70 protein-coding genes, 3 tRNA genes and 2 pseudogenes (1 of these 75 running past the window's edge) are annotated in these 53,783 nt (G+C 64.8%); 33 read left to right on the top strand and 42 right to left on the bottom strand.

Translation table 11 applies throughout. From position 1 onward, the window contains the following. The 11 genes and pseudogenes from ACIQ87_RS10935 to ACIQ87_RS10885 form a co-directional block, all read right to left on the bottom strand. A protein-coding gene (locus ACIQ87_RS10935; protein WP_402404738.1) for a metallophosphoesterase crosses the window boundary here: on the bottom strand, window positions 1-86 show its beginning. 694 nt of this gene lie to the left of the window's left edge; only the first 86 of its 780 coding nucleotides appear in the window; its start codon is at window positions 84-86; the stop codon falls past the left edge of the window. 17 nt (window positions 87-103) lie between these two features. Continuing rightward, on the bottom strand, window positions 104-328 hold the full coding sequence (locus tag ACIQ87_RS10930) for a DUF3310 domain-containing protein (RefSeq protein ID WP_402404735.1): 225 nt from the start codon (window positions 326-328) through the stop codon (window positions 104-106). Then, window positions 325-474, bottom strand: a complete 150-nt coding sequence (locus tag ACIQ87_RS10925; RefSeq protein ID WP_402404732.1) for a hypothetical protein — start codon at window positions 472-474, stop codon at window positions 325-327. The genes ACIQ87_RS10930 and ACIQ87_RS10925 overlap by 4 nt, the downstream gene beginning before the upstream one ends. Window positions 475-506: 32 nt before the next feature. Next, window positions 507-1,175 (bottom strand): toprim domain-containing protein, encoded by a 669-nt coding sequence (locus tag ACIQ87_RS10920; RefSeq protein WP_402404731.1) that lies wholly within the window; start codon window positions 1,173-1,175, stop codon window positions 507-509. Between the two features lie 46 nt (window positions 1,176-1,221). Continuing rightward, window positions 1,222-1,410: pseudogene (locus ACIQ87_RS10915) on the bottom strand (CHC2 zinc finger domain-containing protein); the annotation flags it as partial. Then, window positions 1,407-1,700 (bottom strand): endonuclease VII domain-containing protein, encoded by a 294-nt coding sequence (locus tag ACIQ87_RS10910; RefSeq protein WP_402404729.1) that lies wholly within the window; start codon window positions 1,698-1,700, stop codon window positions 1,407-1,409. The gene ACIQ87_RS10910 and the pseudogene ACIQ87_RS10915, both read right to left, overlap by 4 nt. 136 nt (window positions 1,701-1,836) lie before the next feature. After that, on the bottom strand, window positions 1,837-2,175 hold the full coding sequence (locus ACIQ87_RS10905; protein ID WP_402404726.1) for a hypothetical protein: 339 nt from the start codon (window positions 2,173-2,175) through the stop codon (window positions 1,837-1,839). Between the two features lie 13 nt (window positions 2,176-2,188). Further along, complete coding sequence (locus ACIQ87_RS10900) at window positions 2,189-3,004, bottom strand: AAA family ATPase (protein WP_402404724.1); 816 nt, start codon at window positions 3,002-3,004, stop codon at window positions 2,189-2,191. 106 nt (window positions 3,005-3,110) lie between these two features. Then, on the bottom strand, window positions 3,111-3,887 hold the full coding sequence (locus tag ACIQ87_RS10895; protein ID WP_402404722.1) for a PD-(D/E)XK nuclease family protein: 777 nt from the start codon (window positions 3,885-3,887) through the stop codon (window positions 3,111-3,113). Next, on the bottom strand, window positions 3,887-4,219 hold the full coding sequence (locus ACIQ87_RS10890) for a hypothetical protein (RefSeq protein ID WP_402404719.1): 333 nt from the start codon (window positions 4,217-4,219) through the stop codon (window positions 3,887-3,889). Before ACIQ87_RS10890 ends, ACIQ87_RS10895 begins: the two co-directional genes overlap by 1 nt. Window positions 4,220-4,439: 220 nt before the next feature. Beyond that, entirely contained in the window at window positions 4,440-4,778 is a 339-nt protein-coding gene (locus ACIQ87_RS10885) for a hypothetical protein (RefSeq protein ID WP_402404716.1), read from the bottom strand. A gap of 336 nt (window positions 4,779-5,114) precedes the next feature. Here ACIQ87_RS10885 and ACIQ87_RS10880 point away from each other — a divergent pair, with 336 nt between their 5' ends. From ACIQ87_RS10880 to ACIQ87_RS10820, 13 genes are all read left to right on the top strand, one after another. Then, the gene (locus ACIQ87_RS10880) at window positions 5,115-5,636 is read left to right on the top strand and encodes an HNH endonuclease (RefSeq protein ID WP_402404713.1); all 522 of its coding nucleotides are present in this window, start codon (window positions 5,115-5,117) and stop codon (window positions 5,634-5,636) included. A 10-nt stretch (window positions 5,637-5,646) separates the two neighbouring features. Beyond that, window positions 5,647-5,720: transfer RNA gene (locus ACIQ87_RS10875), tRNA-Ile, on the top strand. 31 nt (window positions 5,721-5,751) lie between these two features. After that, window positions 5,752-5,828, top strand: a tRNA-Trp gene (locus tag ACIQ87_RS10870). A gap of 56 nt (window positions 5,829-5,884) precedes the next feature. Continuing rightward, window positions 5,885-5,957, top strand: a tRNA-Ala gene (locus tag ACIQ87_RS10865). Between the two features lie 52 nt (window positions 5,958-6,009). Then, entirely contained in the window at window positions 6,010-6,450 is a 441-nt protein-coding gene (locus ACIQ87_RS10860; protein ID WP_402404710.1) for a hypothetical protein, read from the top strand. Window positions 6,451-6,465: 15 nt separating this feature from the next. After that, window positions 6,466-7,092 (top strand): hypothetical protein, encoded by a 627-nt coding sequence (locus ACIQ87_RS10855; RefSeq protein ID WP_402404708.1) that lies wholly within the window; start codon window positions 6,466-6,468, stop codon window positions 7,090-7,092. Continuing rightward, window positions 7,010-8,077 carry a hypothetical protein gene (locus ACIQ87_RS10850; RefSeq protein WP_402404706.1) on the top strand — a complete coding sequence of 356 codons (1,068 nt, stop codon included), beginning with the start codon at window positions 7,010-7,012 and terminating at the stop codon, window positions 8,075-8,077. Before ACIQ87_RS10855 ends, ACIQ87_RS10850 begins: the two co-directional genes overlap by 83 nt. A 25-nt stretch (window positions 8,078-8,102) precedes the next feature. After that, window positions 8,103-9,554 carry a phage portal protein gene (locus ACIQ87_RS10845; protein ID WP_402404703.1) on the top strand — a complete coding sequence of 484 codons (1,452 nt, stop codon included), beginning with the start codon at window positions 8,103-8,105 and terminating at the stop codon, window positions 9,552-9,554. 63 nt (window positions 9,555-9,617) lie between these two features. Next, window positions 9,618-10,178 carry a hypothetical protein gene (locus ACIQ87_RS10840; RefSeq protein WP_402404701.1) on the top strand — a complete coding sequence of 187 codons (561 nt, stop codon included), beginning with the start codon at window positions 9,618-9,620 and terminating at the stop codon, window positions 10,176-10,178. Window positions 10,179-10,194: 16 nt separating this feature from the next. Continuing rightward, window positions 10,195-11,274 (top strand): hypothetical protein, encoded by a 1,080-nt coding sequence (locus ACIQ87_RS10835; protein ID WP_402404698.1) that lies wholly within the window; start codon window positions 10,195-10,197, stop codon window positions 11,272-11,274. Window positions 11,275-11,668: 394 nt separating this feature from the next. Continuing rightward, window positions 11,669-11,950 (top strand): hypothetical protein, encoded by a 282-nt coding sequence (locus tag ACIQ87_RS10830; protein ID WP_402404697.1) that lies wholly within the window; start codon window positions 11,669-11,671, stop codon window positions 11,948-11,950. After that, entirely contained in the window at window positions 11,947-12,288 is a 342-nt protein-coding gene (locus tag ACIQ87_RS10825; RefSeq protein ID WP_402404694.1) for a hypothetical protein, read from the top strand. The genes ACIQ87_RS10830 and ACIQ87_RS10825 overlap by 4 nt, the downstream gene beginning before the upstream one ends. Then, on the top strand, window positions 12,285-12,668 hold the full coding sequence (locus ACIQ87_RS10820) for a hypothetical protein (protein ID WP_402404692.1): 384 nt from the start codon (window positions 12,285-12,287) through the stop codon (window positions 12,666-12,668). The genes ACIQ87_RS10825 and ACIQ87_RS10820 overlap by 4 nt, the downstream gene beginning before the upstream one ends. On the opposite strand, the gene ACIQ87_RS10815 is transcribed toward ACIQ87_RS10820, so the two are convergent. Next, window positions 12,653-12,985 carry a GNAT family N-acetyltransferase gene (locus tag ACIQ87_RS10815; protein WP_402404689.1) on the bottom strand — a complete coding sequence of 111 codons (333 nt, stop codon included), beginning with the start codon at window positions 12,983-12,985 and terminating at the stop codon, window positions 12,653-12,655. The genes ACIQ87_RS10820 and ACIQ87_RS10815 overlap by 16 nt on opposite strands. Before the next feature lie 110 nt (window positions 12,986-13,095). Between ACIQ87_RS10815 and ACIQ87_RS10810 the strand changes: the two genes are divergently transcribed. From ACIQ87_RS10810 to ACIQ87_RS10750, 13 genes are all read left to right on the top strand, one after another. After that, window positions 13,096-14,016 carry a hypothetical protein gene (locus ACIQ87_RS10810; RefSeq protein ID WP_402404686.1) on the top strand — a complete coding sequence of 307 codons (921 nt, stop codon included), beginning with the start codon at window positions 13,096-13,098 and terminating at the stop codon, window positions 14,014-14,016. Between the two features lie 74 nt (window positions 14,017-14,090). Beyond that, a complete protein-coding gene (locus ACIQ87_RS10805) occupies window positions 14,091-14,369 on the top strand; it encodes a hypothetical protein (protein ID WP_402404684.1) in 279 nt (92 codons plus the stop codon). A gap of 119 nt (window positions 14,370-14,488) precedes the next feature. Next, on the top strand, window positions 14,489-14,779 hold the full coding sequence (locus ACIQ87_RS10800) for a hypothetical protein (RefSeq protein ID WP_402404681.1): 291 nt from the start codon (window positions 14,489-14,491) through the stop codon (window positions 14,777-14,779). 15 nt (window positions 14,780-14,794) lie between these two features. Further along, window positions 14,795-19,465 carry a transglycosylase SLT domain-containing protein gene (locus ACIQ87_RS10795; RefSeq protein WP_402404678.1) on the top strand — a complete coding sequence of 1,557 codons (4,671 nt, stop codon included), beginning with the start codon at window positions 14,795-14,797 and terminating at the stop codon, window positions 19,463-19,465. A gap of 15 nt (window positions 19,466-19,480) precedes the next feature. Further along, entirely contained in the window at window positions 19,481-20,476 is a 996-nt protein-coding gene (locus ACIQ87_RS10790; protein WP_402404675.1) for a phage tail domain-containing protein, read from the top strand. Beyond that, window positions 20,476-21,711, top strand: coding sequence for a siphovirus ReqiPepy6 Gp37-like family protein (locus tag ACIQ87_RS10785; protein ID WP_402404673.1), 1,236 nt, complete (start codon window positions 20,476-20,478; stop codon window positions 21,709-21,711). Before ACIQ87_RS10790 ends, ACIQ87_RS10785 begins: the two co-directional genes overlap by 1 nt. Next, complete coding sequence (locus ACIQ87_RS10780) at window positions 21,711-22,766, top strand: hypothetical protein (protein ID WP_402404670.1); 1,056 nt, start codon at window positions 21,711-21,713, stop codon at window positions 22,764-22,766. Before ACIQ87_RS10785 ends, ACIQ87_RS10780 begins: the two co-directional genes overlap by 1 nt. Window positions 22,767-22,895: 129 nt before the next feature. After that, window positions 22,896-23,543, top strand: a complete 648-nt coding sequence (locus tag ACIQ87_RS10775; RefSeq protein WP_402404667.1) for a hypothetical protein — start codon at window positions 22,896-22,898, stop codon at window positions 23,541-23,543. A gap of 109 nt (window positions 23,544-23,652) precedes the next feature. Further along, entirely contained in the window at window positions 23,653-24,366 is a 714-nt protein-coding gene (locus ACIQ87_RS10770; protein ID WP_402404664.1) for a hypothetical protein, read from the top strand. Next, a complete protein-coding gene (locus tag ACIQ87_RS10765; RefSeq protein WP_402404662.1) occupies window positions 24,367-24,942 on the top strand; it encodes a hypothetical protein in 576 nt (191 codons plus the stop codon). Between the two features lie 8 nt (window positions 24,943-24,950). Beyond that, complete coding sequence (locus ACIQ87_RS10760; protein WP_402404660.1) at window positions 24,951-25,211, top strand: hypothetical protein; 261 nt, start codon at window positions 24,951-24,953, stop codon at window positions 25,209-25,211. A 67-nt stretch (window positions 25,212-25,278) separates the two neighbouring features. Next, entirely contained in the window at window positions 25,279-26,589 is a 1,311-nt protein-coding gene (locus tag ACIQ87_RS10755; RefSeq protein ID WP_402404657.1) for a peptidoglycan-binding protein, read from the top strand. A 67-nt stretch (window positions 26,590-26,656) separates the two neighbouring features. Then, on the top strand, window positions 26,657-26,878 hold the full coding sequence (locus tag ACIQ87_RS10750; RefSeq protein ID WP_402404654.1) for a hypothetical protein: 222 nt from the start codon (window positions 26,657-26,659) through the stop codon (window positions 26,876-26,878). 61 nt (window positions 26,879-26,939) lie between these two features. Here ACIQ87_RS10750 and ACIQ87_RS10745 read toward each other — a convergent pair whose 3' ends face one another. The 9 genes from ACIQ87_RS10745 to ACIQ87_RS10705 form a co-directional block, all read right to left on the bottom strand. Next, window positions 26,940-27,344, bottom strand: a complete 405-nt coding sequence (locus ACIQ87_RS10745) for an NUDIX domain-containing protein (protein WP_402404651.1) — start codon at window positions 27,342-27,344, stop codon at window positions 26,940-26,942. A 169-nt stretch (window positions 27,345-27,513) separates the two neighbouring features. After that, window positions 27,514-27,849 (bottom strand): hypothetical protein, encoded by a 336-nt coding sequence (locus ACIQ87_RS10740; protein WP_402404648.1) that lies wholly within the window; start codon window positions 27,847-27,849, stop codon window positions 27,514-27,516. A gap of 61 nt (window positions 27,850-27,910) precedes the next feature. Next, window positions 27,911-28,795: a hypothetical protein gene (locus tag ACIQ87_RS10735; protein ID WP_402404645.1), complete on the bottom strand. Its 885-nt coding sequence runs from the start codon at window positions 28,793-28,795 to the stop codon at window positions 27,911-27,913. A gap of 16 nt (window positions 28,796-28,811) precedes the next feature. After that, on the bottom strand, window positions 28,812-29,012 hold the full coding sequence (locus ACIQ87_RS10730; RefSeq protein ID WP_402404642.1) for a hypothetical protein: 201 nt from the start codon (window positions 29,010-29,012) through the stop codon (window positions 28,812-28,814). 308 nt (window positions 29,013-29,320) lie between these two features. Beyond that, window positions 29,321-29,797, bottom strand: coding sequence for a DUF6082 family protein (locus tag ACIQ87_RS10725; protein WP_402404639.1), 477 nt, complete (start codon window positions 29,795-29,797; stop codon window positions 29,321-29,323). A 226-nt stretch (window positions 29,798-30,023) separates the two neighbouring features. After that, window positions 30,024-30,503, bottom strand: coding sequence for an NUDIX domain-containing protein (locus tag ACIQ87_RS10720; protein WP_402404636.1), 480 nt, complete (start codon window positions 30,501-30,503; stop codon window positions 30,024-30,026). 253 nt (window positions 30,504-30,756) lie between these two features. Beyond that, the gene (locus ACIQ87_RS10715; protein WP_402404634.1) at window positions 30,757-30,969 is read right to left on the bottom strand and encodes a hypothetical protein; all 213 of its coding nucleotides are present in this window, start codon (window positions 30,967-30,969) and stop codon (window positions 30,757-30,759) included. Beyond that, a complete protein-coding gene (locus tag ACIQ87_RS10710; RefSeq protein ID WP_402404631.1) occupies window positions 30,969-31,205 on the bottom strand; it encodes a hypothetical protein in 237 nt (78 codons plus the stop codon). Before ACIQ87_RS10710 ends, ACIQ87_RS10715 begins: the two co-directional genes overlap by 1 nt. A 38-nt stretch (window positions 31,206-31,243) precedes the next feature. After that, window positions 31,244-31,450, bottom strand: a complete 207-nt coding sequence (locus ACIQ87_RS10705; protein WP_402404629.1) for a hypothetical protein — start codon at window positions 31,448-31,450, stop codon at window positions 31,244-31,246. A gap of 168 nt (window positions 31,451-31,618) precedes the next feature. Between ACIQ87_RS10705 and ACIQ87_RS10700 the strand changes: the two genes are divergently transcribed. Both ACIQ87_RS10700 and ACIQ87_RS10695 read left to right on the top strand, forming a co-directional pair. After that, window positions 31,619-32,440 (top strand): helix-turn-helix domain-containing protein, encoded by an 822-nt coding sequence (locus tag ACIQ87_RS10700; protein WP_402405130.1) that lies wholly within the window; start codon window positions 31,619-31,621, stop codon window positions 32,438-32,440. After that, on the top strand, window positions 32,437-32,634 hold the full coding sequence (locus ACIQ87_RS10695; RefSeq protein ID WP_402404626.1) for a DUF397 domain-containing protein: 198 nt from the start codon (window positions 32,437-32,439) through the stop codon (window positions 32,632-32,634). Before ACIQ87_RS10700 ends, ACIQ87_RS10695 begins: the two co-directional genes overlap by 4 nt. A gap of 98 nt (window positions 32,635-32,732) precedes the next feature. Here the strand turns inward: ACIQ87_RS10695 and ACIQ87_RS10690 are convergent, their stop codons facing one another. From ACIQ87_RS10690 to ACIQ87_RS10625, 14 genes are all read right to left on the bottom strand, one after another. Next, window positions 32,733-33,083, bottom strand: coding sequence for a hypothetical protein (locus tag ACIQ87_RS10690; protein WP_402404623.1), 351 nt, complete (start codon window positions 33,081-33,083; stop codon window positions 32,733-32,735). 171 nt (window positions 33,084-33,254) lie between these two features. Beyond that, window positions 33,255-34,673 (bottom strand): hypothetical protein, encoded by a 1,419-nt coding sequence (locus tag ACIQ87_RS10685; protein ID WP_402404621.1) that lies wholly within the window; start codon window positions 34,671-34,673, stop codon window positions 33,255-33,257. A 269-nt stretch (window positions 34,674-34,942) separates the two neighbouring features. After that, window positions 34,943-36,466, bottom strand: coding sequence for a DUF3987 domain-containing protein (locus ACIQ87_RS10680; RefSeq protein WP_402404619.1), 1,524 nt, complete (start codon window positions 36,464-36,466; stop codon window positions 34,943-34,945). 21 nt (window positions 36,467-36,487) lie between these two features. Beyond that, on the bottom strand, window positions 36,488-36,679 hold the full coding sequence (locus tag ACIQ87_RS10675; RefSeq protein WP_402404616.1) for a hypothetical protein: 192 nt from the start codon (window positions 36,677-36,679) through the stop codon (window positions 36,488-36,490). Between the two features lie 78 nt (window positions 36,680-36,757). Further along, a complete protein-coding gene (locus ACIQ87_RS10670; RefSeq protein ID WP_402404613.1) occupies window positions 36,758-37,009 on the bottom strand; it encodes a hypothetical protein in 252 nt (83 codons plus the stop codon). A gap of 382 nt (window positions 37,010-37,391) precedes the next feature. Beyond that, window positions 37,392-37,640 carry a hypothetical protein gene (locus ACIQ87_RS10665; RefSeq protein ID WP_402404612.1) on the bottom strand — a complete coding sequence of 83 codons (249 nt, stop codon included), beginning with the start codon at window positions 37,638-37,640 and terminating at the stop codon, window positions 37,392-37,394. Continuing rightward, window positions 37,637-38,206 carry a histone-like nucleoid-structuring protein Lsr2 gene (locus tag ACIQ87_RS10660; RefSeq protein ID WP_402404609.1) on the bottom strand — a complete coding sequence of 190 codons (570 nt, stop codon included), beginning with the start codon at window positions 38,204-38,206 and terminating at the stop codon, window positions 37,637-37,639. Before ACIQ87_RS10660 ends, ACIQ87_RS10665 begins: the two co-directional genes overlap by 4 nt. A 307-nt stretch (window positions 38,207-38,513) precedes the next feature. Next, entirely contained in the window at window positions 38,514-39,311 is a 798-nt protein-coding gene (locus tag ACIQ87_RS10655) for a hypothetical protein (protein WP_402404607.1), read from the bottom strand. An 87-nt stretch (window positions 39,312-39,398) separates the two neighbouring features. Then, window positions 39,399-39,659 (bottom strand): hypothetical protein, encoded by a 261-nt coding sequence (locus ACIQ87_RS10650; protein WP_402404605.1) that lies wholly within the window; start codon window positions 39,657-39,659, stop codon window positions 39,399-39,401. Window positions 39,660-39,678: 19 nt separating this feature from the next. Next, a complete protein-coding gene (locus ACIQ87_RS10645; RefSeq protein WP_402404603.1) occupies window positions 39,679-39,987 on the bottom strand; it encodes a hypothetical protein in 309 nt (102 codons plus the stop codon). 319 nt (window positions 39,988-40,306) lie between these two features. Beyond that, entirely contained in the window at window positions 40,307-40,465 is a 159-nt protein-coding gene (locus ACIQ87_RS10640; protein ID WP_402404600.1) for a hypothetical protein, read from the bottom strand. A 78-nt stretch (window positions 40,466-40,543) separates the two neighbouring features. Further along, on the bottom strand, window positions 40,544-40,852 hold the full coding sequence (locus tag ACIQ87_RS10635) for a hypothetical protein (RefSeq protein WP_402404598.1): 309 nt from the start codon (window positions 40,850-40,852) through the stop codon (window positions 40,544-40,546). Between the two features lie 20 nt (window positions 40,853-40,872). Then, complete coding sequence (locus ACIQ87_RS10630; RefSeq protein ID WP_402404595.1) at window positions 40,873-41,667, bottom strand: hypothetical protein; 795 nt, start codon at window positions 41,665-41,667, stop codon at window positions 40,873-40,875. Between the two features lie 329 nt (window positions 41,668-41,996). Further along, entirely contained in the window at window positions 41,997-42,332 is a 336-nt protein-coding gene (locus ACIQ87_RS10625; protein ID WP_402404592.1) for a hypothetical protein, read from the bottom strand. Window positions 42,333-44,032: 1,700 nt separating this feature from the next. Between ACIQ87_RS10625 and ACIQ87_RS10620 the strand changes: the two genes are divergently transcribed. From ACIQ87_RS10620 to ACIQ87_RS10610, 3 genes are all read left to right on the top strand, one after another. After that, window positions 44,033-44,299 (top strand): hypothetical protein, encoded by a 267-nt coding sequence (locus ACIQ87_RS10620; RefSeq protein WP_402404589.1) that lies wholly within the window; start codon window positions 44,033-44,035, stop codon window positions 44,297-44,299. Between the two features lie 62 nt (window positions 44,300-44,361). Next, entirely contained in the window at window positions 44,362-45,252 is an 891-nt protein-coding gene (locus tag ACIQ87_RS10615; protein WP_402404587.1) for a hypothetical protein, read from the top strand. A gap of 898 nt (window positions 45,253-46,150) precedes the next feature. Continuing rightward, window positions 46,151-46,390, top strand: coding sequence for a hypothetical protein (locus ACIQ87_RS10610; RefSeq protein WP_402404584.1), 240 nt, complete (start codon window positions 46,151-46,153; stop codon window positions 46,388-46,390). 114 nt (window positions 46,391-46,504) lie between these two features. Here ACIQ87_RS10610 and ACIQ87_RS10605 read toward each other — a convergent pair whose 3' ends face one another. After that, window positions 46,505-46,876 carry a hypothetical protein gene (locus ACIQ87_RS10605; RefSeq protein ID WP_402404582.1) on the bottom strand — a complete coding sequence of 124 codons (372 nt, stop codon included), beginning with the start codon at window positions 46,874-46,876 and terminating at the stop codon, window positions 46,505-46,507. Window positions 46,877-47,035: 159 nt separating this feature from the next. Between ACIQ87_RS10605 and ACIQ87_RS10600 the strand changes: the two genes are divergently transcribed. After that, complete coding sequence (locus ACIQ87_RS10600; protein WP_402404579.1) at window positions 47,036-47,275, top strand: GntR family transcriptional regulator; 240 nt, start codon at window positions 47,036-47,038, stop codon at window positions 47,273-47,275. A gap of 355 nt (window positions 47,276-47,630) precedes the next feature. On the opposite strand, the gene ACIQ87_RS10595 is transcribed toward ACIQ87_RS10600, so the two are convergent. The 4 genes from ACIQ87_RS10595 to ACIQ87_RS10580 form a co-directional block, all read right to left on the bottom strand. Beyond that, complete coding sequence (locus ACIQ87_RS10595; protein WP_402404577.1) at window positions 47,631-47,900, bottom strand: hypothetical protein; 270 nt, start codon at window positions 47,898-47,900, stop codon at window positions 47,631-47,633. Window positions 47,901-48,259: 359 nt separating this feature from the next. Next, window positions 48,260-49,621: a chloride channel protein gene (locus tag ACIQ87_RS10590; protein ID WP_402404574.1), complete on the bottom strand. Its 1,362-nt coding sequence runs from the start codon at window positions 49,619-49,621 to the stop codon at window positions 48,260-48,262. A gap of 169 nt (window positions 49,622-49,790) precedes the next feature. Then, window positions 49,791-50,474 (bottom strand): TetR family transcriptional regulator, encoded by a 684-nt coding sequence (locus ACIQ87_RS10585; protein ID WP_402405127.1) that lies wholly within the window; start codon window positions 50,472-50,474, stop codon window positions 49,791-49,793. A 145-nt stretch (window positions 50,475-50,619) separates the two neighbouring features. Next, window positions 50,620-51,771 (bottom strand): acyl-CoA dehydrogenase family protein, encoded by a 1,152-nt coding sequence (locus ACIQ87_RS10580; RefSeq protein WP_402404572.1) that lies wholly within the window; start codon window positions 51,769-51,771, stop codon window positions 50,620-50,622. Between the two features lie 182 nt (window positions 51,772-51,953). On the opposite strand from ACIQ87_RS10580, the gene ACIQ87_RS10575 reads away from it, so the two are divergent. Further along, on the top strand, window positions 51,954-52,391 hold the full coding sequence (locus ACIQ87_RS10575) for a hypothetical protein (RefSeq protein ID WP_402404569.1): 438 nt from the start codon (window positions 51,954-51,956) through the stop codon (window positions 52,389-52,391). A 156-nt stretch (window positions 52,392-52,547) separates the two neighbouring features. Here the strand turns inward: ACIQ87_RS10575 and ACIQ87_RS10570 are convergent, their stop codons facing one another. Together ACIQ87_RS10570 and ACIQ87_RS10565 are read right to left on the bottom strand one after the other, a co-directional pair. Then, window positions 52,548-53,510 (bottom strand): electron transfer flavoprotein subunit alpha/FixB family protein, encoded by a 963-nt coding sequence (locus ACIQ87_RS10570; protein WP_402404567.1) that lies wholly within the window; start codon window positions 53,508-53,510, stop codon window positions 52,548-52,550. A 45-nt stretch (window positions 53,511-53,555) separates the two neighbouring features. After that, window positions 53,556-53,783, bottom strand: a pseudogene (locus ACIQ87_RS10565) (electron transfer flavoprotein subunit beta); the annotation flags it as partial.

Raw genomic sequence — 53,783 nt, 5'->3', positions numbered from 1 at the left:
TCGCCGATCTGCACGACCTCATCGGGCTGGTATTCCGCGATAAACTGGATCAGATTCCTCAGAGCCCGCTTGTCCTCAAACGGCATCTGGAGGTCAGAGATTACTACGATTCGCCGCAAGCAGCCTCCTCCTTTTCGAGCTGTCGAATTTCATGATTGAGGTACCACCGCGCCTTCTTGAGATCCTCAAGGGCAGCACCCTTCCGGCCGGCCCGCAGCAGATACTTGAGTGCGTTTCCGCGGACGAAGTCGAAATGCCTGGTGATCTCGATGACCTCGACCGGCAGCCACGTGTAGTGGTCCGGATGGTCTACCGGGTCACCTGTCACGCGGCCTCCAGTTCGTCATCTGCATAGAAGGCCGGCCCCGACCCCGGATTATCGTCCAGGATCACGGACGTTGCCGGCAGGAATTCTGCGTAGTTCGGTACGTGAATGGTGCCGAGCCATCCGTGGGTGGGGTCGTCCGCGATCACACGCACCCGAGCTCCGGCTTTCCACTTACTGATCAAAGTCCGAGCTTCTTTCGGTAGGAATCCACGCCTTCGGCGTGGATGAATGAATTGATGTCGTGATCGTCGCCGAGCACGATGACGACCCCGTTCGGCGTTTGGGCGGCTCGCTTCTCTGCCGCCTTGATTCCGGCCTCGTCCCCGTCGGCTACATGGAATACCTTCTTGTAGCCGACCAGTGGCAGATTGAAATGCGGCTCCCAAGCGCCCGTTCCTTGAGCTGCGACACAGGGCACCCCAGCGAGTTCCGATGCCTGCGTGTCGAATTCACCTTCTGACACTACGATGTACGGAGAGGGGATAATCAGTGCACCCGTGTTGTAGAGCCGAGGGCTGTCCCCAGGAAGGGACTGGTATTTCCCGTGCCCCTCGTGCTTTTCTTTGCGATTCGGGGCATAGTAGTTCCCTTCCTCGTCCTTCACGCAGGTATCTCGGATGCATCTGAACCGCACGGTCGCTACCCCGTGTTCACCGCCCGCCGGCCGTCGGTACGGGATGGCCAGCATCCCCCGGTACCGCTCATGGCCAATTTGAGCCGAACCGACGAATCCCACCCCGAAGTTGGGTGCCACTTCCACCAGTCCGCGGGCGGCCATATAGGCCTCGGCGGGGCTTCCCCGGTACTGCTGGTGGTAGCTCTTCGCTGCTTCCACCGAACCGTTCACATGCGAATTCGCACGCTTCCCTGAACCCAATACCCATCTCCCTCCGGATTACATCGATTCCGTCCTCTGAGAGGTCACAGACGAAACACCCCCATCGAGCCTTTTCGGTGTTCGCGGAGGCGCTCGGGTGTGACTCCGCATGCAGGGGACACAGGATCTTCTGCCAGCCGGTCCGACCCTCTTCGAGCTGGATGCCGTAGAAGTGCGCCAGGACGGTCGCGATCGCCGGCTTCATTCCTCCCCCTTGCTCTTGTCGAAGGTGAACCGGGGCCCCAACACCTGCCAGGCCGGAAAGTTCTCCAGGTAGTCAGCTGCTCTCCGGAGGACTTCGGGGCGATCCCGCGCCCCTCGGGCGAGCAGTTGCCCGTTGCAGCGGTTGCAGAGCAGGCCCCGGATGGCTTCGGTGCGGTGGCAGTGGTCCACGGCCAGGTTCGTCCGTCGGGTCTCCCGGCAGATCGCACACCGGCCGTCCTGGGCGGCCAGGAGCAGGTTGTACTCCTCGGAGGTCAGGCCGTAGGTGGCCACCAGGCGCGAATTCCGGGCCGCCGATCTCCGCCGGCCCCGCTTGCAGGTCGAGCAGATGCGGCCTCGGAGTCCCACGAAGAAGCGGTCAGCCCGACTCTTTCCACAGGCTGTGCACAGTCGGTAGCCCTTGCGTGGTTCAGCCACGCTTCCGCAGCACCGCCTCAAGGTAGAGCTGCTGCTGGAGGTCGGTCAGATCCCGGGCGAGGCCTTGGAGATAGGTGAGCGGGACGACCGCCCAATCACGCTCTCCCTCGTCTCCGCGGATCGAGATCGCCGCGACCTGGAAGCTATTGCCGAGCCGGAGCAGATCCTTCGCCAGGCGCCGAAGCCGGAGCCGGCGGCGGTCTTCCACGGTGAGGACGACGGCGACCAGGCCCCCGCCTGCCTCTCGGATCGCCTCGGCCGTGATGGTCGGCTCCTGGTCGAGGAGCACGTCCACGATCTCTCGGTCGATGGTGTAGCCGCACGCGTTCATGAATGAATCCCCCTCAGAATGATGCGTCGGCCGGCACAAGGCGCATGCTGACGCGGTCAAGTTCATAACTGCTGTAGGTCTGGCCGGAGGAATCCTCGAATCCCTCACGGTTTTTCACCGGGCTGATGTGCAGGAGCCTCCCGTCCATTCCATCGATCTCCTTGTGGATGGTCAGGATCACCGAAGGGACTCGGCCGATCTTGCCCTTTACCCCACTCAGCGGGATCGGCCTTGTGCCGTCCGAGTGCTCCCCAGTTACATGGTGTAGAGCCAGGCAATGAGCCCCGGTTTCCCGAGCCATCTCGGAGAGGTACTCACACAATCCCTCCAGAGAGAACGTGAACGACTCGGCGTCCCCCACATCGCCTACATCCACATTGGTGATGTTGTCGATGACGATCAGATGTGGGTAGCATCCGAAAACCTCGAAGTACGCCGCGAGGGTGACCTCAAGGTCTGCCAGGGTTGGCCGAGCCTCATAGACGAACCGCACCCACCAGCGCTTCCCGAGGACTTCCGCGTACTCCTCGAAGTCGTCCTCAAGAAGCCGCCTTTTGACCTCTCTCACGTCGGACCCGGTGATGATGGCCGTAGCCCTGCTGAGCTGCGTTGCCGCGCCGGAGTCAGCTGAAAAGTAAAGGGCCGGCACGTTGCCGTCGAGCGCCAGGTTCAACGCGAACAAGCTCTTACCGGTGCCAGGGCCCGCAGCTGCCAGGCTGAACTCGCCGCGCCTGAACTCGACTTCGAGTTGACTGAGTCCCTTGAACGGGTGCGGGATCGGTTCACCCGCTGCCCCCCTGATGTCCACGGACTGCGTCAGAGAGTACATCTCAACCTCCCTCGCGACAAGTTTTGCCTCAAAAAAAAGTGCCCGCTAGCCACGGGCTCACCCCGTGAATGGAAAACTAGCAGCCAGACTCCCTCGCGACAAGTTTTTATCGAAAAAAAGAGCACTTGTGCTTCACGTCACAAAAACGGCACAGGAAGCCGGGCCTCGCCGGGAAGTCGCCGGCCCTGACTCCAGAGTCCATGGTTGCGAAGCGCTCACCGATCACATTGACGTCCGTCTTGCTCAGGTCCAATGGTCTAGACAGCCCACCCTTTTGGGCAAGGTACCAGTCACCCGCAACCACCTGCACGTTGTACTCCAACTGGAGCGCGACGCCGTAGGCCTCCAGCTGAAACTTGCTCTTGGTCGACCCCGTCTTGATGTCCCGCACCCTTGCCGTGCTGGCGTCTTCCCGAAGAACCTGGTCGATGAAGCCACGAACAGTCACGCCCCCGATCTCGACCTCAAAGCCGAGTTCCAGGCCGGGTTCACCGGTGGCCGTCGACCAGATTGCCGGCCGATGTTCATGGGCCCACTCCCAGTACCGCCGCGTCTGTTCTTGGCCAAGGACGTATCGCCGTTCGATGTCGGCAGCACCTGAGCCGGAGGCCGCCAACCAGCGGTCCGTATCGGGCTCCTGTTCTAGAGCCGCGTTGATGGCAGCTGCGTACTCATCCGAGAACAGCTGCACAGCTTCCTCGACCCCCATCTGTCGCCCGGATCGCTCGATGGCCTCGGCCGCGGAATGCATTGCGGTGCCGTGCATCGACCAGGCCGCCGGCAGCGGGAGAACCTTCTCGACCCGTCGCAGGTAGTACTGATGGCCGCACTTCTCGTACTGCTCCACCTGACTCACACTGCGAGGCATCTTGCCAATATCCATCAAACCACCTTACTCGGGTCAATACGGACATATGTGAAGGCTGAGCTTCCCGCAAATCGCGGGTGGGGACGGGCAACGTTCAGGCGTTCAACTACAAGCTCGTCCAGCCGGCGCCCATACCGCTGGAGAAGCAAGGCCTCCAGGTCGACCAGCTCCATGACATCGTCGTCGCCGCAGTTGCTTGCATACGCAATGTCCCAGTACTCAGCCCCCGACTCCATGGTGTGGTGGAGCATCAGGAGGTTGTCAGTTCGGATCGTGTGAACCGCGATCGAAGCTCCGGTCGCGCCCATCGCACTCGCGTTACTGCGCGACAGGGTCATGCTGGACATTGGCCCCCTCCTTCGTTCGACCACGCAGAGTAGTGCAGTAGCTGCGCAGCAGCCATCAATTTATCTCACGGCGCACTGACAATCCCTCGCGACAAGTGTGGCCGTAATCACTACAACCATCCATCGATCCCGCAAACTTACGGTGCGTCAGTTAATGAGGCGTCAGGAAACACAAAGCGGGCCCCATGTCAACGGGGCCCGCAGTGTCTGACGCCAACCGTCAAGCAGTCGGCTTTTCGTCCTCTGGGGGTAGCGCGAGCATCTCAACTGCGCGCACGCTCGGAGTCGGCCGATCATCAGGCCATCGAACGACAAGATCGCCATCCGATGGCAATCGTTGGTCGAATCTAAATCCGGCCTCAGACTCCGGCAGGTAGACGAGCACTTCATTGCCCAGTCGGATTCGACGTTCAAAGTTAATCGCAGCCCTGACCTGGCGATCGCTCAGCTCGTCACCCTGCTGGTGTCTCATCCAGACTCTGAGCATCTGAATGGGAGAACGATTGTGATGCCCATTGCCGTGAACGCCCGGCCAGAGTTCGGCCAGAACTTCGTTCACATCCTCAAGGTGCCGGGTACGTCGCAGGCCCATCTTGCGAAACCTATCGCTAACGGCTTGCTTGGTTGCCCCGTATCGTGCCCCAATTTCAGAATCTGTGAAACCTAGCACATGGAGCTTTGAAAGTTCGGCGTCGCTAGGGAGCTTTGCCATCGGGTCCCTTTCTCGCCGCCCGCCAAGGATCTATGCGCCTACTGACGCTGACACCGTACAGCAGGCCCTCCCTCGCGGCAAGTTTTAGCTGGATCGAAAGTCTGTTCGGCCAATCAATGTGACCCGCGTCTCACTTCAACAGATCGCGTCCTGGAGCCGTCTACGGGGACACATACGTCTTTAGTGAGAGAACAAACAAGAGAAAAAGTCTCAAACTTCTCATTAAAATTTACCTTGGTCTACACCAAGAGGCCAGAAACCAACCAAGCGCCCTGTTTTGACCCCCTTGTAGTAGAGATTTCAATCTTTCCGAGGTTGAGGTCCAGGGAACGGCCCCGGCTGCCAGAACAGCATCCGGCCGGGGCCACAGACCATCGGGAGGTGACCCTGCCCAGAGCCGCATCTATCTGTCTGGTGAGCGGGTGTACCTCCCGGACGGCTCGGGACGGACGGTGCACCGACCACCAGCTCCGCCGGTCCTGGGACCGGACCTCGGCCCGCAACGCTGGCCGGCCGAGCGACTGGTCGTCCCGCCGCGTCCGGGTGCTCACCCGCGACCGGTGGCGCTGCCAGCGTTGCGGGGTTCGTGAGGAACTGGAGGTCGATCACCTCCTCCCGGTCGCCCAGGGCGGTGGCTGGGAGCTCGAAAACCTGTGGACCCTCTGCCGACTGTGCCACAGGATGAAGACCTACCGGGGCCGCTGAAGCGGTCCAACTGGACGTAGCTCAGGTGGTGAGAGCGCTCCCCTGATAAGGGAGAGGCCGCAGGTTCAACTCCTGCCGTCCGGACGAGGTCCCCGTGCCGCGTAACACGGGTTTTGCAGGTGTAGCTCAGTTGGTAGAGAGCAGCGGTCTCCAAAGCCGTGAGCGGGGGTTCGATTCCCTCCACCTGTGCCATGCGGGTCGCTCCCGCAGGTCCCCGAAGTTCTCCCTGATCAGGTGACGGAGGGGCGGTGCTGGTCGTCCAGCGGCCTAGGACTCCTCCCGTGCAGGGAGGAAGCACCGGTTCGAATCCGGTCCAGCACACACATCAACTGCCCGCCCTCGTGGCGGGCTTCGTCGTTCCCGGAGGTGGCCAGTGACCCGAGGGCCGCAGCCGAAGCCGAACGCGATCCGGAGGAACAAGCACCCGCACGCCCAGGAGCTGACAGCCGGCGCTCAGCCTGGCCGGGAACTCCCCCGCGGCCTCGGCATCAAGACGGCCGGGGCCAAACGGTTCTGGAAGACCTGGGCTGAGGCACCCCAGACGGCCACATGGATTGAGACCGACTGGGCTGAGCTGGAGATCACCACCAAGCTTGTTGACGCTCTGTACCAGGGCGACCTCCGGCACGCGGGCGAGATCCGACAGCGAACGGCCAAGTGGGGTGCGACGACCGAGGACCGGAGCAGGCTCCGGATGAGGATCGAGGACCAGGACCAGGACCAGGACCAGGATGCCGACCAGGCGCCGGCCGAGGCGTACGACCTGGACGAGGAGTTGTTCCGGCTCCTGAGCGAGGAACAGCAGGACAGCTGAACAGGGGGTGGTTGGGTGCCGCAGACCGGCAACATCCCCTCAGGTGTCCCGCACCCCTCCCGCTCCCTCGGCTACCAGATCATCCGGTGGGCCCAGCGATACATCCTCCAGCCGGACGGCGAGAACGCCGGCCGGCCCTTCCGCTTCTCCCCCGAGCAGCTCCGCTTCGTCCTCTGGATGTACGCGATTGACGACAAGGGGAGGTGGCTTTACCGGTCCGCAGCGCTTCGACGTGCCAAGGGCTGGGGCAAGACCCCCCTCCTCGCCGCGCTCTGCATCGTTGAATTTATCGGGCCCTGCCGGTTCAGTCATTTCGATTCCAACGGAATGCCGGTCGGCAAGCGCGTTCCGCTGCCGCTGGTCCAGATCGCCGCCACTTCCCTCGATCAGACTGCGAATACGCGGGACATGATCCGCGGCATGCTCGCGGAATCCCCTGCCGAGGCCGAATACGGCATCGAGATCGGCAAGGGGCTCATCCAGTTCAAGGACGGGCGCCCCGGACGTATTGAGCCCGTAACGTCCTCTTCTCGCGGTCTTGAGGGGGCGAGGCCCACCTTTGCTCGGCCCCCGGCAGAAACGTTCCTGTCGGGGGCCGGGCCATGTCTTCGTAGTTTGCGACGAGGTACACCACTGGATTGAATCCAATCAGGGTGTCTACGTCTGGGAGACCCTGGACCGCAACGTCCAGAAGACCGCGGGTGCGGGCAGTCGCCTCATCGAGACGACCAACGCCTACAACCCCAATGAGAACAGCATTGCCCAGCGGACGCATGAAGCCGTCCTGGCGGGTGCCGGCCGTCTCCTCTACGACTGCGTCGAGGCCCTTGGAGAAATCGACTTCAAGGACCGGGAACGGGTCGTCGCGGCGGTCCGTGATGCTTATGGTGATTCGTTCTGGGTCGATGTCGACGGCATCGCCGATGCGATTCAGGACCCCCGTACTCCCCCGGCGGTTGCCTACCGGTTCTATCTGAACAGGATTCAGGAGAATGCGGACGGCTGGATCTCCAAGGACTCCTGGTCGGCGTGCTTCACCGAGGATGACCCGATTCGCCCCGGTGACCAGATCGCCATCGGCTTCGATGGTTCCCTCCGAGGGGACGCAACCGGGATTGTCGGCTGCCGCCTTCGGGACGGCCGGCTCTTCACGATCCACCTTCAGGAGAATCCACGAGATCCGAACCAACCGGATTGGGAGGTTGACGTCCTGGCGGTCGAGGCCGCCATTGGTCGAGCCTTCCGGGATTACCGGGTCGAGTGGATGTACGCCGACCCGCCGTATTGGCAGGAGGCCATCGGTCGTTGGTCGATTGAACACGGCGACGACCGGGTTTTCGAGTACTGGACGAACCGGCCTACCCGCATGGTCCAAGCAACCGAGCGATTCAGTTCCGCGGTTGCCGTCCAGGATCTCTCCCACGGGGGAGACGAGGATCTGACGCGGCACATTCTGAATGCCGTGACCCGAGAGGTTCCGCAGGGCACTCTCATCACCAAGGACAGCCCCCGATCCAAGAAGAAGGTGGACCTCGCGGTCTGCGCGATTTTGGCCTTCGAGGCCCGCGCAGATGCCATTGCCGATGGTCGATTGCAGATTAAGCGCAAACGCGTAGTCGGGTTCTGAAGACCCCGCAGAGAGAGGGGTCTTATTGCCAGGACTTTCGATACCGGGAATCGGTTTCGCACCGACCACCCCGCGTGAGTGGCTTAGCTATCTCCAGAGCAAGCTGGTCCGGGACCGGCCGACGTTCCGGTTCTACTCCGACTATTACGACGGAAACCACCAGCGGCTGGCTTTTGCCCAGGCCCGGCACATCAACGAGTTCGGCCACGTCTTCGAGAAGTGGCGGGACAATTTCTGCGGCCTGATCATCGACTCCGTCAATGAGCGAATGTCCATCGACGGGTTCCGCATGACTGACGAACCGGACGCCGACAAGGACGCCCGGGACATCTGGCAGCGAAATTTCATGGACGCCGAGGCCAACGCCGGCCACCTGGACGCCATGGTCCAGGGCTCCGCCTACGCCGTGGTCTGGGCGGGCGAGGACGGCCGACCGACGATCACCATGGAGTCGGCGGAACACCTGGTCGTGCAGTACAAACCGGGTTCCCGCCGGCAGCTTGATGCGGCCGCGAAATTCTTCTCGGACGACTGGGGCCGAGAATGGGCAACCCTCTGGCTCCCTGACCGGATCTACACCTGGCAAGCGGGCACCTTCGGCTGGGCCGAGGGCGCCGTCTCGTCGGAGAAAAATCCGCTCGGGGAAGTCCCGGTGGTGCCGCTCAACAACCGGTCCCGGCTGACCAGCAACCCCTTCTCCGACCTGGCCTCGGTAATCCCGCTCCAGGATGCCACGAACAAGGTTGTTTCGGATGCGCTGCTTGCCTCCGAGTTCGCGGCCTGGCCTCAGAAGTACGTGACCGGCCTTGAGGTCATGGAAGATGCCGCGGGTAACCCTGTGGAACCGTTCAAGGTCGCCGTCGACAAGCTTCTCCAGGCCGAGGACCCCCAGGCAAAATTCGGCCAGTTCGATGCCGCCGACCTCGGCAACTACGTCAAGCTAACGGACATGCTGGTCCAGCACATGGCCAGTACCAGCCGAATCCCGTTCCACTACTTCCTGAACGGCGGCGTTGTCCCGTCCGGCGAAAGCATCACAGCTGCCGAGGCCGGCCTCATTGCCAAGACACGTGAGCGCATGCTCCATTTCGGGGAATCCTGGGAGCGCGTCATGCGTCTCTGCTTCAAGGTTCTCGCGGACAAGCGGGCAGAAGCCTGGGGCGCCGAGGTCATTTGGCGTGACCCGGAAAACCGTACGGAAGCTCAGCACATGGACGCCCTGCTGAAACTGAAGATGATCGGCGTCCCCATGGACCAGCTCCTTTCTGATGCAGGCTACACGCCGCAGCAGATCGCACGGTTCAAGCAGATGCGCGAGGACGAGGCCAAGGCCGAAATGGAATTGGCCAGGAAGTACCCGCGTCCTCTCCAGCCGCAGCACGATGCGGCTGCTCTTGACGCCAAGAAGGCGGCGACGAAGCCCCCGCAGGGCAATTCCGGCAACACCGCACGGAAGCTCAACCCCGTGAAGGCCTGACCCGCCCCGAACATACCGGCCCCGAAATGGGGCCTTTTCTCTCTCTGACGAATGGAGTAGCCCATGACTGCCAATCCCCCGGACTCGACCCCGGAGGGTCAGCCTCCGGCCACCGGCCAGACCCTGCCGACCATTGAGCAGCTTCAGGCCGAGGTCGACAAGTGGAGGGCCCTTTCCCGCACCAATGAGAAGCGCTGGAACGACACATCCAGTGAGCTGGACGCGCTCCGCCAGGAGCGGATGACCGAGGCCGAGAAGGCCTCGGAGAAGGTCCGGGCCGACACCCGTACGGCCGTCCTCGCCGAGATGGGGCCGCAGTTGGTTGAGGCCGCGATCACCTCGGAGGCCGCCAAGGCCGGCATCGAGATCGGTGACCTCCGCTTCACCGACCTGAACCAGTTCCTCGACCAGGACGGCAAGGTCAACAAGGACCTGGTCGGTGAGTTCGTCAAGAGCCGAACCGACGGCAAGCCGGTCTACGCCCAGAACCTCGGTCTCGGCCGCCAGGGCGGCCCGGCCGCCGGCCAGCTGTCCCGCGGTGACCTGTCCCGCATGACCCCCAAGGAAATCCAGGAAGCCCGCAAGGCCGGCCTGCTCGACGCGCTGATGCGCGGCGCCCTCTGAAACGTTAGGTACCCGTTTGAGCTTCTATTCCCAGCCCGGCAACAACCCGGGTGCCGGCAAGTACCAGACCACCACCGGTCATTTCATTCCCGAGGTCTGGACAGCACAGCTTCTGTCCGACCTCGAAGAGAACCTGGTCCTCAGCGCCTCTCCCTTCACCAATCGGGACTACGAGGGCGAGTTCCGGCGCGAGGGCGACGTCGTCCGCATCCCGCACTTCGTGGACAACACGGTTTCCGACAAGGGGATTGTGAAGGCCTACGGCGAGATCGGCACCGCGGACCACGCGGCGCTGGAGTACATGAAGATGGTCGTCGCCAAGGGCTCCAGCTTCCACCTGGAGATCGACTCCATTCACCAGCTCCAGACCAAGGCCGGTATCGACCTGATGTCCAACCTGGTCGCCCAGCGCGCCCGCGCCTCGGCCCTCGCCATCGATGAGCTGGTGGCCCTCACCCTGCTCGCGGGACTGGCCGGCAGGGATCTGAACGGCTCGGAGGACCGCAACGCCACCGTCTCCGGCCTGCCGAACCTTGAGCTCGGTCCGATCTCCACCGTCCAGGCGGCCGACACCGGCCGGGACGCCAAGGAGCACCTGAGCGTCTACGACTACGTCGTCTCGATGCTGGAAGTCCTGGACACCCGTAGCGCGCCGCAGGATCGTTGGCTGTTCATCTCCCCGCGGATGCGTTCCCTGCTGCTGCGCGACCCGAAGTTCATTGACGCCAGCCAGCACGGTGGTTCCGGCTCCGTCGTGGCCTCCGGCCAGATCGGCACGATCCTCGGCCTGCCCGTGATCGTCGCCAACGCGCTCGGTAGCCACGCCCGTCCGAACTCCCCGGTGATCCGCAAGGGTAACGAGAAGTTCAAGGCGGTCGACCTCTTCATGGGTTCGACCTCGGCTGTTTCCGTCGTCGTTCCGTTCGCGGAGATGGAGGCCTACCGGCCCGAGAAGAAGTTCACGGGCGCGGTGAAGAGCCGCATCCTGTACGACGCGAAGGTGTGTCGTCCCGAGCAGCTGCTCGTTGCTCAGGGTGTCGAGGCCGAGATCAAGGCCCATAACGCCACGGTCACCACCCCGCCGGCCACGAAGTAATGCGCTTCGCCACTCTGGAGGATGTGGCCGCCCGCCTCGGGCGGCCCGTCCAGGCGGACGAACAGCCCCGTGTCGAAGCCCTGCTGGACGACGTATCAGCGCTCATCTCCGAGTACTGCAATGGGAGTTGGGACAGGTTTGCCCCTCCGGCCTCATTCCGGGCGATCACCTGCCATGAGGTGATCCGCTGGCTTGCGGTAACTCCCGGGGTGGTCGCCGAGAGAACGGGTGAGCTGGAGGTGCAGTTCTCGGCTGCCGCCACCGTCTTCGGCCTCTCCGAGGCGGCCAAGGCCTCCCTGCGTCGCTACCGGCGCTCCCTCGCCTCTGTTCCCCTGGCCCGGGAGGTGTCGCCATCCGACACACCGAGCCCATAGAGATCTGGCGTGCCACCCTGGTGCCGGATGCATACACCAGCCGGCGCGACTGGGACCGGGCCGAACGCGTCTGGTCGGGGCTTGCCTCGGTCCAGCCCGGCAAGTCGTACACCGTTCGTTCCCCTGAGCGGGAGACCACGGTCGACCGGGTGCTCGTCTATCTCCCACCTTCCGCTGATGTCGACTCCGCGGATCGCATCACGGTGCGCGGGATCAAGTACCAGGTCGAGGACGAGCCGGCCCGCTGGTCGGGCGGCCGGCTTCCCCACGTGACGGTGAAGGCGGTGAGGGTCAGGCGATGAGCAAGGTGACACTTCGGATGATCGCCGGCTGGGAACGCGAGGTGCTGTCTACCCCGCAGGTCCGGGACCTGGTGGAGTACCACGTTGCTCGCATCGCCGAGTTGGCCATCAAGTCGGCTCCGAAGGCCTCCCACAAGGCCAACTGGAACTCGATCAAGAGGAACATCGAGGCCCTGATCACCCTGTATGACACCTGGTACGGCCAGGTGATCATCGAGGCCGAGCACGAGGTTCGTCATGCGATGCTCCAGGAACGCGGCTGGAAGGACCGCAAGGGCCGCCGGCACCCCGCCCGCCTCTTCCTGAAGGCCGCCCTGGAGAAGGCGAGGATTGAATGATTGATCCCGTCACCGTCGTCTGGGAGTACCTGAGTTCACTGCCCGACTTGCCGCACGGCTCCGTCACCGGCGACCTGGTCGGCCGCGAGGCCGGCGAGACCACCGTCTACCTCGCTGAATCAGGCGGTCACCGCCTGGTCCGGGACCGGATGGACCGGGCCGACATAGAGTACGACGTGTACGCCGAGGACCGCGCAGAGGCTAAACGCCTCGCGCTCCTCGTCCGCCAGGCCCTCCTTGAGAGGCTGCCCGGCCAGGAGGCCGGCGGCGCCTTGGTGCTCGACGTCGCCGAGGTCTCCCGGCCCCGCTATTACCCAGACAGCGTGAGCCGAGAGCACATGTACGGCGGCGAGATCGCGGTCTTCTACGTCGTGGCCTGAGGCATCCTGCACAGGACATCGGGCTCGACCTCGCCAGTCTCCGTGTTGGTGACGGGTTCCCACCCGTACCGGGAGTACCAGGCCGTCAACTCCTCGGAGTTCAACCCTTCCGGCCCCGGTTCGACGGAAAGCATCAACACCACCTCGTCTTCGTCGGCCGCAGTGGTGATCTCCTTCAGCAGCTCGCGCCCCCATCCCCTCCCTTGAAAGTCGGGATCAACCCGGATTTCCGTGAGGATCGCTACGGCGCCCGAGTCCGGGTCACACAGCAGTGACGCGTAGGCCTTTCCCTGGTGATTCACATAAGCACTCTTCATGGACGCCAGCCTACTTCCCATGCCCCAACGTTCCGGGGTTTCCACCCTTTCCCATACAAGCCCCGTGGCCGTGTGCTACGGGGCTCTTTCATGCCCGGAGGCCAGAGCCTATGGCTAATGACGCCCAGAAGATCCGTTTTGCTCCGAACGGCAATATCTACGTTGCGCCTGCCCCAAACAACCTGCCTGGCGGAACACAGCTGCCGGTGGATGTCGGCGATGGCAAGGCGACCCCTGCCGGCTATCGCGCATTTGGTTACGTGGATGAGGGCGGCGTCACGATTACGCCGTCCATCGAGACCGATCCGGTTAACGCATGGCAGAGCGCGACTCCGATTCTGTACAACGTCAAGTCGGCTTCGATGCAGATCAAGGCGACCCTTCTGGAGACCAATCAGCTCACCTCTGAGCTTTTCTGGGGCGCCGCATGGCTGCCGGTAAAGGATGACAAGGGTGCGGACACCGGCACCTACCGCCTCGACCTTTCCAGCACTCCTGACCTCCAGGAAATCAGCCTGGTTGTGGACTGGTCCCAGAAGGGTACTTTTTACCGCTGTGTGATTCCGCGGGCGATGATTTCGGACCGTGGTGCGATTACGCTTCAGCGCACCGAGGCACAGAAGTACGAGCTCACCATCAGCGCCCTGGACGCTAATGGTTCGCTCGGTTATGTCCTCACTAATGACAATGTCAAGGGCACCGGCGGCGGGGTTACTCCGCCGGCCCCGTTCGCTTCCACGGTCGCGGTTCCGGGTTATGCGTCGAATGACGGATCCGCCGGCTCGTGGACGGCTCGTGTCACTGCTACGGGCATTACCAGCCCGGCCACGGTAAAGGTGCTCAACGCGGCCGGCACCGCTTTCCAGCTTCAGACCACGCTGAACGCTGACGGCAATTTCGATGTGACCATTCCGAAGGGTCAGACGACTGCCGAGCTCAAGATCACTCACGCCGGTGTGGATTACTGCTACACCGTTACCGACAAGACGCAGGTGGGTTCTTCGAAGACCTGCACTGTCGTAACCGGCTAAACGCCAACGGCCCCTGCCGGGGAGGGCAATATTCCCCGGCCCCAATTCTTCCCTTTTAGATACTGGAGTCCCCCATGGCTGTTGCCAAGAAGACTGCTTCCCCGAAGACTGCCGCCGCTAAGGCGGAGGCCACCGACGAGCCGACGACTTTCGAGCACGCCGGTATTACCTTTTCGATCCCGGCTCCGCTTGATATGCCACTGGAGATTCTGGAGGCCGAGTCCGAGGTCGAGGCGGTCCGCCTGATCGTCGGTGAGGAGGCCTGGGCCGAGTACCGGGCGACTCGCCCCACGATCCGGGACTTCCAGGCCCTCGCCGAGCGAGTCAACGAGGCGGCCGGCTCGGGAAACTGATCGCAACCGTCCGCGTCGTCCAGGAGCACGGCGAGGCCCTGGAGGCCGATCTCCTGGAGCACTTCGGGGTCGATCTCCTCGACCTCTGGCGCGGACGGCTCTCGCTTCGCCGTGTACACGTGCTGATCTCCGCCCTGATGACCAAGCCGGGCCGTTCCGCGCTCCTGGCCGACATGGATGAGACGACCCAGTGGGGCACCGCGGAGCACCTTCTCGCCCGTGTCTCCGATGCCCTCGAACTCTCCAACTTCCTTTTCATCAAGGCCAATTCAGAAGACGCGGCGGACCTTCCGATCCCTGATCCGCTCCCACGACCCGGCAGCACAGAACCCGAACTCCCCACGCCTGAAGCGCACTTCGCCGAGGGCGCCGAGGTTGCCGACTTCTTCTCACGAATGAATTCTCTCTGACCCCAGGAGGGCTGCATGGCTCCGTCTACTCGCGGCCCGATCAAGGTCGGCAGCGGCTACATCGACGTCTTCCCCAAGATCACCTCTGAGGCCTCGCAGAAGTTCCGCGCTGAGCTGATCAAGCAGATGGAACGGGCCGGGGCGGAGGCCGGCAAGGTGTTCGGCACCGCCACCGCCGAGGGAATGTCGGGTCTCCCGAAGGCGGCGGCAACAGCGGCTCGAAAGGCGAAGGCCGCCATCGAGGAGGAGGGCAAGGACAGCGCGGCCGTCCTGGCCGCCATCGAGCGGGATCTCACCAAGCAGTTCGGGACCGAGGCCGCGAAGCGCTTCCGCGAGGCACGGCAGCTTGAGACCCAGAAGCAGGCCCTCGCCGAGGAGACCAGCACGGTCACCCAGCGGGCCCTTCGTACCGCCGTGCAGCAGGAGACCGAGGCTGCGACCGCCCGGTCCCGGGCCACCCAGGCGACCGAGAGGGAACGGGTGGCGAGCCTTCGCCGGCTCGCTGAAGAGGCTGCTCGAACCGCCCGCGCAGAGCGCGCCGAGCGACAGCGCGCCCTGGAGGACGAGGCCCGGATCGACCGGGAGATCGAGGCGACCCGACTCCGAATGGAGCGGGAGACCCAGGCCGCGATCCGGGAGACTGCCCGCGTCCGACAGCAGGCACAGCAGCAGGCCATCCGCGGTGAGCTGGCCCAGGTGGCCGCCGTCCGCGACGGCCTTCGCCAGCAGCTCGCCGAGACCCGTTCCACCCTGTCTCAGATATCGGCCTCGCACACCTCCCTCATGACGACCATCGGCCGGGGCTACAAGAAGACTTTCGAAGGCGTCGAGAAGTTCGGCACGGGCCTTTCCGAGTCCGGGCACCTGATCACCAATAACCTCGTTGCACCGCTCGGCCTTGCGGCCGCTGCCGCGACGACTTTCGGAATCAAATCCGCGGACGCCATGATTTCGGCTCAGACCGGCCTGCGGGGAATGGGCATCGAACTCCGAGACGTCAATACCCTGCTTCAGGACATGACGCAGTACGGTGTTGAAACGCCCTACTCGGTCAACGACATGCTGAAGTACGGGACGCGGTATGCCCGCGCTAACGCGGCCCACAATGAGAAATTCGCCTCCAGCGATCCCCTGGTAAAGTCCGAGGGTTCGCGGGAAGTCGCCAACCGGTCTGTCGACATGGTCCGCATGATCGGCGACAGTGCCGCGTACGGCGGCGTTCTCGACCCGACCATGGTTTCCCAGGGCATGTATGCCCTGGAGGTCATCCAGGACATGGGGCGAACTCCGCTCCGCAACCTCAAGCAGCTGGAGCGGGCCACCGGTATTCCGGCCCAGCAGATCGCCAAATTGGTCGGCTTCAAGGACCGAGCTTTCACTCCTAAGGAGTTGGAGGCCCGTGAGAAGATGACCAAGGAAGCGGGCGCTGTCCTTGAACAGCCGAAGACCTACGAGGCCTCGGCTCAGCTGATGGATTTCATGGCGAATGCCAAGGACACGGGCGGTCTTTCCGGTGAACAGCTCATCCAGAAACTCCTGGAGCACTGGCGAAGCGATCCGAACATCCAAGGCGCCGCTAAGCGGATGGGCGGCGCCACAATCTCGGGCCGCATTGAGAATATGAAGGAGCAGGCCCAGTTCCGCCTTGGCCAGCTCTTCTACAGCGAGGGCGAGGACGGCTCTTACAACTACACCGGCCTCGGCGAAAAGATCATGGGCCACAAGGTCACGGACGATACGGGCACCCGCTTCGAGGGCGGACTACTCAATGACGTCCAGGACATCGGCAAGGATGTCTTCCCGACCTTGAAGCTCATGGTCGAAAAATTCATCGACGCCCTTTCCAAGTTCACGTCGTGGATCAAGAAGGCCGCCGAATTTCTGGAGGAGCACCCGGCCCTTAGGGACATGGTCCTCAAGGCTGCTGAACTTGGCGCGGTCTTCGGCCCGCTCGCAATTGCCGCTGGTGTCCTGCTGAAATTGGTCGGGAAGGCCGGCAAGTTGGTCGGCACGGTGGCCACCGTCGCGGCCGCCCCGGTCAAGGCCGCCGGCCGTGGAGTCCGCGGTGCGTCCCGTGTCGTCCGGCAGGCTCGGGCGGGAGTGGGCTCCCGTGGCGACGGCGACGGCTTCTTGCAGGGCTACCGGAACCGTCGCGTCGAGCTGACCGGAGGCACCAGCGGCGATGAGCGCCGAATCCGCAACGACGTTCGGGAACTAGAGCGGCAGATTCGCGAGGCGGACGCCAGGACGGCGGAGCTCCGCCGAGACCTCCAGCAACTCAATAACACCCAACTCCTCTCACTCATAGCAGAGTTGTCGGGGGGGAACCACAGCGTCGAAGGCGCGGCGCAGAGCGCACGGACCGAGGTCCACCAGGTCCAGACTCAGGGGATCGAGCCCCTGAACAGGTCCAGCCTTTCCGGCCTCCGAGGCGAGTTCACCAGCACCCGCCCGGACGTCGAGCGCCTGGTGACCTCCATCAAGGATGCTCAGCGCGAGATCGGCCAACTCGACGGCAAGAAGCTGGTGGGCCTGAAGGTCACTGTCGATAGTGCGCACGGCGCCGTCACAGACCTCCGGCTCAAGATCGAGGAGACGTCCCTCTCCGTCGGCCGGCTCGACGGGAAGAACCTCAACCAGCTCAAGGCCGAGTTCGTTCAGGTCCACGGTGCGGCTGATCAGCTTCACGAGAAGATCGGGCAGGGCACGGGAGCAACCTCGGTGGCCGGCCGCGTTGGGCTGCTCAACCAGCGCACCCTTTCGGGCCTCCGCGGCGAGTTCGATCAGACCCTCGCGGCTGCGGACCGAGTCCACGAGAAGATTGGCCAGGGAACCGGCGCGGGATCGCTCGCCGGCCGTATCGGGCTCCTGAATCAGAGGTCCCTTAGCTCGTTGAAGAACGAGTTCGACGGTGTCCACAACTCTGCCGACTCGGCTTACAACAAGGTGGGCCAAGGCACGGGTGAGGGCTCTCTCGCGGGCCGAATAGGTCTCCTCAATGGCCGCTCTCTGGCCAGTATTCGGGAACAGGTTGAGAAGCTTGGTAGCGCGCTGAGCACGGCTCACACGCATGCCAACAACCTTGACAACTCGATCGACAAGATCTCGAAGAAAGCTCCCGGTGGTAGCTCGGGCGGTTCGAACCCGTCGAAGCCGGAGCCGCCAAAGAAGAAGTATGCGACTGGCGGCATTCTCCCTGGCTATGCGCCAGGTGTAGACACCATTCCCGCGATGCTCTCCCCGGGTGAGGCGATTCTCCGCCCAGAGGTCACCGCGGCTCTCGGGCCGGCGCTGATTCACTCCTGGAATGCTGCCGCCCGGAAGGGGCAGCTCAGCCGGTTCGCCGGCGGCGGTATTGCTGGTCGCCTCGGGTTCGATGATATCCGAAACGCAATTCAGCTTCAGAACGTCCTCCCGTACGCCTCTGCTGCGGCCAACGTCATGTCCTACTCCAAGGCGAGCGACGATATCGGCGGCGAGGTCCAGGGTGGGCTCCTGCGCGTCGGCTCTAACGCCTCGAAGTGGGTCGGCAGCGGCGTCGCGGACCGATTCCGCGACATCTACCAGTTCGTCACCACGGATTCTTGGGGAATGCTTCGCCGAGTTCCTACGGTCCTTGGCCAGGTCGCCGGAATCGTCGGCGGGTCCATTTCTCCAGTGCTCGGCCAGTATTTCTGGGATGACGTCTGGAAGGGTAACGGAAACATCCTCAACCGAGGAAAGTCGTTCCTTTCGGACACCTTCTCTGCCCACACTCTGAAGGAGGTCATCTCAAATCTCGGCGGCGGAGTCTGGGAGTCGATCAAGTCGATCGCCGGATCGGCGAAGGATCTGATCACTGACCCCATCGGCACCGTGAAGGAGGGCGTTAACGGAGTCTGGGACGTCGCCTCTGCCGAGGTCGATCAGGTCGTTGACATGGTTCAGGCTGTCAAGGATATCTGGGATGCACCCGGCGATTATGCCTGGTCCGTCCTAGAGGACGTCATGAGCACCGCCAAGGAGGCGCTGCCGAATACCGAGGGCCTTTTCGACTTCTCGTCCGGATCTAAGATTTCCGCCTCCATCCCGGTTTCCGATTTGGACTGGCGGGACATGGTGGGTGGGCACCTCGACCCGACCGGAGATCAGGTCACCCGCTGGCGCCCGACCGTTCAGCGAGTGCTCTCCGAGCTGGGCATCGACCAGTCCTATACAGATCTGATCTTGCACCGGATCAAAGTGGAGTCCGGCGGCGATCCGAACGCGGTAAACCTGTGGGATAGCAATGCGCTTAACCCGAATATCGGTCCTTCCGCAGGCCTCATGCAGACAATCCAGGCCACCTTTGACGCCTATGCCGGCCCGTACAAGTACCTCGGCCGACTGAATGGCCTTGCGTCCATTTATGCAGGCGTGAACTACGCGACCCACCGGTACGGGGCGAGCTGGCCGAACGCCCTCTCCGGCAATCAGGGGTATTGGTCAGGGACGCTCTCCGCGTCTCCAGGGCTTCGCCTGGTCGGCGAGCACGGGCCCGAGCTGGTGAATTTCCGTGGAGGTGAGCGGGTGCACGATTCCGCGGACACTCGACGGATGCTCCAGGGAAAGTCCTACGAGATTCACGTCCACGAGGCCAAAAGCGAGGACACCACACAGGCCGTTCTTCGCGCCCTCCAGTATGCGGAGGTTATGTCAGCCATGTAGCCATTTGGAGGCCCCATGCCAATTCCGGCGATAAAGCCGCTGGTCCTCGACCAGCAGCCGGCACCGCTGCCACTGCCACCTCAGCCGGTGGTATGGGGCCATACCCACGTGACGATCACGGGCTCGAACGGTCAGGGGGAGGAAATCCCCCTGACCTCCTTCGCAACCAGGGAATGGCCAGCCATCATCATCCAGGCCGGTGCCACTGGCCTCGACATGCCCCCGCGTGAACTCCACGCAGACGACTCCCCGAATTTGGACGGGTCGATCTATCGCGGATCGCGGGTGGCAGCCCGGCAGATCATGATCCCGGTCTACCTCCACGGAGTTGACCGCCGGACCCTGAAGGACCTCAAGCGCCGGCTGATCCGGGCGATCAACCCTGATAACGGGTTCTGCGTCCTCAAGTTCGCCGAAGGCGATTCCCTCACCCGTACCTTGCACGCCTACTACAAGGGTGGACTGGAAGGGGACGAGGGTGCAGACAATGCCGGGTTCAGGTGGTCCAAGTTCGGGCTCCAGTTCACCGCCTTCGACCCCTGGTTCTACGGTGACGACCTCCAGGTTGCCGAATGGAGCTTCGGGGACGGTACGCCCTTCCTGAAGAAGGGGGAGGCCCTATTCCCGCTCTCCCTGTCTAAGGGGATTCTGTCCAGCAAGAACATCCCGATCGTGAATCCCGGCGACGTCGACGCCTGGCCTATCTGGGAGCTCAAGGGCCCAATCCGCGGGTTCAAGATGACCTCCGGGGATCGTTCCTTCGGCATCGCGGCGGGCCCTGCTGGTGGCCCGGCCGCAGTGCCGGCCGGGCGCACGCTCATCGTGGACACCCGTCCCGGGATGAAGTCCCTGACGGACGACCAGGGCAACAACTACTGGCCCCGGGTGGACTCGTCGCCGTCACTCTGGCCCGTGCCGGCCGGGAAGTCGGCCGTGTCCGTCGACCTCACGACAGGCAGCTCCGCCGCCTCTCTCCGTCTTTCCTTCCGACCCCGCTACGAAAGTTACTGATGCCTATGAGTTACCGGATAGAGGTCCGGGACCGAGACCTTAATCGGGTCGGCGTCATAGACACCTGGATCAAGCTCGACTTCATCGTCCGCTTCTGCCAGCAGGGATCATTTCAGCTACTCGTCAAGGCCGGAACCCCTCAGGCGAACCTCCTGCAAAAGGGTGGCGGCATCGCCATCTTCCAGGAGGGCGTTCCCGAACCTCTCCTGACCGGGCAGATTGAATTTTTCCAGCAGTACTGGACGGTGGAACAGCACACGGGCCCGGGAAGTCTTTATGTGGGCGGGAAGTGTGACAACAAGATTGCCTATTCTCGACTGGCTTTCCCCGAGCCCGCGGTGCCTGTCTCCAAGCAATACACCACCCGCCCGACTCGCCAGGCCGCCGGCTCAGCGAGCAAGGCCCTGTGGTGGGAGCTGGAGCACTCCGTGGGGGCCTCCGCCCTCCCAGATCGCCGGATTCCCGGCCTGTCTCTCCCCGCGCCAGCCGACCTCGGCGCCCAGGTCGCTGACTCCTTCCGCTTCGATGGCCTCGGGACCACTTTTGAAAGGTGGACTGAGGGCAAGGATTTCGGCTATCGACTCCTCTACAACCCCGACTCGAAGAAGATCGAACTTAGCGTCTTCAAGCCCCGCGATCGATCTAGGGATGTCCGGTTCAGCCCTGAAATCGGGAACCTGCGGGAATTCATCTGGACGCTCACCGCACCCCGGGTAACCCGCGTCATTGTGGCCTGTCAGGGCGAAGGCGAAGACCGGTACCTGTACCAGAAGATTGATACCGATGCCGAGGCGGAGTGGGGCGTCCAGATCGAACAGTTCCTTGACCGCCGCGACCTTCCGCTGAAGACGGACCCGGCCACGGGCCAGCCGGTGAAGGCTCGCGAGGACACCACGGACGCGGAATTCGCGAACGCGAAGAAGGCTGTCGAGGACGCTGCGGACAGCTTTCTCCAGCAGGGCGAGAAGAACGGCAACTTCCAGATTTACCCGATCGACACCGAGCAGATCAAGTTTGGCCGGGACTACTTCGTTGGGGACTTGGTGACGGTCTCGATCGACGGCGTTGAGTACGTCGATATTGTCCGCGAGGTCAGCATCTCGGTAGAGGACGCCGGTAAGAACCTCACCATTCGCCCAAAGATCGGCGAACAGGGATCAGGCGATCCCCTCAATCTCTACAAGACTGTCTCCGAGCTTCGAGAGAAGCTGAAGAAACTCGAAGCGAGGATGTAATGGCAGAAGTCAGCTACCCATTTTCTCAGGCTAACGCCTCTGGCGGAACCGAGATGGTGTCTCAGATCCAGTGGCAGCAGATGGCCCACCTGTGGGGCGGAGACCGAGTTGACTACCAGCTCACCAGCTCAACCCTAGACCCGGGAGCGCTCCCCTTTGCCTGGCGCGTAATTAACGGCCGCACGATCTCTATCGAAGCCGGTAACGCATGGGTCGGCGGCTTCTACTACCAGAACACTTCCCCCCTGAATGTCGACATCGACCCTAACCCCACCGATCGGGCCCGCAAGGACACGGTAGTGATCCGGGCGGACGTCGTGAAGGGCTCGGTCAACATCGTGGCGGTAAAGGGCCAGCCCAGCATTTCCCCCATCGCTCCGCGGCCTCAGCGCTCGCCGGGCGGGATCTGGGAAATGGTGCTGCTGGAGGTTGACGTGCCGGCCGCCAACGGTGCTCTCTCGGTCCACTCCCGGGCCTCCTTCGACATGCCCAGGCCGGTAGCGACGCCATGGAATACCCGCTCCACGGCCGATTTCGTACCTCTGGGAACTTTCATCTATGACCTCGACCAGGACGGCGGGGACTCCCCTTACGAGGCGTTTGTTGGCCGTGACGGCTACACGGTGACTCGCCATCTCGGTAAGGCCCGTCCGTACACCCCGAGCCTTTGGGGCGTGAACTCTCAGCCGGCCGAGGTGGATCGCGTCTGCTGGTGGCGCTGGATCGCACCCAACACCTACCACTTCAATATGAAGCTCAGGAACTCGACCTCCGCCGACATCGTCACCACCGGCTGGTACATGCAGACCTCTCTGCCGAATCCGGCGAATGGCCGCACGGCCCAGATTTTCGAGGGCTACATCGATAATCCTGCCGGCGGCGGCGGTAAGCCGTGGATGACCTCGGTCAAGGGGGTCACATGGGAAGGCCCAGGAACTTCGACCGTGAATCTCTTTACGCCTGCCGGTGATTCCCTGGTTGTCCTCCAGGGGATTCCAGCTCACTCAACCCTGCATCTGTCCGGCACCGTCGAATCCGACGTTTTCACTCAGTAAGGGGGCATTCCCTTGGCTCGAAATCTTTTCGGAGGTACGGCCTCCGACGTTGCGGAAAGCGTCAGCGGCGCCCGAATCCCGGGTGCTGTCGGAACGGTATGGGACGGCCCGAGCGAGGGTGCCCGGCAGGTGACCGACCTGACTGACACCACCGGCGCCCCCATCATTCAGCTGGTCGCCGACGTCCGAGGCATGGTCCCGAGCTTCTACGGCCCGAGCACCGGCGCCGAGCGGCTTTGGGTGGACTTCGGGGCCGGACGGATCGGCCTTGTGTCGGTGACTGCCGGCGAGCGCCTGGTCCAACACCAGACGGCCCCCGACCCACACCAGGACAGGGCTTACACCAATGAGCGGCTGGCCAATTTCGTCCCGATCAACGGCGCGGACCTCCAGGTCCCGGCCGGTACGGACTGGGCCCGGTGGGTCGTGCCAGCCGTCGCCGATACCACCGGATCCGCCTGGAAGCTCAAGACCTCGGACGGCTCCGCCTTCACCCGCGTCCTCAACTCCGGCAGCTTGCTGCTCGACACCGTTGACGTCCGCACCCCGCTCTGTATCGGGGCACCGGCGTACGGCGCCGGCCAGTCCGTCATCAACGTGACCAACTCGAAGGCCACCACCACAACTACCTCGTCGGTCTTCCGAGTTCAGGGCGACGGTTCGGTGGTCAGCTCGGGCACCGTGACAGCGGTGAACGTGGGTACGGCCCGCCTCTTCTCTGGGCCCAACGCGCCTTCGAGCCCGAAGGCCGGGGATGTGTGGGTGCAGTATGGCTAATCAGCTCAAGGTCTGGGACGGGTCGACCTGGATCGACAGGACGCCGCAGGTCTGGGACGGAAGCACGTGGAAGCCGCGGCCTCCCCTGTACTGGGATGGAGCCGCGTGGATGAGCGCGGCCCCCACCCCAAAGGAGTTCCCTTCCTTCGTCTCCAGCACGAAGGCCCTCGTCGTGGACCAGGCCCTCGCCGAGGTGTCCCTCCCTCCGGTACGAACGAATGATTTCGTGGTCTCGATCTGCGTCAGCTCTGGCGCCGCGCCGGCACCCCGTTTACTCACTCCTGCGGGTGCCATCCCGACCCAATACACCCTCACTAGTGGACTTTTGATGGCCGTGGCCGTCTGGCCCTGGGAGCCGTCCCGAGGCAACTCGGTGGTTTGGGACGTGGGCACCGCCCGCAACGCTGCCGTAATGAATTTGGTGTACCGAAACGGGGATGTCTCCAACATCGGGCTCACCCCTGTGGTCGGCATCCGCGAGTACTCCAAGACCAACTCGCTCCCCCTGATGCCCTCAACCGGCTATCGGAATCTCTATGCGACTGTGACCGTTTCCAGCAAGCTTACGGGCCTTTCTTGGCCGTCCGGAGTTTCCGGCCGGGACCAGCAGCTCGGAAATTTCGGCTCGAATCAGGTGAGCCTGATGGTCGCTGATACGCCGGGCTCCGGCGGTTCGCCTGGCTCTGTGCAGCTCGACACCACGGTCTCCTCTGCGGCGGTGGTCCTCATTTCGGTTCCAGGAAAGTCCGACGGAAAGGCGACCTGGATTCTTGGCGACTCCGTTGGTTCCGAACTCGGCACCACTACTATCCTGGAGCTTTAATTGATCACACTTCCTGCCCTTAAGTCGTGGGTTTCCCGTCAGGTGATCGGCCCGGCCGACATGAACTCTCAGGTGTATGACGTACACAACGCCCTGTACACGGTGGCCAACGACCATGAGAATGCAATCAACCAACTCCGGGCGAACCCGGTGATCTCACTGACCCTTCAGAACCCAGTCATTGTGGACACCAATCAGGCAACAACCGTCTACTGGAACACGAACAATCCGATTGCCAAGGTGGGTTACTGGAACTCTCCGGATGGCGGGACGCTCATTGTCCCAGAAAGCGGGGTATACAGGATCACCATGAGCTGGGGTGGCTGGGGCTATGGCACCTCCACTCCGAAGGTACGCGCGTGGGTCTACTCTCCTGCGGGCAAGATCGGAGGCTTCCTTTATCCTCCGATCGACGGCAATGCCGGCTCGAACTCTTTCACAATGGCCGTGCGCCTGCGGGCCGGCGAGGCGTTCGCGGCTTATGTGGTCAGCTGGTGGGCGCCTTTCAGGAGTGACAACGGCCCGGGTGACGAACGCGAGTCATGGAATCTGACCGCAGAGAAGATAGCTGACTAAGGAGGCCTATGACCCCGAATGACATTTTCGGATTCGCGGGCACCGCGGCCTCGGTTGTCGCGGCTCTCGTCATGGTCCGGGCCTCCTGGCAGATGAATTCAGCTCAGGTCTGGAAGGGCGAGGCCGAGGCTCAGAAGACCCGAGCCGACAGGCTTCAGGATGACCTGAACGAAATCAAGGACAGGCTGACGCGAATCGAGGCGGAGAACCGCCGCCTGGTCGAACTAATCACAACCCTCGACCCTTCCCGGATTCGCTCCGGGCTCTAAATCTTTCGTTCATCCCCCGAGGGGCTAGCCACACGGCCGGCCCCTTTTTGCATGCCCTGGAGGCATCTTGAGTCAGGTTTCTACCGTCTTCGCCGTAGCATCCGCCGAGGTCGGCTATCAGGCCGAGCGAGCCCCGGGCGAGCGCCCGTCTGGCCATCAGAAGTATTCCGGACAGGTCCCTGGTCTGGAGTGGTCGAATTATCAGCCGTGGTGCGCAACCTGGGTTTCTTGGGTGGCCCTGAAGGCGGGCGTTCCAGCCCTTTATCCGCGCACCGCATCCTGCTCCAACGGGGTCGACTGGTTCCGATCCCGAGGCCGGTTCTCTGCCTATCCGGCGATTGGTGCGCAGGTCTTTTACGGGCCTGGTGGTGGCACCCACACCGGAATCGTCTACGCCTTTGACGCGAATTCCATCTACACCTATGAGGGAAATACTTCCCTCACCAATGACGCCAATGGCAATAAGGTCATGAAGCGGGAAAGGCGTCGTCGGGACGCCTACGTCTACGGCTACGGCCTCCCCGCCTTCGACGGCGGCATCACCACGGCGGACCCCGACCTGAAGGGCCGGCCGGGCTTCACCTACCAGGCGTCTGCCTCCGGCCCGGCCAACTCCGGCTCGACCAACCCGACTTCGCCAACCCGAACCGTGACCGTGCGAGCGGGCCAGACCATCACCGCCATTGCTGCGGCGGCCGGCATCAGCGTGGCCGCTCTGCTCTCGCTCAACCCGAACGTCCAGGATCACCCGGACCAGATCCACCCTGGGGACTCGATCACCCTGCCAGCCGTCCCGGAGGGCGGCCAGGAGCCCGACCCGACCCCACCGCCGGCTTCCCCGCCGGCCTCGAACTCCGGCGCCTTCCCGGGCACAGACCAGTTCGGTCCAGGTGCGAACAACGCCAGCGTGACGAAGCTCGGTGAGCTCCTGGTCCAGCGCGGCGGCGCGCGCTTCTACCAGCAGGGTCCAGACCCTCGCTGGAGCGAGGCCGACCGCCAGGCCGTGAAGGCCTTCCAGGAGTCACAGGGTTGGCGAGGCAGCTCCGCGGACGGCCTTCCCGGCCCGCAGACGTGGGCTCTCCTGGTTAACCACCAGGGCCACGACATTCCGGCCGCCAGCTCGGCGAAGCCGAGTGCGGTGCCAGCCTTCCCCGGAGCCAGCAGGTTCCGGCCAGGCGCGGTCAACTCACACGTCACCACTCTGGGCCAGGCCCTCGTCCGACACGGCTACGGCCAGTACTACCGGCAGGGTCCTGGTCCTCGTTGGTCGGAGTCCGATCGACGCGCTGTGCAGGCCTTCCAGCACGCTCAGGGCTGGTCTGAATCGGGTGCCGATGGCTACCCGGGCCCGCTCACCTGGTCCCGTCTCATGCGATGACGCATGAATCAATTACCTACGGAGACACATGAATTCATTCATTAGCACGCACATCGTTCGCGTCGTCATGGCACTCGGCGCCCTGGTCCCGCTCCTCACCGCCTGGTACCCCTCGATCCCGTGGGAGGCCCTGGTTGCTGCTGCTGCGGCCCTGCTCGGTGCCGGTGAACTGGCACAGCGACACGAGGACAGCAAGACCTCGGCGGCCCTCCACGAGACCTCTCCTCTGGACGAGGCCGCCAGGCTTCAGGTCGAGCTGACCAAGCTGGAGGCGAAGCAGACCGGCTGATCCACAACGCAAAAATTCCCCCTCCCCCGCGCTGGGGGAGGGGGCTTCTTGTGTTTCCGGCCTACCAGCCCACGACCGAGAATGGCTCACCCTTGAGGAATCGGGCGATCCCGGCTGCGTTGTACGGCTGGGCATTCTCGGGAAGGTCATTGATCGGGTACCACCCGATGCCGGCGCACTTGTGGGGTTCTGCGTTGTACGGCTTCCCGGCCCACTCCGAGGCGGCGAGGAACCAGCCGACGCGTGTCTCCCCTTCGGGGTTGCGGTAGTGCATCACGTGGACGATCCGGACGGCCTCCCGGTGAACCTCCACACCTACCTCTTCTCGGGCCTCGCGGATCGCCGCCGAGATCACGTCTTCGCCCTCGTTCACCTTCCCGCTGGGGAGGTTCAACTGGCCGTCGCTGTAGCCCGTATGGGCTCGTTCAGCCAGTAGGACGAGGCCGTTGCGTTCGAGGATGAGCATGGCATCGTTGATCGGGCGTTGAGGCTGCACCTGGTCCTCCGGAGGTGTGTCTTAGGAGGACGATAGGGCACTTCAATGGACGTCGGTAGCCCTGTACGAGATTCCCTGACCTCGAACGCAAATATGCCCCCTCTCCGAATGGGGAGGGGGCATATTTCATATTTCCAGACTATTCGATCCTGGTGGGCAGTTCGGGCCTGGCTTCTTCGGGCCTGTACAGGTCAAGGAAATTGATGTTGCAGTTCTGACAGAGATCGGCGCCCGGCGGGAACCGATGTTCCGCGTCCGGGCAGATTGGCCGGCCAACCGTTGCATGCCCACAGGGCTTGCAGGTCCAGAGCGGCGCTCCGTCGTCTCGGAGCTTCCAGTCGTGGCGGGGGTAGCCCTCGGGGTTCCAGTACGGGGTGTCGGTGCAGAGGGCTTTGACCCGGCCAACGATGACCTGGTCACCGTTCCGCCAGTTCACCCGACCCTCCGTATCCAGGAACGTCGTCCAGGCCGTCATGGGGTCCTCCTGTACTGACCGTGCTCGGAGCTTCGAAGGTACTCCTCTTCGCCGGGCTGTGTCAGGCGTCCAGGGTCAACCACTCAGCGATGGCCCCGCTGATGGGGGCCCCAGTGCTCTCCTCGATGAACCCCCATTCGCCATTCGAATTGCATTCGAGGAACCAGGGACGGCCGTCCATGTCCTCAACGAGGTCGAACGCACCGAATGAGAGGCTGGCAGCAGCCATGTAGTCGTGGAGCTGGCGGTTGGTAACGTCGTCCAGTTCAACCAGCTCGTATGAGGCCGCCTCAGGGTCGGCGCGCCAGTCCAACAGGTCGGACGTGATCCGGGCCGCGAACACCTGGTCACCAACAACGGTGACCCGCAGATCGGCTTTCTTGTCGATCAGCCGCTGAAAGGTGTGGGGTACCGGCTGCATCCCAATCAGCGGGTCGGACGGGGTGATTTCCCAGGCCGGCGCGAAGTCGACGTAGGTCTGAGTCATCGCCTTGACGACAGTTCGCCCAGCGGCGATGAAGGCGGCGGCCTCCTCCGGGTTGGTGGTGGTGAGCGTGTCGGGGATGTCCATGCTGAGGTCGGCAGCCAACGTGAGTTGGGGCAGCCTGGTCCGGTGGTAATGCACGGCCATGGGTTCGTTCATCCACCGGCCAGCGCCAGCGGCGCGGAGTGTGCCAAGTACCGCCACCGTGGTTTCGTCAGCGGCCCATGCCTCCTCCCCCTCAAGTGAAGTCGCCTTGGTGGGCTTGCGCCACAGCACGGACGTCCAGGGGCCGACCGGGGCGCCGCCAACGGTCCACTCCGAGGTTGCACCCGCACGAATCAGGGCGCTGGTGTGTTCCTCACTGCGGGGCCGGCCGGGGTCGAGGCGAACGAAGGTGGCCCGGCGGAGGTGCCGGGCCACCATGTCCGCCGCGTAGTCACGGTCATCAGCGACGATGACCACACGGGGGAAAATCATTTCAGTCGTCGTCCTTCTTCGAACCCAGCGGCGGCGGGCGGTTGGTGATCGTGAAGCCGCGAACGTCGGCGGCCTCGACCAGCGGAACACCGTCCGCGGTGATGTTCAGGCCGGCGACCTGGCTGTAGCTGTGCTCGGGGAGGACCGAAGTGAGCGCCACCGCACTGGCGGTGCGAGCACCTCGGAGAGCGAGGTAGGCCATCTCCATTCTCCTTTCTCATCGCAGTTGCCGAAGCACGGTCGCGCTTCGGGTGGTACACCCGGACCACCTAGGAACGTTCCTAGGTCCGGGGGACTTTGGAGGGTGCGATCAGATAGCACCGGAGCGAGGTGGAGCAGGGCGGGCGGTGCTGCTGCTCTGCACTCCTTGCGGGGCATCCCGTCGGACGGTCGATTCGAGGGCCTCCCTGAGTCCGGGCAGGCCGAACTTAAGGTTCATCTCCAAGGTCACTTCCAGCCCTTGTGAGATCTCCTCGATGGTCAACCCCTGAGGCGGCGTGCCGTCTGCGTTCACGCGGCCGTGGACTGCGGCGTTCCCGCCTCCAGCTCCGAGATCAGCTCCGGCCTCAGCGGCTCGCCGAAAGCCTTCACGAGTTCCCGGCCGATCGCACGGAGCCGCCAGTCACCGGCCATGGCCTCGTCCAACCGGAACGCCCCCCACTGCCGCCAGTAGGCCTGAGCAGTCGAGTCGTCAACCAGGCTCCGGAGGTTCACCCGCAGCTCTTCACGGGTGATCACACCCATCCTCCACCTCAGGCTGAGGTACGCGAGGATCTTGTTCACCCGCAGATTCGCCTTCTGCTCCTTCAGGCTGCCGGCCTCGCTGCCGAAGGCCCGGTATTCGTCGTCGGCCAGCGACTCGTTGATGCGCTGCTGGTGGTCGAGCCCCAGGTCCATCTCCACGCGCTGACGGTGCTGGTAGTAGCCCACAGCGGCCTGTCCCACCACGGCACCGGCCAGCAGCAGAACGGCAGAGCTAACCTTCACGGGTCTCTCCCTTTCATGAATTAGTTCGGCTGATTTGACTCATTCACCACGTACAGGTCGCCGCCTCCCCAGCCCCAGCGGGGGAGGCGGCCCTTTCCCGGTGCTCCAGCCGTCCAAAGCGTGCACCGGGAAGCTGACCCGCCCCGAGCGTCCGGCCTGACCGTTACCGTCCTCGGGGCGGGGGTTCCGGCTGAAGAGGCAGGACCCCTCCGCAGCCGGGGCTTCATCAAGCGGCCGGGGCGGCCACGCCCCTCAGGAGGAGCGGCAGCCCGCTGCCGCTGTTCCACGCGTCCCACGCTTCGAGGGCGCGGCAAGCCTGTTCCGCCTGCATCACAGACATGACTTCGGACCGCGAAACCCAGTGCAACCCGCGGATCTCCGCCGGCGGCTGGTGCCGGTCGACGATTCCGATCTGGCGCGCGTCGAGCATGCCACCCGCGTAAACGAGGTTCAGGCCCTCGGGGAACTCGGAGGCGGGCATGTAGTCGACGGCGAGGAGGTCTCGCAGCTCCAGCACCAAACCCGTCTCGACCTCCGTGTGTCGGCGGGCCGCCAGGTGCGGCAGCTCGTTTGCCTCGGCACTGCCTCCGGGGAGGGTGAACCCGTCCATATAGACGGGATCGACCAGGAGCACCTGGGAGGTGCCCTCCGCCTCGCGCAGGATGAACGCCTGCTGGCCGGACCGCCGCCCGGGCGGCTTGGTCATGATGCTGGTCCTGCTCAACTCTTCTCCAATGGTGTCGACTTGGCTTTTGGGCCGCTCCCTGTGAGCAGGGGGAGACTCACAGGGAGCGGCCAGCTCGACAGGGACACAGCCGTGGACGCCCCTGGAGCTGGCCGGCAGGTGGGTCTGCGGGACACCTGCCGGGTACCGGCCTGCTGGGCGGGCGGCACCAGCAGGCCGGCGAGGTACCCGCCCCCGAGGGCTCCCGACGTTCTACCTCGGGGGCGGGAGCATGTCAGTCCGGTTCGCCGATGTACCACAGGCCGGCACCGAGACGGCCCGCCCACGGCCCTGCGTGGCCCTCCAGCAAGAGGGGAACCTCGCGGCCAAGCCCGGACCGCCTCTCTCGGCGACCACTCCGAACGAAGCCGGCCGCACCGCCGTTCAGGTCCAGCATCAACGCAAGTTCGGCGTCCAAGTCACCCGCGACCGTCTCGTCGGCACTCATCAGATCCACTCCTCCGACGCGGCGAGGTCGGCCCGCATGGCCACCTGGTGAACGTACCTGACCAGCACCTTGTGATGGTCGGCGCAGGCCGGGATGCTCACGGGCGTACCGTCAGCCCGCCAGTAGGACGTTCCCGGGGCGACCACCGTCGGGCGGCCGTAGCAGAACACACACCGGCCGAGCTGGAACAGGTGCTCGGCCGGCATCTCGGTGACCGCCGCCCCCTCAGCGGGCATCGTGTCCACTTGCAGGCCGGCGAGTACGAATCCGCCGGTCACGCCGGAGTCCAGTCAGCCCGATGCCGGTGTGGGTGCCCCGCCGTGCCGGCGGCAATCTCGACCGGGACGATCGGCTCGACGAACTCCAGGTCAACACGGTGCTCGGGGCCGGAATACCCCAGCGGGCGGAGCACCGCCCGACCGAGGTACACCTCCACGAACACGAACTCTCGCGGTCGGTCGTCTTCATCTTTGCGGCTCAAGTCCCGTACCACCTGGTGGGACTGGAACGGGTACTCGACTTGCGGTCTCTCAACTCCGGGCACGGGGACTCCGATCCGTAGCGCAGTGACTACCGAGGAGGCCCACTCTCCTCTACGCTCTAAGAGCTTTCAACTTTGCGGATTGGAAAGGAAGGTGGCCCCTTGAACGTGAAGCCGCTCGTACCGGACCGCTCGCCGCGCGAGTCATTTGGCGCTCAACTGCGGTCGCATCGCGAGGAGTTGGGCATGACGCAGGACCAACTAGCCGAGCGCACCGGCTACTCGCCTGGGCACATCTCGTCCGTGGAAACCGGCAGGAAGCCACCAACCTTGCGGTTTGTACGGCAAGTTGATCGAGCATTCGATTCAGGGACCAAGTTCGCAAATCTGTTCCTGGACGTCCGCGCATCCTCCCTGCTGCAAGGCTTCGGGCAGTACGTTGCGGAGGAAGCGAAGGCAGTGGAGATCCGGTGCTTTGAAGTCGGCATCGTCCCTGGCTTGCTCCAGACCAAGGAGTACGCCGAGGCGCTGGCGACAGCGGCAGTGAGCCGAGGAAGTATCACGGATGCCCAGGCAGAAGAGCGACTGCGAGTCCTGGCGAACCGCCAGAAGCTACTTGGCCGCCGACCGTCGCCGCAGGTGTACGCGATCCTGGACGAGAGCTGCATCCACCGCGTGGTTGGGGGCACTAAGGTGATGGCGGCCCAGCTCAACCACTTGGCCGATGTTGCCTCGTTTCCGAACATGACGTTGCAGATTGCCCCATATTCTATGGGCGAGGCGCGCAGTCTGAATCTCCCGGTCTACCTGCTCGTGCTGCCGGATCGATCCATGGCCGCCTACTCGGAGGCCGCTCAGCAAGGACTGTTCGAGCGTGAGCCCTCCGAGGTACAAGCCTTGCTCACGGCCTACCATCATCTACAGGTGGAGGCCCTACCGCAGGCCCCTTCCCGGGAGCTGATCGGCAAGGTACGAGAGGAAATCCAGTGACGACCGAACCCGCATGGTTCAAGTCCAGTTATAGCGACAACGGCGGCGCATGCGTCGAGGTAGCCGCCAACATCCCCGGGGCAGTGCCCGTCCGTGACTCCAAGGACCCCCACGGTCCGGCCCTGGCCTTCTCTCCGGAGGGCTTCTCCGCCTTCGTATCCGCGGTGAGGGCCGGCGAGTTCGGCGACGTCTAAGCCGGACCGCCAGGACCACGGAGGCCCCCGACCAATCAGGTCGGGGGCCTCTGGCTACTCACAGCCCACCCTTCAACGCGCGTGCCGGGGCCTCTCGGTTATCCCTCAGCCGCTTCTTCCTCGGGGTCCGGCATGCCTTCCAGGACCCATTGGGCCTTCACTTGCACCGCATCGAGCGGCGGGCTCAGCAGCAGCTCAACCGGGTAGGCCGCGGTAACCTGGACGCCGCCCGTGGGCTCATACGTCTCGGCTCGCACGATCGCACCCACCTCGACGGACCGCACGATCAGGGGGGCGGCCTGCCAGCGCTCCGCAGCCCCGATGATGAAGGTGATTTCCTGCCGCCCGTTGACCACCGGCCCGATCTTCGTCGCCGGGTTGCCAGCTCCTACAAGGTCGGCGAACGCCCATGCCCAGTACTTCGGGTCATAGGGCCTGTCGTTCTTCACTGCTTCTCCCTCTCGTCCCGCTCTCGCGGACTTCCATGCCGACCGTACCGGGCGACACCGACATGGGTGGTTCTTCGTGCCACACCTGACCGCTTACCCACCTGGATACCACCGGGGCGAAACGCCCCCGGACGAACCGAGGGTGCTGTTGCTGCGGCATCAGGGTCGGGTTCACCGGCCCCACCTCGCCACCTTCCGGCGCCACCAGGCGCGCGCCGTCTCGGTGCACGCTTCCTCCACCATGGCCACCCAGTTCTCCGGGACCGGACCGACCGACTTTCCGGCCTGCTCGGGGGCGGCCTCTGCCGCGGGCTCCTGGTCGCCCAGCTCGGCAGCCGGCTCCTGGTCCTGGTGCTCGATGACCTCAGCCGGCGCCTTGTCCTCGCCCACAAGGGCCGGGAGATCAACCCCAGTCGCCCACACCTGCGACATGCTGTGAACCGTGGCAACCACTTCGTTCGTGTCCACGTCGCGCAGGAAGTTCTGCCCCCTCTTCGACTCGTGCCAGGACACGGAGACCAGCGTCCCGACCGGATCAGGCTCGCCGTCCTTGACCACACCGCCGAACCAGAAGTACGACGGTTCCTCACTCCACCGGACGTAGCTGCTCAGCTTGGCCTTCTCCCACGCGCGGGCCTCGGCCGCGGAATGGGTCTCCTCGGCCGCCAGTTCCTCGGGCTCCTGGTCCTCCTGGCTGGCGCCCTCGGCCGGCGCCCACCAGCCCTTCGCGTAAGGCGAGTCCGACAGCAGCTCGGCGCCGTCGTCCCCGATCATCCTGAGCAAATTTGCCCCCTCCAGACGGACCGTGGCGAGCTGGGGGGTCGCCGACCGCAGCATGCTGCTGCCACCGCACCAGACCCTCTGTCCGTGGTCGAGCCCGGTCAGCCACTCCCATTCCAGAGTCGGCGGCGTCTCTTCGCCGGCCGACGCCTGGTCGTCGTCGCTCGCCCCGAGGGACCCGTCGATCAGACACTCGGTCTGCTCGTAGGCCTCGGTGTAGCTCTCCAGGAACCGCTTGCCTGCCCGCTGAGGGGCGCCCGCACCGTGAACGGAGTTGGACCGAGCGACCTCCAGCAGCCATCCGAGCGTCCCGTAGGTGACTCGACCGCTGAAACTGCCGTCACCGTTCGCGCAGGCCTTGAGTTCGGCCAGCAGCTCCGGGCGGCCCTTCAGGAATCCCTGCGTAATTTGGCTCGACACGTAACTACCCAAGCTCTTCGGCATCTTGAATTCGTGCCGCCGCTGGCGCGGGTCCTCCGGCTCGTAGTCCAGCTCATGGCGCTTGAGAACCGTCTTCGCCGCCTGTGACCGGCTGAAGTTGTCGTCATCCCGCCATTCGCGGCAGATGTCCAGGAGTGCCCCGAGGGCGTCATTCGGCAGCCGGACCGTGGTGGAGTTGTTCGACTTACCCATGTTCAGCGCCTTGCAGGCGTTCATCAATTCGTACTGACCATCAGTCTCGCACTCCATCTTGCTGGTGGCGTACTTCCGCAGCGGAGCGGGCAGGTGGGTCTCAATCTTGCGACTCATGATCTCTCTCTCTTCTGTGGTGCCTTCTCGGCTGTCATGCAGGATGTTCAGTGCGGGCACCCGGAGCTGTTCCGTGCACACGTCGCAGTCACAGCGGTGCCACATGCAGATGCACCCGGGCTCGGCACACAGGCGATCCGGCCCGTGGCCGTTGCCCCGGTCGTACCAGGTCGGGTACACGACGTGCTCTCGGTCGTAGCGGTGACCGTGCGGCAATGGCTGTTCGTAGCAGGGACGTTGAGAATGCCGGGCCGACTCCTTGTTCAGGAAGCCGGCCCGGCATTCAGTGCATTGCAAGTAGCCCTGCGGGCGCCCTCGGAGGGTGTGCTTCACAGGAGCGCGAGAAAGGGGTTAGCCGGCCTCTCGGCGGATGCCGAGGCCTTCGGGGCGGCCTTCCGGGCAGGCTTCGTCTTGGACGTCGGCCGTTCCGCCTCCGGGCCACCCGGGACCACGGACAGCCGGGGCTTGGACGTCGCCAGCTTCTTCGACTTTCCGGCCTTCGACGCCTTCTTCGCCTTAACCGGCTTGGCCTCGGTCACGGGCTTGACCGCCCGAACCACCACTGGCTCAGACGGTTCAACCATCGCCGCCACCCTCGTGGGCTTGACCGGCTTGGGCAGCTCGACCGCTGCCGGCTCCAACTCGACCAGGCGGTAGATCGTCGCGGGTGCCCCTCGACCGCTAAGCCGCTCCCGCACCATGACCACGTCGGCCATGTCCTCCACCGCGGCCTTGATCCCGGCCGCGTTGGCGCGGGACCCGAGCGCCCGCAATAGCACGCTGGAGGTCGCCTCTCCGCCGTACCTCTGGAGAGCTTCCCGGATCAGGTCAGGCAGGGGCTTGGCCGTGCGCCGGCCGACCGAATCGGCCTCACTCGCCAACCTCCGGATACTGGCCACGGAGTATTCCACGAAGGCCCTGGCAGCCTCCCATGCCCGGACGCTCACAGTGGTCTTGCGCTCCGCCGCCGTGAGCACACAGGCCACCCTCAGCACGTGCTCGTCCGCCCGCTCGATCATGCACGACAATTCCTCCGGCAGCTCCATCAGCTGGTCTTCCAACTCGCTCCGGTAGTTGTCGTGCCGAATCGCTGCCGCGTCCGAGATCGACATCACCCGAGGTTCCGACTGAACCCACGCATAGGCCCGAGTGATCGCGCCCGAGGGCCTCACGTTCGCGAGGGGGTTCTTCATGCTGGTCGGCAGCCGCCGCGACCGATCAACCACGACGGGGAGGATGCGGTTGAACACGCCGCCGAGCGCAACATCCGGCTTCACCAACCGAGACCAGCGTCCGGGCTGGATGTGCCCGTGGAACCCCAGGAGCGGGTGGTCGACGCGCTGTTCCTCGCGCTTACCGGCCTTCCCCTTGGTCGTGTTCACCAGCGGTCGGCCGTCCCAGGCCTGAATCATCTGGTCGAAGTAGCTGTCATCCCGGTTGGCTCGGCGAAGCTGGGTAGCCCATTCGTCCTCGACCATGAGAACCCGGCCGTCCTCGCCGGCCTCGCTGAGCTGTGTCTCCTGGACCACCTCGAAGAGGGTGTTAACCAGTGCCGGACCGCTGCTGATCCCCTTTCGCGTCCGCTTCTCCAGAAAGGACCCGATGGAGGGAGCGAGGACAGCCGTTGCGGTATCCAGGGCGAACCCCTTCCTGCCAACCTTCGACCGGCCAACCATGGCCGTCCAGACCACCACCGGCCGCCCGTTGGGTTGCACCACAGAGCCGGATATCGCACTGGACCACATGCTCAACGCCGCCGCGAAAATGCCCACCGGGTCACCCTCGCTGAACTCTCGCGCCGCCTCGACGGCCTCACCGATCGGGCCGTACTTCATCTCTTCCCAGGTACCCATTTCCCTTGCTCCCTTTTCTCGTTACGCGCTGACAGCGATGGGCTCGACCACGTCCAGGGCTTCGCCCAGCAACTTGCCGAATCGGTCCCGGTGTTCCTCACACAGGTCCCATTCCCGGGCCCCGAGCGTGAGCCTTTCCACGGCCTCCACCACCGTTCCGTTCTTGTTCCAGCACGCGTTGCAGATGAACTGCTCGATCACCTTCGTCGCCATTCCATTCCTCCTTGCGTACGGGCGTTCATGGCGAAGGCCGGACCTCCAGGGTCCGGCCTCCACCAAAAGCGACCGCAGTTATCCGCCGAACTCGGCCACGATCCCGACCAGCCCGAAGGCACTGGATTCGGTTATCTCGACCGTTTTCAGAGAGTCACCCATTCGCCCCGCCCCAGTGTGCGGATACAGGTACTCGTCTTCCCACTCGTCCCGCTCGAAGGTGCCCTCTTCGGGCACCGGAACAGCAACCTTCGTAATCACGGTGGTATCGATCTCGGTGCCATCTGAATAGGCGCTGTTGATCTGCAATGTGACAATTGCTTGCGGCATCTCTAGCTCCTCTTCTCCATGCCTCCAGGGCATCCTTCGTGGGCCTCGACACACGCATGAATTCCCAACTCCGTGACTCCGCCCTCGGCGAAGGCCAGTATTGCGAGACCCTGGGCTATTCCCATTCGCGCTTCCGCCCGCCCCTTCCCGCCGAACTGAGCCACGTCTCCGCGCGAGGAAATTTGCTCAAGTGCACGAGTCCGGAGACTGTCAATTTCGGCAGGCGACTTCCCTCTCAGGCCCGCTATGCACAGCGGCACGAAGCCCACCAAGAAGTCCTGCCACGACTGCGGCACGACTCCCCTCGAACGCGGGTCATAGATGACTCGACCGAATACCGAGTTCGGCTGGCGGCCCCATATCGGGTGCGATTCACGCGTGGTCACGCGGCCACCAACTCAACCTCGTGACGAATGTTCCGCCGCCCCGCCTGCCACGTTTCCGTGACGCCCTCGACCAGCATTTGCACCATCCGCTCCGGGTCTGCGTAGTCGTCGGCGAGCCTGCCGCATTCCTGGAACAGCTCTGCCAGCGCTAGCAGGCTTGCCCGGGCGCTCTCCATCCGGGCAATCTCGACGGCTCGGAACTCGACCGCTTCCGCATCCTGGCAATACCGCTTGATCATGCTCACAGTTCCACTCCTGTCGATTCCTTGTATGCCTCGCGTACGGCCTTAGGGATGGCTCCACGCGCCCCCACAGCGAATCCGTTCTCACGGCCCCACTCGCGGCACTTCTTCATGTGGCGAATGTGCTCCTGCGCTTTCCGTGTCGACTCCACCGAATCCGCCCAAAAGTCCTCCAATCGCTTCCGCTCGGCCACCTCCTTTGCCAGCCGGGCGTCATCCTTCGGCCTCTGTTCGAGGTAGAACCGCACCTCAGCCGAGTTCGGAATCGACTCGTCATCGAAGCTCCGTAGCCCCTTGAACACGATGTACGACCGGACCGCACTCTTATCCAGGCGCCGAAATAGAAGCCTCGGAACCCCGCGCGATGCGTAATGGAAGTACTCCACCACGTCCGGCATGGCATCCACAGCCTCCCGGATATTGGCCGCTCTGAACCGAGCACCGACGTACCGGAGGAGTTCCGACGAAGAAACCTCACCGTCGTACTTGTCCAGCGCGCACCGGATCAGGTCTTCGAGGCTTTCCGGTTCTGGCGTCGGCTCCGGCAGCTCGTAGACATACCTCGCCACCGTTACCGCCTCCGAAGAGGCTTCGAGGTGGCACCCATAGCCGGGTTAGAAACAATCTCGTCAGCGCATGGCTCGCAGTGCGGGTATCGGGCGAACCAGGGCTCGCCGAACCGCTCGATTCCAACCCAATGAGTTGCCTCTCGACCGCAGTTATTCGAGCAACCGCCCTGGTAGTTGTTCGGGTAGGGCATTGACCGCTCCTTTCGTCTAGTGGCCAGCGCCACCACCAGGCCCCCGCGGCCGGTCTCGGGGCAGACCTCTCCCCCGGACTTCTCGGCCGGCTTGGGCCTGGTGGTCACACAAGCGACTAGCTGAGGCCCTGCTGGCGGCGGCGTATCGCATGCTCGCTCGCCTCGGTGATGCGCTCCGCGATGGCCTCGTATGCTTCGCAGTTGCCCGGCCCGGTGAACCGCCCGTACTTCGCCCGGCGACGCTCCAGCGCAATCCGGATGGTGTGCAGCTCAACCCGCGTCAGGTACCACGGCCCGTCCTCGGGAAGGTTGAACACCAGCGACCGGGCCGCATTCACGTAGTCCGTGTCGGACCAGGTGGGCTCAGTCTTGGCCAGCGCTCGACGGAGCGTGCTCCTCACGTAGGGGGCTTGGCAGGTGTGATCCACCATCACCGCCCATGTCGACTCACCCTCACGGACGGGGCCCAGCCGACCGCCGATGATCCCGCTGTCCTCGGGATCGATTCCGTACTCATCGCGGTACTGACTGATCGGAAGTTTCGTCCAGGACTCCGAGCGAAGAGCGTGCTGCGGGCACTCCAGAATGCGGACGTGCTTGCCCGGCTTTCGCTTGGAGTCGGTGAAGCGAACCACCGTCGCACCCTCCGGGCAGTGCCCGACCTCCTCACTGGTCCACACCTCGCAAAGGAACCCGGACCGCCGGATACCGGCGTGGATCTCCAGGATTTCCCGTGCTGCATTCTCCGTGTCGGCATGGCACAGGTAAGCGGTTACTCCGTTCCGCTCATCCCACGCGTAGACGTACCAGTCCTCACCCTCATCGCGGACGTTGATCACATATCCCCGGTAGTCGGGGGTGTACTCGGCCCCGAGTCGGGCGAAGCCCTCACGGGTATCGGTCCAGCCGGTCATTTCAATGCCTTTCGGCTAGGTGGTAGTCCTGTCGGCTGACAGGCCATGCAAAAGGCCGCCCCGAGGGGCGACCCAGAGCAAAGCGGGTCAGACGTTCCTTGCGTCCTTTCGCTTTTCGGCAGCAAGCCAGCACCGCAGCTCGCTTATGTATACGTCGAGGTCGGCCGCCTTATCGGCGTTCCAGTCTTCACGCAACTGGGCATAGAACCCCATCTCGGAATCCTCGCAGGGCTGATCCTCGCATTCAGGATCGTAAGTCTTGATATTCCTCCGAATATCGCCCGCCCACTCGGCTTGGGCCGCATCGTGACCCTCAAGGATGTTTTCCACTATCTGGCGAATGTCCATTAGAAACCTCCCTGGATCGTCAGGCGACGAGGTCGAAGCCGGCTTCGTCGCAATCGGGGCCACAGTCGTGGTGCAAGTCCCCACACTCGTCGTATTCGGTGTGGCCATCAATCACCTCCTCGGCTTCATCCGAGAGGCCGCAGGAACGAAGCAGCTCCGCCAGCGCTTCCGCCTCTCCGCAGGTGAGGATGTAGTCAAAGCTCTCGATTTCCCGAGCGAGAAGGTCAAGGGCCGTACGCACCCCATAGGAGTTGTTCGGCGCCGTCGAAATCTCCGGGCGATTCTTCCGGAAGATCCGGGACATAATGGAGCGGGCCAGCTTACGCATGGGCTATTCCTCTCGGGGCTGATTGGGCACCTGTCGACTGACAGGCCATGACCGGGGCCGGATTTACCAGCCCCGACCAAAGCAGGTCAGAAAAGGTTTGCAACTATTTCGTCAGCCAGGCGCCATGCAGTTTCCGTGTAACGGAGAAGCGGGCAACCCGGAAATCCATGCGACAGCATTTCGCGAAAAGCCTGCCGAGCCTCATATGCGGCAGCCACCGCCTCAGTGCATTTCTCGTCCTCAAAAATATGGCTCACGGCTCCACTCCCTCTTTACGTAAGTGGCAGGTCGGGGCGAGCCCGACCGAACGAAAAACAGGTCAGACGAGCTCGTCGGCAAGCCGGAAAGCGGCTTCCGTGTACTTAGTCAGCGGGCAGCGCGGAAAGCCGTGGTTCCACATGTCAATAAACGCCTGCCGGGCCTCGTAGTTGGCGGCCATGGCTTCGATGCTCTGCTCAGTCTTCGGGGTCTTGTCCATTGCTCAGTTCCGTTCTTCTGGTTGGGTGAAAGGCCATGGAACGGCCGGGCAGAGCCCGACCGGACCAAAGCGCGTCACTCAGTGAAAGGAAATCCAGTCACAAGCGGGCTGGAACCCCTTTTCGCAGTTGTCCTGCTGAGCCTCACTGAAACCGTCGTTGAAGTAAGTCACCTGATCAGTCGGCGAATCCTTGAACCACTCGCAAGCGGCCTCAAATCCCATGTCACAATCCTCGGCCTTGGAATCGGCGAAGCCCTCGCCGTAGACGTGCCCCCGAGAGAGGCCAGGCTGCGCCTTAGGTGCGGTCGAATGGTCGGCCACGTATCCCACGAAGAATGAGCCCACGATCGCACCGAGAAGTGCGAAACGGGCCAGGAAGTTACGCATAGAAGTCCCCATTCCTGGCCTCACAGGCCCGTCAGCTCGATCAGGTCGTCAACAGTCGGTGCGGGATCATCCGAGAAGAGGTCGAGCTGTCCCCGCTCCTGCCACGCACGGACCTCTCGGCGGTAGCGCTCCTGGGCGTTCGCGTGCTTGGCCGCCGCCTGGGGGTCGAAATCCGCCCGGCTGTAGTCGGACCACTTCCGACGCCCGTAAAGCCGGCGTAGCATTTCGGCACGGTCCGCATCCGTCATGTCAATGTGACCATTGCAGTACCGGCACCAGTAGCTTTCCGCTGTGAGATCGATTGCCCCCGCCCGCTCAACGGCGCCCCAAAGCTGTTCACGGCACGAGTGGGTGTTCTTCTCGCAGCCGCAATCCGGGTCTTCCGAGTAGCACTCATGCTCAGAGGGGTGGTTACGCTCCCACTCGACCTCGGAATAGTGGTCGTCACTTGCCACCGGGTGGTTTTCCAGACGCTCCACCCAATCCTGAATGGCGCGGATGGCCAGTGCGTCATCGGTCCGGACGTAAAGACGCTCGTAGTAGCCGCAGGCAAAGTGCCCGAAGGAGTGCACCTCCACGGACTCCGGGAACCTCTTATCCAGGTCCTCGGATATGACCGCCCAGTTGCTTTCCTCCAGCGCATCGGCATCCCGAGTTTGCGTGAAAGGGGTGGCGTACCACGTACTGGTGAAGCTGTCCCGGTCAATGCGGAACGAAAGTCCCTTGTGCGCCTCCACGGAGAGCTCTGCCAGCTTCGCCGTGAAAGGCATGGCGGCCCGGATTCGGGCGATACGACGCGTGCGCGCTCCAGACATGATTCATTCTCTCTCTACTAGTAGACGTGACCGGTGACGTCGTATTCGCCGTCGACCACCTGAATGTGAATCCCATGCGGACTCAGCACGCCGCACCGGAAGTCGCCCCGTCCAGGGGTCACCTCCTTCCCACTCGTACGGCACTGCTTTCGACAGGCATTACGGGCAGTGCCCGCCGTCCTTTCGGCTGCCTTCACAGTCCGGTGAACCCCGAACAGGTTCCCGGCCTCATCCCAGACCCGATACTCCAGAGCCATCTACCATTACCCCACTTAGGTCGAATACTTACATTCCCTCGCGACAAGTTTTTGGGCAAAAAAATGGGTGGCTCACCCCCGGGCAACATCAGCCCCGACGGCCTTGCGTTCAGCCTTAATCTGGCAGGGCAGACACCTGTTGCGGGTGATGCAGCAAGATGCGCGGGCCGTGAGAAAGCCGATGCTCTCGAATCCCCACCCGCTCCGCTCGGGGTCGAGCTTGCGCCGATGCAGCTCACCCCGGGCCGCAGCAATGGCCGATTCGTCGCTGGTTGCGATGACATCCAGGTTCCGCACGAAACCGCCGAACCGGTCCTGGACCTCGACCGTGTAAATCTCGTAGTCGAAGGTGTGGAACCCTCCTCGAACAACGCATCCGCAGTCGGTCTTCACGAGCGTTTCGGACATGCTTCTCCCTGGGTCTGATGCCGGCCTGATTCTGGACCTGCTCCAGGCAGGTCCATTGCGAGCCGCGCAGGTGTGACCCGTACGCGGCCCAGCAGGGTGGTTTTGGCACTCCCTGCCGCGCTGCCTCATATACCCGCACCACGTGTGCAAGAGGTACCGGCCCATAATTCCGGAGAGGCCAGCTCACACCATGACGTGGAGCTGTCGACTGTGCTTCCCGCTCGCTCCCAGTCCTTTCATCCTGGGATCAATGCATTGGTCATCGCGTGGTCAGTGCACAGTCATGGGTTTTACGTCAGTCGCGTGTCTGCCCCGTTTGCTCCCCGGTCCTGGTTTCCCATTCCCGGATCGTCGCAGCACATAGGATCGTTTCGGCTGACGGTGCCAGGCTCCGTGAGCGCCTGCTAGACGCTCTCTCGGCCCGGTCCTAGAGTTCTCTGGCCTGCCAGCGCAGTTCCGCGTGCATACCGGTCCTCACGGCCTTTCGGTTTAGTGACCTGTCAGCGCATGCGCTGGTGGTTTCACCGGCCTCTGTTTGGATACCGGAAGCATGCGGCCCGCAATGGCCGCTGATAGCCCCTTTGATGTTGTCAAGGTACTTCGATCCCTTTACGACCCTTGGCGCTGTTTTCCCGTCCCCCCTGTTGTAGCCCGTTGGGTGGCTCATAACCACCCGTCCGAACCCGGGGGACCGTTGCGCGCTAGGTATCGCTCCGGTCCGCTGTGCGCTTGGGAGAGGCGTTTTCACCCTCCGCCGGTCCGACTCCCCTACTTGCCTTTCAGCCGGTTTCCCTTGCCCCCTTGAGGGGCGGTACTTCCTGGCCGGGCGTTTCGGTGTTGCTCGGTCCGACTCCCAGAACGTTAGGGCCGAACCTCCCTCGCGACAAGTTTTGATTTCACGCGCCCCTCCTCAATAGGCACGGAGAGTGTTGCCCGCAAGGGTCCTATAGGGATTAGAGGAGAAGTCGAGAGTGCATACGTGATCAAAGTGGACACATGACGGATCGCCAGAACCTCGAATGACTACACAAAGTTACGTTCGGATCGTTATCTCAGCGTTACCACTTTCACCGAAGATCGGTCGAAAGTACACACAATCCCCATAAGTGATGGGGCGTCAGCGCCGCCCGAACCACCCCTGGAGCCACATCCTGACTGGCCGTCAGGCGGGGCCTCCAACCAGCACGTTCCCTAGACGCCCCATGAATGAATCCACTCCCGACCCCCTTGAATGCATTCATTCCTATACCACATATCCACCGGGGGTAACACATGCATGCGTTCACACAGGACCCACCGGGGGTGCCGTCCTCACTCTGTGTACGGGTATGAATCTTTCCGAGGGGCTGGAGGCCGTCAGGGCCGACCTGGCGGCCGGTGGGGGCTCCAGGGCTGCTCAGAAGCCGTTTTAGGGCCTCCAGGAGGCCTTCAGGGCCCTCTCGGGGGTTGAAACGCCGCTCCGCGGCCTTCCTGGGGACGTTGAATGAATGAAATCGGAGCTCAGGAGTGATGCCGGCCACTCTTCGGGCCAAAGTGTCCTCGACTGATGCCGGCGGACACATACATCTATTTTGTAGGGGGTGGTATATACCCCCTACAGTCTTGAGTGAATTCATTCCCGAGGAGGTGTTCCCCGCAGGCGGCCCCCGAAAGGCCGCACTGGAGATGCCGAGGCCCAGGTAATAGCTCAGTCTGCTCTCATGGCAGGGATCATCGTCCTCTTCGAACTGGACCAGGCCCAGGCGGATAGCCCGGAGGACGAGGAGCCGGCCGTGCTCCTGGTGCACTCCGCCGGCCAAGACCCCGAGGCCCCTGAGGACCCGCTGCCGCGGACCCTCTGCGGGAAGGACACCGGGCCCATGGAGAACTCCCATTACCGGCCTGGAAGGCCCGGAGAGCCCTGGTACCCGGTCTACCTCCGCAGCAAGCGTTGTCAGGCCTGCGAGGACGTCCTGAGGCGGCTCTGAGGCGCGTTACAGTTCGGCCAACACAGCGTCCGGGTACCCTAAGCACCCGCCATGATGCCCCGGTGCTTATGAACCTTCTGCCGGGCCTGCGTGAGCTTCGCACACCCCTTGCAACCGGCTACATCTGGCTTGTCGGTTTGTGGTTCCTGCTTCGCGACCAGGCCCCTGACCGAGCCCAGGCGTCCGGGGTAGTCCTATCGGCCTACCAACTGAAGGATCTTGTCGGGTTGCCGGCGGTGCTGGCCGCATGCTCGTTCGCGGCCTACATCATCGGGCTCGCTCAAGTGTCCCCCTCATCGCTTCGCGACCGGCTCATCCGGGTCCCGTTGATGCGGAAGCTCCTGAAGGACGTGCCGACGCGATCGAATGATGTCCAGCCGGACGTCTTTGGGGAAGGTGAGGAGTTTCGTGCCGAAGACGGCACACCACCATCGGTGAGCCACGGCTCCCTCAGGTCCCTGCGAACCCTCGTCCGTGACATGGCCCTGAAGGCGGATCCCCGCGGAGCGCCCGACCAGCTACGGCTCGGGACAATGGGTGTCGAACAGGCCGTACGTGATGTTCTCGACGATCTCCGGACCCTGTCACTACGCCTTCAGGTGGAGAAGGCCGACCTCTTTCAGGAGTACGACCGCCTGACTTCAGAGGCCACCTTCCGTGTCAATGTTGGTCTGGCCATCGGCGGGCTCACCGTCCTCATGACTGTCGCTGCCGGGAGCCCATGGCCTGCTTTCGGAGCTCTTGTCGTCCCGTTCATGCTTCGCAGCGGGATCTTCAGGCAGCAGAGAGCCAACGATCTACTGATCGAGACACTGACGTCACGAGTGGTGGGGTGCCCCGTCCTCGACGAGTTCGACCGACGCACACGGGAGTATGCAGTCCCGGAACGCCTTTCGTCCCAGACACGCCCCAGTCCTCCCCAGGGCTCAAGCACGCCGGGGCTGGCCTTGTGAACCGCTCGTCGCCGCGAACGTTCGGCCGGTACGATGCTCAGGTGCACCCATCAGGGAATCCGGCCCCGAGGCTCAACGTCTTGGGGCCGGTGCCTTCTTGGGCGGTCTCGGGTCACGGTGAGGTCGACGCAGTGATGCTGAAACCTCCGCTAGGCTGACTTGCAGTCAGTTCCCGGGCTGGAGAAGAAGGGCTGTGCCAAGGTGTCGAGCATGCTTCTCGTGACGGCCCAGATGGGTGTCGGGAAGACCGAGGCGGCTCTCCATACGGCTCGCCTCTGGTGCAAGCGGAAGCCTCAGCTCACTCTATTCCGCACGTTCATGACTCCCTCGACCGTTGCGGACCTCACCTCGGTTGAGGCCGCTGCCGCCGCAGAGCTGGCGAGGATCGACCAGGGCCCCCACACATATGCCCATGTTTCCGCGGACGAGTTGGCGGGTTGGCTTGTCCTATACGCTCGGCAGGGTGCCCGGCGATTCGGCCAAGGCGCTCGGGTCTATCAGCTTTCCCGTAAGTTGCCAAAGATCGAGTCCGAGCCCGGCGTCCGAGTGTCGGGGCCGTTGGATGAGTGGGTCGCCGGGTTCTACAAGGCCATGCGGCGTCCTGGACGATCGGGTCGGCGGGTCAGTACGAAGACCCGGCTCCAGGCCCTTATTAAGCTCCTAGGCGATCTCCGGCTTCTCTTGGCGTTTCCCCCACTGCCGAGCCGCGTGGGTCTAGCCAAGGCGGCCGCAGTCCTCCGCACCTGGGTTTGTGCGTGTGGGTCCGAACGATTGGCTGCCCCCGTTGTCCCCCGAGGACCGGGGCCGAGTCCCCTGCCGGCCACCAGTCAGTACGGGCACCACATCGGCTGGAGCCTGGCCGCCTAGTCGAGGTGTCCACCCTTCTTGGGGAACCTCTATGCCACAGATCACCCTGCCCGACAACACCCCATGGTGGGCCGTCGGGCTACTCGTCTTCGCACTTGCCTTCCGGATCATGGTCGGCGCCGTACTGCCCCGCCAGTCCGCACACCGGCTCTCCTGGTGGCGCGAGTGGTGGAAGCACCGTTCCAGCAAGCAGGGCCGTCGTAACCCGCCGCGCCCGTCCGAACTCGAACAGGGGTCCGGACAGGACAACCCTCCTCCACCGGTTCGGTAGGCTCGGCCTCGGCATCGAGTAACGACCCGTGCCGTCGTGGCCACAGGAGTGCCGCAACAGAAGACCCCCCTGGAATCCAGGGGGGTCTTCTGCCGTCTCACCCTTCTCCGGCTGTCACGCAACCGCCCCGGAGAGGGCGTGCGCGCCCGGGTAGGTATAGCCGGGATCGGGCAGGCCGAGCGCGGCCGTACGCAGCGCTTCGCGCCGTTCCTGCTGCCGCTGCTGTTCGTCGTACTGGCGCTGCATCTCGTCCAACTCGGTGAGCCATGCATCGTGGTCGATGTGCGGGCGGATCAGCGGCCCCATGTACAGGCGGCCCGGCTCCGGGTTTGGTTCGTACGGGGCGGGGACCGACGACGCGGAGATGCGTGTTGCAGCGGGGGCCGGAACGGCGGCCGCGGGGGCTTGCACGGCACGGTGCTTTCCCCGAGCTGGCAGGAAGAGGCCCAGGGTTCGGCGGACGAGCCAAACGATAAGGTGGTGCATGTCGGACAGCTCCTCGAAAGCTGGTCGGCTTCACCCCCGGCGGCCGGTCCTAAGCGGCTTCCGGGGGTTCCTTTGTGGCTGACGGTACTCAACCTGTCCATACCTGTCCATGGTCATCCAGGGCTATGCCTGGCTAGCCCTCGCCGTTACGGTCGGGGAGTGCATGAGTTCAGCCCGTCCCGTCCGAAGTGGGAACAGATCGCGGAGATCATCACCGAGCGGATCGCGGCTGGTGATCTTCAGCCTGACGACAGGCTGTCCGAGGTCCGGTTGACCGAGGAGTTCGGCGTGGACCGGAAGACCGTGCGGAAGGCGTTCGTCGCCCTGCGGGACGCCCGTCGGGTGGTTACCCGCAAGGGCATGGGCAGCTTCGTGACGCACCCCGAAGCGGACGGCTAGGTCCCGCCCGCCGGCGTGTCGCAGGCGAGGTGTGGGGCCCGGTCGGCTGGCTGCTTGCGTGACCAAGGGATGACCAACAGCAGTCCTGAACAGCCAGAAACAGGCAGGAGGCACCAGCACGGTGCGCTGTCAAGGATGGGGCGTGTTAGGGTCATCCCCGCAGGTCAGGGCCTCACGGGCCGGTGCCCGAGAGGAGAGTTCAAGTCCCCCCTCGGACACCAACGAAAGGCCCCAGTTCATCTGGGGCCTTTCTGCTTTTCGGCTCCGGTTTCCCGCGTTCCGCCGAGAACGGGAAGATCCCCCCGGAGTCCGCGGGGACTCCGGGGGGATCCGCAGGCCCGGGCCGTGCCCTAGGTCACTCCTGGTTCCAGGTGGCGCCCGCGCCCGTGAAGGAGCCGTAGACGCCGGTCTCGTCGGCCCAGATCCAGAAGTCTGCGTGCTGGACGCCGTCGGGGTTGACGGAGGACTGGGTGCTGGCGACACCGGCGCCGTTCTCGTTGGCGATGAACTGGCCCTTGCCGAAGGACGCGTCCAGGCCCTCCTGGGCCGAGGCCAGGCCGGCGCAACCGATCACCAGCGGGACGGTGAGGGCGCTGACGGCCAGGACACGCTTGAAAGCACGCATGCAGATCTCCTCCACGGAGTTTCGGGGTTCGAAGGCGGCGGTGCCGTTCCGCACCCCCGCGACTTCAGAGAGCCACGCCCCGCACCCCGTCGCAACCGGCGCCGGAACCCGTACGGCCCTTACGCTCCGTCAGAATCGCCGCTCCTACCAGCGGAAATACAGTTCGTATGCCCATTTCTGAGGATCAGTCGGCCGGAGCACACCCTTGTCACTCTCCGCCCCGGGCGGACGCGGACGCCCGGGGCCGGGGCCAGGGCCGGGGCCAGGGCCGGGGCCAGGGCCGGGGCCAGGGCCGGGGCCAGGGCCGGGGCCAGGGCCGGGGCCAGGGCCGGGGCCGGGGCCGGGGCCGGGGCCGGGCGTCAGCCGGCTTCCGCCGGCTCCGTGCGGCCGACCGGGCCGGTCTGCCGCCTCGGCCGCCCGCGCAGCCACTCCGCGGTGATGAAGGCCGCCACCGTGGACACGATCAGCAGCGGCGTCGAGTTCGCCGCCTCGCCGCCGAGCAGGGCCTCGGCGAGGACCGCGCTGGTGACGGGCAGGCCGGTGACGGCGGCAGCGGAGGCCGCCAGGCCGACGGCCAGGGCCGGCGCGGCACCGAATCCGGGCAGCGGTGCGCAGGCCATGGCGAGGGCCGCCCCGAGCAGGAGCATCGGGAAGATCGGGCCTCCGCGCAGGCTTCCGAGGGCGATCGACCAGCCCAGCCCCTTGCAGAGCACGAGGGCGAGCAGCGCGGCAACCGACCACGCGGCCGGGTCGGCGGCGAGCACGGCCAGGGTGGCCTGTCCGGAGAGCGCGGCCTCCTCCGGGGAGCGCCCGGTGAGCAGGGCGTACGCGGCGAGGCAGGCTCCGACCGCGACCGCGCACAGCACGGTGCGCACGGCGGTCTGCCGGGCGGTGCCGGTCGTGGTGAGGGCCTTCACCCGGTGGCCGACGTTCTGCCCGGCCACGCAGAGCACGGCGATCGCGACGGCCAGCGGGACGCCCCAGAGGAAGTCCGCCGCGTCCGGCACACCGCTCTTCGGCACGTGCGGCAGCGACAGCGCGCCGATCGCCAGGCCGGTCCAGTGGCCGAAGCCGGTGAAGATCAGCGCGCCGACCCCGCTGGCCAGCAGGCTGGGCAGGATCAGCGCGATCAGCTGAGGGCCGCCCAGCCCGGCCGCCTCGATCAGCATCACGGCGGCCACCAGCGGGCTGCCGAAGATGGTGGAGATCGCCGCCGCCGCACCCGCGGTGCCCAACACCGCGAACAGCTGCGGATGTTCGGCCCGCCTGGCGGACCGGACGGTGAGCAGGGCGAGGCCACCGCCGAGCGCCATCAACGGTGCCTCCGGGCCGAGCACCACGCCGAGCGGCAGACCGGCGAGCGCGGCCAGCACCACGCCGGGGACGGCGACCGGTGGCGTGGGCGGGCCGCCGAGCCCGTCCACCGGGACGTGGCCGCCGCTCCCGGGCAGCCGGGTCACGATCGGGGCGAGCAGCAGGCCGGCCAGCAGCAGCGCGGGCAGCGGCCACCACCAGGGGGCGCGCCCGTAGCCGGCCGCCGTCGGCAGGCTCTCCCAGACCCAGTGCTGGAGTTGGTGCTCCAGGCCGACGAAGCCGAAGGCCGCCAGCGAGACCGGGACGCCGACCAGCGCCGAGACCAGCAGCAGGCGGAGGTAGCCCCGGTGCAGCAGCACCTCGTGCAGGGTCGGACCGCCGTCCGGCTGCCGGGACGTCGTCGGCATGGCCGCTCCCTCGCGCTCCCGGGCCGCCCGCCGCCCGGGAGACCGCGTCCTGCGACCGAGTCTCGCCCGGAGCCGGGAGCCCCGCACGGCGCACGGGCCGTCAACCGGGGCCGCGGCGGGCCCGGTTGCTCCGTGCGGGTGAGGGCGTGGGTGGCGGCGCGGGTGGGCGTCAGAGCCGGCGGGCGTCGGTGCCCAGCGCGCTCTCGATGCCCTGGACCATCCGCCACAGCGGCGCCCGGCGGCTGGCGACCAGGACCACGACGTCGTCGGACTCGCCCTCGGCGGCGCCCTCGGCCGGGCGGTCGCCCCAGGTGCCGGTGACGAAGGCCATCGCCGCGTCCACCTCGGCCACCCAGTCGCTCTCCCCGCCCGAGCGCAGCCAGGTGCGCAGGGCGTGGTTGTGCGCGGCGACGACGGCCGCGGCGATCACGTCCGCCCGCAGCGGGCCGTCCGGGCGGTCGGCGAAGCGGCCGCGCAGGTAGGCGGCGAGGGTGTGCTCGTAGCGCCAGACCACGGACAGCTCGTAGGCGCGCAGGCCGGGCACCCTGCGGGTCAGCCGGTAGCGCTGGACGGAGAAGGAGGGCTGCTCGGCGTACATCCGCAGGACCAGGCGGGCGGCGTCGCAGGCGTGCCTGACCGGGTCCTCCTCGCCGGTGCCGGACTCCAGGAACTCCGTCATCTCGGCGAGGCTGCGCTCGTGGTCGGGGAAGACCACGTCCTCCTTGGCCGGGAAGTAGCGGAAGAAGGAGCGCCGACCGACGCCGGCCAGCGACACGATGTCGTCGACGGTCGTCTGTTCGAAGCCGCGCTCCAGGAAGAGCTCGAAGGCCGCGGCCACCAGCGCCTCGCGCATCGCCGGCTTCGAGGGCCCGTCGTTCATGGGCTGGTCCTGCTCTTCCTTCTCGCTCATTCACCGGAACTTAGCATCGGGAGGATGCGTCGGCCCCCGACGGCCGGGCGGCTGACCGGCCCGGCCGTCGGGGGTGTGTCGGCGCGGGTTACGGGAGGTTGCGGGCCATCACGATCCGCTGGACCTGGTTGGTCCCCTCGTAGATCTGCGTGATCTTCGCGTCCCGCATCATCCGCTCCACCGGGTAGTCCCGGGTGTACCCGTACCCACCCAGCAACTGCACCGCGTCCGTCGCGATCTCCATCGCCGCATCCGACGCGTAGCACTTCGCCGCCGCACCGAAGAACGTCAGATCCGCGTCCCCACGCTGCGACTTCGCCGCCGCGACATACGTCATCTGACGCGCCGCCTCCAGCTTCATCGCCATGTCCGCCAGCATGAACTGCACACCCTGGAACTCCGCGATCGCCTTCCCGAACTGCCGGCGCTCCTTCACATACCCCTTCGCGTAGTCCAGCGCCCCCTGCGCGATCCCCACCGCCTGCGCCGCGATCGTCACCCGGGTGTGGTCCAGCGTGCGCATCGCCGTCTGGAACCCCGTCCCCTCCGCACCGATCATCCGATCCGCCGGAATCCGCACATTGTCGAAGTACACCTCACGCGTCGGCGAACCCTTGATCCCCAGCTTCTTCTCCGGCGCACCGAACGACACCCCCTCGTCGCCCTTCTCCACCACGAACGCCGAGATCCCCTTCGACCGCAGCTCCGGATCCGTCACCGCCATCACCGTGTAGAACTCGGACACACCCGCGTTGGTGATCCACCGCTTCACACCGTTCAGCACCCAGAAGTCCCCGTCCCGCACCGCCCGGGTCTTCATCCCCGCCGCGTCCGAACCCGCCTCCGGCTCCGACAGGCAGTACGAGAACATCCCCTCACCACGCGCCAGCGCCCCCAGGTACTTCGCCTTCAGCTCCTCCGAACCCGACAACTGCACCGGCAGCGACCCCAGCTTGTTCACCGCCGGGATCAACGAGGACGACGTACACACCCGCGCCACCTCCTCGATCACGATCACCGTCGCCAGCGCGTCCGCCCCCGCACCGCCGTACTCCTCCGGCACGTGCACCGCATGCAGGTCGTTACCCCGCAACGCGTCCAACGCCTCCTGCGGGAACCGCCCCTGCTCGTCCACCTCCGCCGCGAACGGAGCGATCTTCGCCTCGGCCAGCGAACGCACCGCCTCACGGAGCATCTCGTGCTCCTCGGAGATCCGGAAGAGATCGAACTCCTGGCTCATGATCGCCACTCCTGTTTCACGACGGTACTCAGTACCCTTCATTATGCATGCGCGCGGCAAAAAGGGAACTCAGTGCCTTCCCTTGACGGCACTGAGTTCCCTATCCTTTTCGTGCCGAACTTCCGGCGTACTTCCGCCGTACTTCCGCCGAACGAGCCGTCCGAGCGCAGGGAGATGACAGCGTGGTCCACTCAGCCATCGATGCCGACACCCGGAGCACGACGCTGTACTTCCAGCGCTGCACGTGGTGCAACAACCCGACCTTCCAACGGCTGCTCTGCCCCACCTGCGGCTCCACCGACCTCAGGCTGGAGCCCAGTGAGGGCACGGGCGTGGTGCGGCGCTGCGCGGTCGAGCAGGCCCGGACGCCGCTGGTCCGTCAGAAGTCGCTGATCCGGATGGCGGAGGGCTTCGACGTCTGGTGCATCGTGGGCGGGATGCGCAGCACCGTCCCGGTCGGTACCCGGGTGCGGCTGCTCTCCTCCCCCGACTCCGACCAGCCGGAGCTGCGGCTGCTGCCGATGGAGGAGCCGCCGTCGCCGCCGGACACCGAACCGCGCCCGCTGCCGCCGGCCCAGGGCGGCTTCACCCAGCACCTCGCGGCCTTCGTCGCGGAGTGAGCGGCGGGGTACGCCGCGGGGTGCGTCACGGGCGCGGTCGCGGACCGCGCCACCGACCGGTGGGGCCGGGAGACGCGCCGGGAAACCGCCGGGAGACGACGGAGGGCGTGGCACCGAGTACCACTCGGTGCCACGCCCTCCGTCGTCGTCGCGGGATCAGGCCTTGCGGGCCTTCACCTCGGCGGTGAGCTGCGGCAGCACCTCGAAGAGGTCGCCGACCACGCCGTAATCGGCGAGCTCGAAGATCGGGGCCTCGGGGTCCTTGTTGACGGCCACGATGGTCTTCGAGGTCTGCATGCCGGCCCGGTGCTGGATCGCGCCCGAGATGCCGTTGGCCACGTACAGCTGCGGGGAGACCTGCTTGCCGGTCTGGCCGACCTGGCTGCTGTGCGGGTACCAGCCGGCGTCCACGGCGGCGCGCGAGGCACCGACGGCCGCGCCCAGCGCGTCGGCGAGCTCCTCGACCACGCCGAAGCCCTCGGCGGCACCGACACCGCGGCCGCCGGAGACCACGATCGCGGCCTCGGTCAGCTCGGGGCGGCCGGAGGACACCCGCGGGGTGCGCGAGGTGACCTTGGCGGCGTTGCCGGTGAACTCCACGGCCACGTTCTCCACCGCGCCGGCGGCCGGGGCGGCCTCCGGGGCGACGGCGTTCGGCTTGACGGTGATGACCGGCGCGCCCTTGCTCACCCGGGAGTCGACGGTGTACGAGGCGGCGAACACCGACTGGGTGGCGATCGGGCCCTGGTCGCCGGCGCGCAGGTCGACGGCGTCGGTGATGATGCCGGAGCCGATCCGCAGCGCGACGCGCGCGGCGACCTCCTTGCCCTCACCCGAGGACGTCACCAGCACGGCGGCCACGTCGTTGGCCTTGGCGATCTGGGCCAGGGCGTCCACCTTCGGGACGACCAGCCGGTCCGCGAACTCGGCGCCGTCGGCGACGTACACCTTCGCCGCGCCGTACTCGCCGGCCTTCGCCGCGATGTCGGCCGCGGCCGCACCGGCACCGAGGACGACGGCGGACGGCTCACCGATGCGGCGGGCCAGGGTCAGCAGCTCCAGGGCCGGCTTGCGGACCGCACCGTCGGCGTGGTCCACCAGGACGAGAATCTCAGCCATTGCTCAATGTCTCCGTGTTTCGCTGGGTCGGGGGGTGGGGGCGGCTCAGATGAACTTCTGGTCGGCGAGGAAGCCGGCGAGCGCCTTGCCGCCCTCGCCCTCGTCCTTGACGACCGTGCCCGCGGTGCGCGCCGGACGCGCCGCCACCGACTCCACCGCCGTCCACGAACCCGCCAGACCGACCTCGTCCGCCTCGATGCCCAGGTCGTCCAGGTCCAGCGACTGCACCGGCTTCTTCTTCGCCGCCATGATCCCCTTGAACGACGGGTACCG

The organism is Kitasatospora sp. NPDC096204 (genome assembly GCF_044763205.1).
GTDB lineage: Bacteria > Actinomycetota > Actinomycetes > Streptomycetales > Streptomycetaceae > Kitasatospora.
This window is presented reverse-complemented; position numbering and strand designations above follow the sequence as displayed.

Bases quoted from the DNA above. Each gene is read 5' to 3' on its own strand.
- ACIQ87_RS10815 (WP_402404689.1), bottom strand. From the start codon at position 12,985: ATGAAGAGTGCTTATGTGAATCACCAGGGAAAGGCCTACGCGTCACTG.
- ACIQ87_RS10680 (WP_402404619.1), bottom strand. From the start codon at position 36,466: ATGGGTACCTGGGAAGAGATGAAGTACGGCCCGATCGGTGAGGCCGTC.
- ACIQ87_RS10785 (WP_402404673.1), top strand. From the start codon at position 20,476: ATGCCTATGAGTTACCGGATAGAGGTCCGGGACCGAGACCTTAATCGG.
- ACIQ87_RS10620 (WP_402404589.1), top strand. From the start codon at position 44,033: ATGGCAGGGATCATCGTCCTCTTCGAACTGGACCAGGCCCAGGCGGAT.
- ACIQ87_RS10640 (WP_402404600.1), bottom strand. From the start codon at position 40,465: ATGGACAAGACCCCGAAGACTGAGCAGAGCATCGAAGCCATGGCCGCC.
- ACIQ87_RS10810 (WP_402404686.1), top strand. From the start codon at position 13,096: ATGGCTAATGACGCCCAGAAGATCCGTTTTGCTCCGAACGGCAATATC.
- ACIQ87_RS10840 (WP_402404701.1), top strand. From the start codon at position 9,618: ATGACTGCCAATCCCCCGGACTCGACCCCGGAGGGTCAGCCTCCGGCC.
- ACIQ87_RS10790 (WP_402404675.1), top strand. From the start codon at position 19,481: ATGCCAATTCCGGCGATAAAGCCGCTGGTCCTCGACCAGCAGCCGGCA.
- ACIQ87_RS10585 (WP_402405127.1), bottom strand. From the start codon at position 50,474: ATGCGCGAGGCGCTGGTGGCCGCGGCCTTCGAGCTCTTCCTGGAGCGC.
- ACIQ87_RS10720 (WP_402404636.1), bottom strand. From the start codon at position 30,503: ATGACCAAGCCGCCCGGGCGGCGGTCCGGCCAGCAGGCGTTCATCCTG.
- ACIQ87_RS10760 (WP_402404660.1), top strand. From the start codon at position 24,951: ATGACCCCGAATGACATTTTCGGATTCGCGGGCACCGCGGCCTCGGTT.
- ACIQ87_RS10900 (WP_402404724.1), bottom strand. From the start codon at position 3,004: ATGTACTCTCTGACGCAGTCCGTGGACATCAGGGGGGCAGCGGGTGAA.
- ACIQ87_RS10645 (WP_402404603.1), bottom strand. From the start codon at position 39,987: ATGCGTAAGCTGGCCCGCTCCATTATGTCCCGGATCTTCCGGAAGAAT.
- ACIQ87_RS10650 (WP_402404605.1), bottom strand. From the start codon at position 39,659: ATGGACATTCGCCAGATAGTGGAAAACATCCTTGAGGGTCACGATGCG.
- ACIQ87_RS10780 (WP_402404670.1), top strand. From the start codon at position 21,711: ATGGCAGAAGTCAGCTACCCATTTTCTCAGGCTAACGCCTCTGGCGGA.
- ACIQ87_RS10805 (WP_402404684.1), top strand. From the start codon at position 14,091: ATGGCTGTTGCCAAGAAGACTGCTTCCCCGAAGACTGCCGCCGCTAAG.
- ACIQ87_RS10675 (WP_402404616.1), bottom strand. From the start codon at position 36,679: ATGGCGACGAAGGTGATCGAGCAGTTCATCTGCAACGCGTGCTGGAAC.
- ACIQ87_RS10795 (WP_402404678.1), top strand. From the start codon at position 14,795: ATGGCTCCGTCTACTCGCGGCCCGATCAAGGTCGGCAGCGGCTACATC.
- ACIQ87_RS10715 (WP_402404634.1), bottom strand. From the start codon at position 30,969: ATGAGTGCCGACGAGACGGTCGCGGGTGACTTGGACGCCGAACTTGCG.
- ACIQ87_RS10820 (WP_402404692.1), top strand. From the start codon at position 12,285: ATGATTGATCCCGTCACCGTCGTCTGGGAGTACCTGAGTTCACTGCCC.
- ACIQ87_RS10635 (WP_402404598.1), bottom strand. From the start codon at position 40,852: ATGCGTAACTTCCTGGCCCGTTTCGCACTTCTCGGTGCGATCGTGGGC.
- ACIQ87_RS10630 (WP_402404595.1), bottom strand. From the start codon at position 41,667: ATGTCTGGAGCGCGCACGCGTCGTATCGCCCGAATCCGGGCCGCCATG.
- ACIQ87_RS10895 (WP_402404722.1), bottom strand. From the start codon at position 3,887: ATGGATATTGGCAAGATGCCTCGCAGTGTGAGTCAGGTGGAGCAGTAC.
- ACIQ87_RS10745 (WP_402404651.1), bottom strand. From the start codon at position 27,344: ATGCTCATCCTCGAACGCAACGGCCTCGTCCTACTGGCTGAACGAGCC.
- ACIQ87_RS10580 (WP_402404572.1), bottom strand. From the start codon at position 51,771: ATGAGCCAGGAGTTCGATCTCTTCCGGATCTCCGAGGAGCACGAGATG.
- ACIQ87_RS10710 (WP_402404631.1), bottom strand. From the start codon at position 31,205: ATGCCCGCTGAGGGGGCGGCGGTCACCGAGATGCCGGCCGAGCACCTG.
- ACIQ87_RS10740 (WP_402404648.1), bottom strand. From the start codon at position 27,849: ATGACGGCCTGGACGACGTTCCTGGATACGGAGGGTCGGGTGAACTGG.
- ACIQ87_RS10770 (WP_402404664.1), top strand. From the start codon at position 23,653: ATGAGCGCGGCCCCCACCCCAAAGGAGTTCCCTTCCTTCGTCTCCAGC.
- ACIQ87_RS10905 (WP_402404726.1), bottom strand. From the start codon at position 2,175: ATGAACGCGTGCGGCTACACCATCGACCGAGAGATCGTGGACGTGCTC.
- ACIQ87_RS10750 (WP_402404654.1), top strand. From the start codon at position 26,657: ATGGCACTCGGCGCCCTGGTCCCGCTCCTCACCGCCTGGTACCCCTCG.
- ACIQ87_RS10825 (WP_402404694.1), top strand. From the start codon at position 11,947: ATGAGCAAGGTGACACTTCGGATGATCGCCGGCTGGGAACGCGAGGTG.
- ACIQ87_RS10625 (WP_402404592.1), bottom strand. From the start codon at position 42,332: ATGTCCGAAACGCTCGTGAAGACCGACTGCGGATGCGTTGTTCGAGGA.
- ACIQ87_RS10595 (WP_402404577.1), bottom strand. From the start codon at position 47,900: ATGCGTGCTTTCAAGCGTGTCCTGGCCGTCAGCGCCCTCACCGTCCCG.
- ACIQ87_RS10610 (WP_402404584.1), top strand. From the start codon at position 46,151: ATGCCACAGATCACCCTGCCCGACAACACCCCATGGTGGGCCGTCGGG.
- ACIQ87_RS10730 (WP_402404642.1), bottom strand. From the start codon at position 29,012: ATGGCCTACCTCGCTCTCCGAGGTGCTCGCACCGCCAGTGCGGTGGCG.
- ACIQ87_RS10655 (WP_402404607.1), bottom strand. From the start codon at position 39,311: ATGACCGGCTGGACCGATACCCGTGAGGGCTTCGCCCGACTCGGGGCC.
- ACIQ87_RS10590 (WP_402404574.1), bottom strand. From the start codon at position 49,621: ATGCCGACGACGTCCCGGCAGCCGGACGGCGGTCCGACCCTGCACGAG.
- ACIQ87_RS10605 (WP_402404582.1), bottom strand. From the start codon at position 46,876: ATGCACCACCTTATCGTTTGGCTCGTCCGCCGAACCCTGGGCCTCTTC.
- ACIQ87_RS10890 (WP_402404719.1), bottom strand. From the start codon at position 4,219: ATGTCCAGCATGACCCTGTCGCGCAGTAACGCGAGTGCGATGGGCGCG.
- ACIQ87_RS10570 (WP_402404567.1), bottom strand. From the start codon at position 53,510: ATGGCTGAGATTCTCGTCCTGGTGGACCACGCCGACGGTGCGGTCCGC.
- ACIQ87_RS10670 (WP_402404613.1), bottom strand. From the start codon at position 37,009: ATGCCGCAAGCAATTGTCACATTGCAGATCAACAGCGCCTATTCAGAT.